The organism is Lactobacillus sp. OTU4228 (assembly GCF_001006945.1).
Classification (GTDB): domain Bacteria; phylum Bacillota; class Bacilli; order Lactobacillales; family Lactobacillaceae; genus Lactobacillus; species Lactobacillus amylovorus.
The window spans coordinates 57,672-115,342 of record NZ_CDLD01000038.1 but is presented as its reverse complement, the minus strand read 5'-3'; the positions used below and the strand labels follow the sequence as shown (position 1 = coordinate 115,342).

General features: G+C 33.0%; 57 protein-coding genes and 3 pseudogenes (2 of these 60 cut by a window edge). 55 read left to right on the top strand and 5 right to left on the bottom strand.

The window, feature by feature from the left end; translation table 11 throughout:
* Both BN1206_RS08175 and BN1206_RS08170 read left to right on the top strand, forming a co-directional pair.
* Nucleotides 1-520: the 3' portion of a C40 family peptidase gene (locus tag BN1206_RS08175; protein WP_013642459.1), read on the top strand. 248 nt of this gene lie to the left of the window's left edge; 520 of the gene's 768 nt are visible here — the last part of the coding sequence; the start codon falls outside the window, past its left edge; it ends in the stop codon at nt 518-520.
* A gap of 171 nt (nt 521-691) precedes the next feature.
* On the top strand, nt 692-1,567 hold the full coding sequence (locus BN1206_RS08170) for a C40 family peptidase (RefSeq protein ID WP_052543233.1): 876 nt from the start codon (nt 692-694) through the stop codon (nt 1,565-1,567).
* A 202-nt stretch (nt 1,568-1,769) separates the two neighbouring features.
* On the opposite strand, the gene BN1206_RS08165 is transcribed toward BN1206_RS08170, so the two are convergent.
* Complete coding sequence (locus BN1206_RS08165; RefSeq protein ID WP_052543232.1) at nt 1,770-2,771, bottom strand: CAP domain-containing protein; 1,002 nt, start codon at nt 2,769-2,771, stop codon at nt 1,770-1,772.
* Nucleotides 2,772-2,777: 6 nt separating this feature from the next.
* Nucleotides 2,778-4,052: a GTPase HflX gene (gene hflX / locus BN1206_RS08160; RefSeq protein WP_052543231.1), complete on the bottom strand. Its 1,275-nt coding sequence runs from the start codon at nt 4,050-4,052 to the stop codon at nt 2,778-2,780.
* A gap of 331 nt (nt 4,053-4,383) precedes the next feature.
* On the opposite strand from hflX, the gene BN1206_RS08155 reads away from it, so the two are divergent.
* The 29 genes from BN1206_RS08155 (at nt 4,384) to galU (BN1206_RS08025) (ending at nt 30,745) form a co-directional block, all read left to right on the top strand.
* On the top strand, nt 4,384-5,436 hold the full coding sequence (locus tag BN1206_RS08155) for an LCP family protein (RefSeq protein ID WP_052543230.1): 1,053 nt from the start codon (nt 4,384-4,386) through the stop codon (nt 5,434-5,436).
* A gap of 15 nt (nt 5,437-5,451) precedes the next feature.
* The gene (locus BN1206_RS08150) at nt 5,452-6,321 is read left to right on the top strand and encodes a YveK family protein (protein WP_052543229.1); all 870 of its coding nucleotides are present in this window, start codon (nt 5,452-5,454) and stop codon (nt 6,319-6,321) included.
* A 15-nt stretch (nt 6,322-6,336) separates the two neighbouring features.
* The gene (locus tag BN1206_RS08145; protein WP_013438614.1) at nt 6,337-7,119 is read left to right on the top strand and encodes a CpsD/CapB family tyrosine-protein kinase; all 783 of its coding nucleotides are present in this window, start codon (nt 6,337-6,339) and stop codon (nt 7,117-7,119) included.
* 2 nt (nt 7,120-7,121) lie between these two features.
* Entirely contained in the window at nt 7,122-7,901 is a 780-nt protein-coding gene (locus tag BN1206_RS08140) for a tyrosine-protein phosphatase (RefSeq protein ID WP_052543228.1), read from the top strand.
* Between the two features lie 116 nt (nt 7,902-8,017).
* On the top strand, nt 8,018-8,668 hold the full coding sequence (locus BN1206_RS08135; protein WP_052543253.1) for a sugar transferase: 651 nt from the start codon (nt 8,018-8,020) through the stop codon (nt 8,666-8,668).
* A gap of 8 nt (nt 8,669-8,676) precedes the next feature.
* Nucleotides 8,677-9,453: a DUF4422 domain-containing protein gene (locus tag BN1206_RS08130; RefSeq protein ID WP_052543227.1), complete on the top strand. Its 777-nt coding sequence runs from the start codon at nt 8,677-8,679 to the stop codon at nt 9,451-9,453.
* A gap of 8 nt (nt 9,454-9,461) precedes the next feature.
* Nucleotides 9,462-10,532 (top strand): glycosyltransferase, encoded by a 1,071-nt coding sequence (locus tag BN1206_RS08125; protein ID WP_052543226.1) that lies wholly within the window; start codon nt 9,462-9,464, stop codon nt 10,530-10,532.
* Between the two features lie 5 nt (nt 10,533-10,537).
* Nucleotides 10,538-11,782 carry a hypothetical protein gene (locus BN1206_RS08120; protein WP_052543225.1) on the top strand — a complete coding sequence of 415 codons (1,245 nt, stop codon included), beginning with the start codon at nt 10,538-10,540 and terminating at the stop codon, nt 11,780-11,782.
* Entirely contained in the window at nt 11,751-12,737 is a 987-nt protein-coding gene (locus tag BN1206_RS08115) for a glycosyltransferase family 2 protein (RefSeq protein WP_052543224.1), read from the top strand. Before BN1206_RS08120 ends, BN1206_RS08115 begins: the two co-directional genes overlap by 32 nt.
* Nucleotides 12,738-12,765: 28 nt before the next feature.
* Nucleotides 12,766-13,848, top strand: coding sequence for a glycosyltransferase family 61 protein (locus BN1206_RS08110; RefSeq protein ID WP_052543223.1), 1,083 nt, complete (start codon nt 12,766-12,768; stop codon nt 13,846-13,848).
* Between the two features lie 6 nt (nt 13,849-13,854).
* The gene (locus BN1206_RS08105; protein ID WP_052543222.1) at nt 13,855-14,727 is read left to right on the top strand and encodes a glycosyltransferase; all 873 of its coding nucleotides are present in this window, start codon (nt 13,855-13,857) and stop codon (nt 14,725-14,727) included.
* Nucleotides 14,728-14,742: 15 nt separating this feature from the next.
* On the top strand, nt 14,743-15,372 hold the full coding sequence (locus BN1206_RS08100; RefSeq protein WP_052543221.1) for a CatB-related O-acetyltransferase: 630 nt from the start codon (nt 14,743-14,745) through the stop codon (nt 15,370-15,372).
* Between the two features lie 21 nt (nt 15,373-15,393).
* Nucleotides 15,394-16,500, top strand: a complete 1,107-nt coding sequence (gene glf, locus BN1206_RS08095) for a UDP-galactopyranose mutase (protein WP_052543220.1) — start codon at nt 15,394-15,396, stop codon at nt 16,498-16,500.
* A gap of 25 nt (nt 16,501-16,525) precedes the next feature.
* Nucleotides 16,526-17,665: a glycosyltransferase family 4 protein gene (locus BN1206_RS08090; RefSeq protein ID WP_052543219.1), complete on the top strand. Its 1,140-nt coding sequence runs from the start codon at nt 16,526-16,528 to the stop codon at nt 17,663-17,665.
* 58 nt (nt 17,666-17,723) lie between these two features.
* On the top strand, nt 17,724-19,172 hold the full coding sequence (locus BN1206_RS08085; RefSeq protein WP_052543218.1) for a flippase: 1,449 nt from the start codon (nt 17,724-17,726) through the stop codon (nt 19,170-19,172).
* 109 nt (nt 19,173-19,281) lie between these two features.
* Nucleotides 19,282-19,431 (top strand): hypothetical protein, encoded by a 150-nt coding sequence (locus tag BN1206_RS09935; protein WP_022087145.1) that lies wholly within the window; start codon nt 19,282-19,284, stop codon nt 19,429-19,431.
* Nucleotides 19,428-19,775 carry an IS66 family insertion sequence element accessory protein TnpB gene (gene tnpB, locus BN1206_RS08080; protein ID WP_022087146.1) on the top strand — a complete coding sequence of 116 codons (348 nt, stop codon included), beginning with the start codon at nt 19,428-19,430 and terminating at the stop codon, nt 19,773-19,775. The genes BN1206_RS09935 and tnpB overlap by 4 nt, the downstream gene beginning before the upstream one ends.
* 59 nt (nt 19,776-19,834) lie before the next feature.
* A complete protein-coding gene (locus tag BN1206_RS09650) occupies nt 19,835-20,071 on the top strand; it encodes an IS66 family transposase (RefSeq protein ID WP_082104773.1) in 237 nt (78 codons plus the stop codon).
* A complete protein-coding gene (locus BN1206_RS08075; protein ID WP_013436866.1) occupies nt 20,016-21,389 on the top strand; it encodes an IS66-like element short variant transposase in 1,374 nt (457 codons plus the stop codon). Before BN1206_RS09650 ends, BN1206_RS08075 begins: the two co-directional genes overlap by 56 nt.
* A gap of 68 nt (nt 21,390-21,457) precedes the next feature.
* A complete protein-coding gene (locus BN1206_RS08070) occupies nt 21,458-21,895 on the top strand; it encodes a hypothetical protein (RefSeq protein ID WP_156172745.1) in 438 nt (145 codons plus the stop codon).
* Nucleotides 21,896-22,341: 446 nt separating this feature from the next.
* Nucleotides 22,342-22,803 (top strand): hypothetical protein, encoded by a 462-nt coding sequence (locus tag BN1206_RS08065; RefSeq protein WP_052543216.1) that lies wholly within the window; start codon nt 22,342-22,344, stop codon nt 22,801-22,803.
* Between the two features lie 16 nt (nt 22,804-22,819).
* Nucleotides 22,820-23,506 carry a hypothetical protein gene (locus BN1206_RS08060; protein ID WP_052543215.1) on the top strand — a complete coding sequence of 229 codons (687 nt, stop codon included), beginning with the start codon at nt 22,820-22,822 and terminating at the stop codon, nt 23,504-23,506.
* A 117-nt stretch (nt 23,507-23,623) separates the two neighbouring features.
* Nucleotides 23,624-24,187, top strand: coding sequence for a hypothetical protein (locus BN1206_RS08055; protein ID WP_052543214.1), 564 nt, complete (start codon nt 23,624-23,626; stop codon nt 24,185-24,187).
* A gap of 37 nt (nt 24,188-24,224) precedes the next feature.
* Complete coding sequence (locus BN1206_RS08050) at nt 24,225-25,397, top strand: MerR family transcriptional regulator (protein WP_052543213.1); 1,173 nt, start codon at nt 24,225-24,227, stop codon at nt 25,395-25,397.
* A gap of 510 nt (nt 25,398-25,907) precedes the next feature.
* A complete protein-coding gene (gene rfbB, locus BN1206_RS08045) occupies nt 25,908-26,945 on the top strand; it encodes a dTDP-glucose 4,6-dehydratase (RefSeq protein WP_052543212.1) in 1,038 nt (345 codons plus the stop codon).
* Nucleotides 26,946-26,949: 4 nt separating this feature from the next.
* Entirely contained in the window at nt 26,950-27,834 is an 885-nt protein-coding gene (rfbA, locus tag BN1206_RS08040; RefSeq protein WP_052543211.1) for a glucose-1-phosphate thymidylyltransferase RfbA, read from the top strand.
* Between the two features lie 23 nt (nt 27,835-27,857).
* Nucleotides 27,858-28,466, top strand: a complete 609-nt coding sequence (gene rfbC, locus BN1206_RS08035; RefSeq protein WP_052543210.1) for a dTDP-4-dehydrorhamnose 3,5-epimerase — start codon at nt 27,858-27,860, stop codon at nt 28,464-28,466.
* Nucleotides 28,467-28,482: 16 nt separating this feature from the next.
* On the top strand, nt 28,483-29,469 hold the full coding sequence (gene rfbD / locus BN1206_RS08030) for a dTDP-4-dehydrorhamnose reductase (RefSeq protein WP_014566142.1): 987 nt from the start codon (nt 28,483-28,485) through the stop codon (nt 29,467-29,469).
* 400 nt (nt 29,470-29,869) lie between these two features.
* Nucleotides 29,870-30,745, top strand: a complete 876-nt coding sequence (galU, locus tag BN1206_RS08025; protein ID WP_052543209.1) for a UTP--glucose-1-phosphate uridylyltransferase GalU — start codon at nt 29,870-29,872, stop codon at nt 30,743-30,745.
* A 215-nt stretch (nt 30,746-30,960) separates the two neighbouring features.
* Here galU (BN1206_RS08025) and BN1206_RS09645 read toward each other — a convergent pair.
* Nucleotides 30,961-31,113: pseudogene (locus BN1206_RS09645) on the bottom strand (transposase); the annotation flags it as partial.
* Nucleotides 31,114-31,476: 363 nt separating this feature from the next.
* On the opposite strand from BN1206_RS09645, the gene BN1206_RS10250 reads away from it, so the two are divergent.
* The 12 genes from BN1206_RS10250 to BN1206_RS07970 all read left to right on the top strand — a co-directional run bounded on the left by BN1206_RS10250 (nt 31,477) and on the right by BN1206_RS07970 (nt 41,606).
* Complete coding sequence (locus tag BN1206_RS10250; protein WP_255349910.1) at nt 31,477-31,599, top strand: hypothetical protein; 123 nt, start codon at nt 31,477-31,479, stop codon at nt 31,597-31,599.
* Nucleotides 31,592-32,305 (top strand): sugar transferase, encoded by a 714-nt coding sequence (locus BN1206_RS08020; RefSeq protein ID WP_231576000.1) that lies wholly within the window; start codon nt 31,592-31,594, stop codon nt 32,303-32,305. Before BN1206_RS10250 ends, BN1206_RS08020 begins: the two co-directional genes overlap by 8 nt.
* Before the next feature lie 14 nt (nt 32,306-32,319).
* Nucleotides 32,320-32,769: a PssD/Cps14F family polysaccharide biosynthesis glycosyltransferase gene (gene pssD / locus BN1206_RS08015; RefSeq protein WP_052543208.1), complete on the top strand. Its 450-nt coding sequence runs from the start codon at nt 32,320-32,322 to the stop codon at nt 32,767-32,769.
* Nucleotides 32,769-33,671, top strand: coding sequence for a beta-1,6-N-acetylglucosaminyltransferase (locus tag BN1206_RS08010; protein ID WP_052543207.1), 903 nt, complete (start codon nt 32,769-32,771; stop codon nt 33,669-33,671). The genes pssD and BN1206_RS08010 overlap by 1 nt, the downstream gene beginning before the upstream one ends.
* A complete protein-coding gene (locus BN1206_RS08005; RefSeq protein ID WP_052543206.1) occupies nt 33,668-34,153 on the top strand; it encodes a glycosyltransferase in 486 nt (161 codons plus the stop codon). Before BN1206_RS08010 ends, BN1206_RS08005 begins: the two co-directional genes overlap by 4 nt.
* A 17-nt stretch (nt 34,154-34,170) precedes the next feature.
* Entirely contained in the window at nt 34,171-35,193 is a 1,023-nt protein-coding gene (locus tag BN1206_RS08000; protein ID WP_052543205.1) for a glycosyltransferase family 2 protein, read from the top strand.
* Nucleotides 35,194-35,275: 82 nt separating this feature from the next.
* Nucleotides 35,276-35,962: an acyltransferase gene (locus BN1206_RS07995; RefSeq protein ID WP_231575999.1), complete on the top strand. Its 687-nt coding sequence runs from the start codon at nt 35,276-35,278 to the stop codon at nt 35,960-35,962.
* Nucleotides 35,959-37,149, top strand: coding sequence for a hypothetical protein (locus BN1206_RS07990; RefSeq protein WP_052543204.1), 1,191 nt, complete (start codon nt 35,959-35,961; stop codon nt 37,147-37,149). Before BN1206_RS07995 ends, BN1206_RS07990 begins: the two co-directional genes overlap by 4 nt.
* A gap of 43 nt (nt 37,150-37,192) precedes the next feature.
* Complete coding sequence (locus BN1206_RS07985) at nt 37,193-38,203, top strand: glycosyltransferase family 2 protein (protein WP_052543203.1); 1,011 nt, start codon at nt 37,193-37,195, stop codon at nt 38,201-38,203.
* Nucleotides 38,184-39,665, top strand: coding sequence for a flippase (locus BN1206_RS07980; protein ID WP_052543202.1), 1,482 nt, complete (start codon nt 38,184-38,186; stop codon nt 39,663-39,665). The genes BN1206_RS07985 and BN1206_RS07980 overlap by 20 nt, the downstream gene beginning before the upstream one ends.
* A gap of 23 nt (nt 39,666-39,688) precedes the next feature.
* A complete protein-coding gene (locus BN1206_RS07975) occupies nt 39,689-40,507 on the top strand; it encodes a LicD family protein (protein WP_052543201.1) in 819 nt (272 codons plus the stop codon).
* Between the two features lie 7 nt (nt 40,508-40,514).
* Complete coding sequence (locus tag BN1206_RS07970) at nt 40,515-41,606, top strand: glycosyltransferase (RefSeq protein ID WP_052543200.1); 1,092 nt, start codon at nt 40,515-40,517, stop codon at nt 41,604-41,606.
* A 47-nt stretch (nt 41,607-41,653) separates the two neighbouring features.
* On the opposite strand, the pseudogene BN1206_RS09635 reads toward BN1206_RS07970, so the two are convergent.
* A pseudogene (locus tag BN1206_RS09635) lies at nt 41,654-41,767 on the bottom strand (IS3 family transposase); the annotation flags it as partial.
* A gap of 633 nt (nt 41,768-42,400) precedes the next feature.
* On the opposite strand from BN1206_RS09635, the gene galU (BN1206_RS07965) reads away from it, so the two are divergent.
* From galU (BN1206_RS07965) to BN1206_RS07915, 10 genes and pseudogenes are all read left to right on the top strand, one after another.
* Complete coding sequence (gene galU / locus BN1206_RS07965; RefSeq protein ID WP_052543199.1) at nt 42,401-43,276, top strand: UTP--glucose-1-phosphate uridylyltransferase GalU; 876 nt, start codon at nt 42,401-42,403, stop codon at nt 43,274-43,276.
* Between the two features lie 162 nt (nt 43,277-43,438).
* A pseudogene (locus tag BN1206_RS07960) lies at nt 43,439-43,702 on the top strand (PTS glucose transporter subunit IIA); the annotation flags it as partial.
* 687 nt (nt 43,703-44,389) lie between these two features.
* Nucleotides 44,390-45,796, top strand: a complete 1,407-nt coding sequence (locus tag BN1206_RS07955) for an SIR2 family protein (RefSeq protein WP_052543197.1) — start codon at nt 44,390-44,392, stop codon at nt 45,794-45,796.
* 2 nt (nt 45,797-45,798) lie between these two features.
* Nucleotides 45,799-47,559, top strand: a complete 1,761-nt coding sequence (locus BN1206_RS07950) for an ATP-binding protein (protein ID WP_052543196.1) — start codon at nt 45,799-45,801, stop codon at nt 47,557-47,559.
* 119 nt (nt 47,560-47,678) lie between these two features.
* Nucleotides 47,679-48,563, top strand: coding sequence for a hypothetical protein (locus BN1206_RS07945; protein WP_052543195.1), 885 nt, complete (start codon nt 47,679-47,681; stop codon nt 48,561-48,563).
* A gap of 255 nt (nt 48,564-48,818) precedes the next feature.
* Nucleotides 48,819-49,844, top strand: coding sequence for an Abi family protein (locus BN1206_RS07940; RefSeq protein WP_052543194.1), 1,026 nt, complete (start codon nt 48,819-48,821; stop codon nt 49,842-49,844).
* 382 nt (nt 49,845-50,226) lie between these two features.
* Nucleotides 50,227-51,534, top strand: coding sequence for an ApeA N-terminal domain 1-containing protein (locus BN1206_RS07935; RefSeq protein WP_052543193.1), 1,308 nt, complete (start codon nt 50,227-50,229; stop codon nt 51,532-51,534).
* 91 nt (nt 51,535-51,625) lie between these two features.
* Nucleotides 51,626-52,117 (top strand): hypothetical protein, encoded by a 492-nt coding sequence (locus tag BN1206_RS07930; protein WP_052543192.1) that lies wholly within the window; start codon nt 51,626-51,628, stop codon nt 52,115-52,117.
* A 223-nt stretch (nt 52,118-52,340) separates the two neighbouring features.
* Nucleotides 52,341-53,333 carry an Abi family protein gene (locus tag BN1206_RS07925; protein WP_022087699.1) on the top strand — a complete coding sequence of 331 codons (993 nt, stop codon included), beginning with the start codon at nt 52,341-52,343 and terminating at the stop codon, nt 53,331-53,333.
* Nucleotides 53,334-53,964: 631 nt separating this feature from the next.
* Nucleotides 53,965-54,528: a GNAT family N-acetyltransferase gene (locus tag BN1206_RS07915; RefSeq protein ID WP_052543190.1), complete on the top strand. Its 564-nt coding sequence runs from the start codon at nt 53,965-53,967 to the stop codon at nt 54,526-54,528.
* Between the two features lie 32 nt (nt 54,529-54,560).
* Here the strand turns inward: BN1206_RS07915 and BN1206_RS07910 are convergent, their stop codons facing one another.
* On the bottom strand, nt 54,561-55,061 hold the full coding sequence (locus tag BN1206_RS07910; protein ID WP_046433849.1) for a hypothetical protein: 501 nt from the start codon (nt 55,059-55,061) through the stop codon (nt 54,561-54,563).
* Between the two features lie 688 nt (nt 55,062-55,749).
* Here BN1206_RS07910 and BN1206_RS07905 point away from each other — a divergent pair.
* Together BN1206_RS07905 and BN1206_RS07900 are read left to right on the top strand one after the other, a co-directional pair.
* On the top strand, nt 55,750-57,087 hold the full coding sequence (locus BN1206_RS07905) for a family 4 glycosyl hydrolase (RefSeq protein WP_013438573.1): 1,338 nt from the start codon (nt 55,750-55,752) through the stop codon (nt 57,085-57,087).
* 128 nt (nt 57,088-57,215) lie between these two features.
* Nucleotides 57,216-57,671, top strand: the 5' portion of a protein-coding gene (locus tag BN1206_RS07900) for a MurR/RpiR family transcriptional regulator (protein WP_052543189.1). Its footprint extends 315 nt past the window's final position; only the first 456 of its 771 coding nucleotides appear in the window; it begins with the start codon at nt 57,216-57,218; its stop codon lies beyond the right edge, outside the window.

The window sequence follows — 57,671 nt, the reverse complement described above, 5'->3', positions numbered from 1 at the left end:
CAAGAAGGGACGCGTTTGGTACCAAGTTGGTCAAAACCAATGGATCATGGCTCAATACACCACTCCAGCTGGTAATACAGTAACTAAGAATACTACAACTCAAGCTACTGCAACAGCTGCTAAGCCAAAGAAGGCTAAGAAGTCAGTTCAAGCAACCGGCGATGTATCAGCTATTGTTACTTTAGCTGAAGCACAACTTGGTAAGAATTACGTATGGGGCGGTACCGGTGCTAACGGTTTTGACTGTTCAGGTCTTACCTCATATGTTTACTCAAAGGCTGCTGGTGTGAACATCGGTAGAACTACTTACGACCAAGTTAAGCAAGGTACCTCAGTTTCAATGAAGAACTTACAACCAGGTGACTTGCTTTTCTGGGGCTCCGCAAGTGCTCCATACCACGTAGGTATTTATGTTGGTAACAATCAATACATCCACGCCGCGACTCCAGGTCAAGGCGTTATCAAGCAAAGTTTGAGTGGTTACTTCTACCCAAGCGCAGCTAAGCGTATTTTGAACTAAACGAAAATTGAATAAAAGAATTAAGCGAATCACACGATTTGTGGTTCGTTTTTTTGCGTCTATAAACTTATTTAAATAGTTACATTTGCGATTTTTGATTACACATGTGATAATGAAGACGTTATCAAGTAGTAAAAGTGGGATATTTTTCGCTACCAAGGGGATTGAATTATGTCGAAACATAAATTGTTTAAGTTGGGAGCGGCTGCAGCACTGTCCGTTACAGGCGTTTCTGCAATAACATCACTTAAAACAGTTAGAGCAGCCAATTTTACTGCTGTTAAACGCGTCAAAATTAGCTACTTGCCAGGTAAGAGTCTGAATATTTGGACTAATTATGAAAATGGTAAGTTCATGGGTTACCGCGCAAAGGACGGCTCCGTTTGGAACGTAGCTGAAACTGCGGTCGATAGTAAAGGCAGCCTATGGTACAAGGTGGGTACGCGTGAATGGATTGAAGCGCGTTACACCGTTGATGTCAGTGAGGAAGAACCGGTTAAAACTGCGACTAAGACTACTAAGAAGAAGTCACCAGTTGCTAATTTGGCCAACAAGGTAAAACAGGTTACGCAAAAGAAGAAAACGACTAAGGAAGATAAAGTTAAAAAAGCTAACCAAATCGTTAACGAAACGGTTAAAAAAACGACGGCTAATAAGAAGACCAATACTTCATCAATCCAAGCCTCAAGCAAGGCCGCTTCTATTGTTGCACTTGCAAAAGAGCAAGTGGGTAAGCCTTACGTTTGGGGTGCAACTGGACCAGATAAGTTCGATTGCTCTGGCTTAGTACAATATGTTTATCAACATGCGGCCGGAATCAACTTGCCACGTACGACTTACGATCAAGTTAAGGTAGGTCAGACTGTTCCATTAGATAAATTGCAAGCAGGCGATTTGGTCTTCTGGGGTTCTGAAACGGCTCCATATCACGTTGCGATTTATATTGGTAATAATCAATATGTTAATTCCGCAACGCCAGATCAAGGTACGATTTTGCAAAATATGTCGAGTTATTACTATCCTACGATTGCTAAGAGAGTGCTATAGATAATGATGCCATCCAAAAATGGATGGCTTTTTCGTATGGTTTCTAAATTCTTGTAGTAATTGCGAAATCTACAAGAAATTTGTATAACTATAAATATCCAATTAATCATGACTCTCACCTCCGTAAACTCAAAATGTTGGGGGTATATGTCATAAAAGCTCAAAAAGGCAACCGAAATCTCGGCTGCCTTTTTGCATACTATTAACCTTTTTGTCTAAAGAATCTAAACGTGTATGTGTAATACTTGCCAATCTGCACCTTATACTTGTGCGTGTTGACCAGCTTGACCTTGCCCGGACGATACGTGATCGTCGTGGTGTAGCCTTCGCCATAGAACAGCGTCTTGAAGTTGCGCACCTGCGTTGCGCGGTAACGCTTCTTCTTGTTCTTGGTCAAATCCGTAATATAAATCTTCGGCTTGCTCGAGATCCGCTTCGTGGTCGAGTATGACCATGGCGTGTCCTTGCCGACTAATTCATATGGGAAGACCTTCGCAGCTGGATAAACGATGCGTGACTTTACTGGCGCACGCAAGATGTCGTCGGCGAACAGGCCATATTCAACTGAATAAAGCATATCGGTGCTCATGCCGTACGCTGCACCGATTCCCATGCGCGTTGCGCGTGTTGATAAAATTATAGCGCGGTGGCCGATATTGCCGGCACCCGCAATGTTGTTATCTTCGCGCATCAAGTCCGTTACGATCTCGCCGGCTGAGGCGCTATGCGCATCGTCCAAGAAGTTGATGTTGCCTAGCGTAGCGTTCTCGGCGATGCCCCAATCGTTTTCGCTGATGTAGTTGGGACGCAGGTAGTTAATTAAACCGTGCGCTTGTAGGCTGGCACTTGCGTTGACTGCGGCGAGGGATGCAGCACCGATCTGGGCGCTACGGTTAGCGTCATCAGGATTAGCTTCGCTAGGCAGTCCCACCAAATCACGGTAGTAATTAACGTAATCCATCGTGGTTGAAATGTATGCCGGATTCAAGACCCCTGGTGAAAAAGGATTGGCAAAATTTGGTGCTTGCTGGTAAATGCTGTTGCGGTTGTATTGCGCTTTATCCAAATCCTTGTATTTACGTTGGAAATACTTAACCTGCTTAGCCTCAGACTTCGAATACTTCGCTGCTTGAACGGGCTGAGCAGTGAACGCAATGCATTCAACCACTGCAACGATGGCCACCAGCAAATTGTGTTTCTTCATTATATATTACCTATTATTAACCAAATATTTTTCAAAGCGGCTCTGATCATCAGGCGCAATGTTGGCTTCAATGTGGACGCCGTCTTCTTCGTAATTTTCACTCAAAACTTGAGCATTCTCATGCAAATAAGCCAGTTCCTTGCCTGCACTTAATGGGAGGTTCAGGTTGAGCTTCTCGTAGTTGGAGAATACGCGCTTTGTAATCAAATCGGCCAGCAATTTGATCGACTTAGGATCGATTGCGGAATAAAGAATGTCGTTACCTTCGATCTGTGGGTAATTGCGGTCAGTCTTGTCAGCCTTGTTGTAGGCGGTGATCATTGGGATGCCCTTTACGCCGATTTCATCCAAAACGTTCTGTGTAGTGCGGATCATCTGCACCATGTTCGGGTCGGATGCATCGACCACGTTGATTAACAGATCGGCATCTTTGGTTTCTTGTAACGTTGCCTTGAATGATTCAACTAGGTTGTGTGGTAACTTGGAGATAAAACCAACTGTGTCAGACAAAATAAAGCTGAAGTTGTCCTTCAAGTCGATGCGACGCACGCTGGTGTCCAAGGTTGCGAAAAGCATATCCTTAACGAAGACTTGCTTGTCGCTGCCTTCCTTAGAAAATTCGCGGAGCAAACCGTTCATCGTGGTGGACTTGCCGGCGTTGGTGTAGCCGACTAGCGCAACTTTAGGGATGCGGCTTTGGTTACGGCGAGCCGACTTGATCTCTTCTTGACTGGCAACGGCCTTAAGTTCCTTCTTAATAGCGGAAATTTGCTTGCCGATTGTCCGGCGGTTCATTTCCAGCTTACTTTCACCGGCACCACGGTTGGCGAAACCACCACCACGCTGCTGGTCCAAGTTGTTCTCGGAAGGGTGAAGACGTGGCAACTCATATTGCAATCTGGCGAGTTGCACCTGCAGTTTGGCCTGCTTAGTGCGAGCACGACTGGCAAAAATTTCCAAAATTAATTCAGTTCTGTCGATGACCCGCATCTTGGTTAACTTCTCAAGGTTACGGATTTGCACTGGGGTTAATTCATCGTTTAAAACTAAAACCTTGGCCTTCAAGCCTTGGGCCATTGTTCTGATTTCGTTAATCTTGCCGACACCGAAGTAAGTCCCGGCAACGATTGATTCTGCGTTTTGGTAACTTTGTCCCACGACCTCCATGTTGTCAGCTTCAGTTAAGTTGGCCAGTTCAGTCATGTAGTAGTCAAAGTTAGGATCGTTTAAGTTCACACCTGCAATGTAGGCTTTAGTTTTTTTAGGTTGATTATCAATCATGTAAACACCTCTTTTTAAATGTGTAGATAAGTTAATTGTATTACAATAGGCAACTAATTGAAAAAATGTGAATTATTAAGTACATATTATTGCTAATATAATTTGATATCTTTTTTGTAGATATTAATCATTTTGCTGAAGCAAAGAATCGTCTATTGCAGGCAATATTATTTACAAATGATATGTTCATTTGCATGTAAGAAGTTAGTATTACATGTTCAACATAGTTGAAAAAACACGATTATTAACGTGGAAAGCCGTTACAAGCCTGTAAAAAAGCTAGTATCAGTTATATAATAAGAAAGTTGTATAAATAAATAAGGGGATCAAAATGGCAGAAAATAATCAACCAAATAATGATGTACGTCATCACCATCATAGACACCACCGTCATCACCATCGTAAGTTTTGGCGTTGGTTCTGGATTGTGATCGGCGTTATTGTAGTCATTGCACTTTTTGTTTGTGGTATGGTTTATAAGAACTTACGCGATACCACGCAAAATATGTATACTCCCGTTGCTAAGACAACTAAGAGCAACAAGGGACGTAATCTTGATAATTTGCTAGCGCAGAAGAAACCAATCAATATTCTTTTGCTCGGTACTGATACTGGAGCAATGGGACGTAGCTGGAAAGGACGTACTGATACCATCATGATGATGGCAATTAATCCTAAGACTAATAGTACGACAATTGTATCTATTCCACGTGATTCAAATGCAATCTTCCCAGATTTCCCGCAATATGGTGTAACTAAGATTAACTCAGCTTACACACTGGGTGGAGTTGGTGAAACGGTTAAGACGCTTGATAAATACTATAGTGTGCCAATTGACGGTTACATTATGATCAACATGGGTGGCCTTGAGAAGGCAATCAATCAAGTTGGCGGAATTGATGTAACTTCACCATTGACTTTCGATAATATGGGATACCACTTCCAAGAAGGTAAGACCTACCATATGGATGGTAAGAAGGCATTAGCTTTTGCTCAACTTAGACATGGGGATCCACGTCAAGATTATGGTCGTCAAGACCGTGATCGCCGTGTTGTCATGGCACTTCTTAAGAAGTCTATCTCACCTACTACACTACTTAATACTAAATTCTTGAATTCAATCTCAAGTGAAATGCAAACTGACTTGACTATGAATCAAATGTACAAGATCGGGATGGATTATAGAAATGCAACAGATAACTTGTCACAAGATCACGCACAAGGTGTAAGTAAACAAACTCAAAATCCTAAGTTTGGTACGATGGAAATTGAAGTGGTAAGTAGACAAGAAAGACAGAGAGTTTCTGATAAGTTGAGAGCAGCATTAGGTCTTCCTAAGGTAAGAGTTGCTGCTAATAGTGCCAGCTATGTCATGAATCACTAGTATAAGGAAAGAGATATGGAACAAAAACAAGAAAATACAATCGATCTTACCCAATTATTACGCATTTGCCGTAAGCATATCTGGGCATTGATTCTTTGGAGTGTAGGTCTTGCCTTAGTCGGCTGGGGAGTTTCAGAATTTGTAATTTCTCCTAAATATACTTCAACTGCTCAATTATTAGTTAACCAAAAGAGTCGTAACAATGATCCAAACGCAGCTTATGCGACTCAACAAGCTAACATGCAGATGGTTACTACTTATAAAGACATCGTAACAAGTAACAAGATTTTGACAGAAGCCTCTAATCGTTTAGCTAATCCAACTGTTGTTGTGAAAAAGGCACAAAAAGCAGTGTACAGAACTGATGAAAACGGCAGAAGAAGATTAGTGAGAAAAGCTCGCCCAGCTGTAATTGAACGAAGCGGCAAGAGTTATTCAGTTTCTGCAAAAGAACTTGCTAAGAGTATTTCAGTAGGTACCCAACAACAATCACAAGTCTTCTCAATTTCAGCTAAGGCTGATACACCAGCTAAGGCAAAGGCAGAAGTAAATGCAGTAGCTGAAACTTTTAGTAAAGAGATTCCTAATATTATGAGTGTCAATAATGTAACAATTGTGGCAAATGGTACTAATGGTGTTCAATCATCACCTAACGTTAAGCTATTTACCCTAGCCGGCTTCGTAGTTGGTTTAGTATTGAGCTTAGCTGTAGTTATTATTCGTGAAATGAGTAATACTACTGTCCGTGACGATGAATTCTTAACTCGTGAATTAGGCTTAACTAACTTAGGTCAAATTGCTCACTTCCACTTGTCATCTTCATTTACTATTAAAAAGAGTGCAAGTATGACTAATCGTGGACAAACTAAGAGACGTAGAGTATAAGAGTAGGAGGACAAAATGCCATTATTTAAGAAAAAGCGCGGTACAGATGATACCATTAAAAATGGTGCTAAGTTAATCACTGTAGCTAAGCCAAAGAGTCCAATAGCTGAACAATTCCGTACTGTTCGTACTAATATTAACTTTATGGCAGTGGATCATGACATTAAGTCTTTAGCATTTACTTCTGCTAATATTAGTGAAGGTAAGTCTACTGTAGCTGCTAACGTTGCTGTTACTTATGCTCAAGCTGGACGTAAAGTTTTGTTAGTCGATGCTGACTTACGTAGACCCACAGTACATTCAACATTTAACTTAAGTAATCATGTTGGTCTTAGTACAGTTATCTCTTCAACTGCTAAGGAAGTTGATCTTGATAGTGTAGTACAAGAGAGTGGCGTAGATAATCTTTACGTGTTAACGGCTGGTCCGATGCCACCTAATCCAGCAGAACTGATTGGTTCTAAGCGTATGCGTGACTTTGTTAAACTTACCGAAGAACGCTACGATTTGGTTATTATCGACTTGGCTCCTGTTCTTGAAGTATCTGATACACAAGAACTTGCTAGTCACTTAGATGGGGTTGTCTTAGTAGTTCGCCAAGGTAAGACGCAAAAGATGGCCATTAAGCGTGCTGTTGAAATGCTTGAATTTGCAAAGGCACGTATCTTGGGTTACATCATGAATGATGTAAGTTCTGATAATGCGGGTTATGGCTATGGTTACGGATACGGCTATGGTTATGGCTACGGAGAAGAAGATACAAAGAAAAAAGGATTATTCTCTAAGTTTAGGAAGTAATTATGACTTTAGTTGATATTCACTGTCACATTTTGCCAGGGATTGATGATGGATCAAAAGATTGGGAAACATCAATTAAGTTGGCAAGGGATGCTGTCAAAGATGGAATTACTCATGCAGTATGTACGCCGCACACGTTAAATGGTAAATACATTAATCATAAAAAAGACGTGATTCGGTTAACTGAAAATTTCCAAGACATGCTTGATGAAGCAAAGATTCCATTAACAGTATTTCCTGGGCAAGAAGTGCGTATTTCAGGCGATTTGCCTGATGCACTAGATAATGATGACATTCTCTTCTTAGATGAAGAGGGACAATACATGTTATTGGAGTTTCCAAGTGATGATGTACCAACTTATGCTAAAGATATGATCTTTAGCATTCAACAACGTGGTATTACACCAATTGTTGTGCATCCGGAACGTAACAGTAGAATTTTGAAGGAGCCGCACATCTTGCAAGAATTGATTGAGCAAGGATGCTTGGTTCAGATAACGGCTAGTTCATATGTTGGTACGTTCGGTAAAGAAATTGAAAAAATGAGCAAACAATTCATCGAAGCAGGTCAATGTGCTTGCTTTGCTTCAGATGCTCATGATCTGCCCAAAAGGCAATATGAATATAGTGCAGCATTAAAAAAGCTAGGTGAAGAATTCGGCGAAGAACGCGTAAATGAGTTTAAAAATAACGCCCGGGCAATTGTCAATGGTGATAATGTTCAATTAAATTGGCGCCCACTTAAGAAAAGAAAAAATATCTTCCGCTTTTTTAAGATGTAAGCTTTTGCAAACGAGACAAGATAAGAATTAGATATTATAATACTTAACTGAGAGTAAACAAAAAATTTAAATTTATGTTAATAAAGTATAGATATAGAAGGTAAGAATAGGCAATGATGGCGATGGAAAGACTAAAAGTTAATCCTGCAAAGGTCAATGATCGACCTTTTTATCATGTAGTGAAGCGATTATTTGACATCGTTGCTAGTGCATGTGGGTTAATTATTCTGTCTCCATTGTTTTTGTTTTTGGTTATCAAGATCAGAAGTGAAGATGGAGGACCAGCTTTTTATTCGCAAGAGCGAATTGGTAAGAACGAAAAGCCATTCAAAATGTGGAAGTTCCGATCGATGATCGTTGATGCGGATAAGATGCTGGATAAGTTAGAAGATCAGAATGAAATTGATGGGGCTATGTTTAAGATCAAGGATGATCCAAGAGTTACCAAGATTGGACATGTGATTCGTAAATATAGCTTAGATGAATTACCACAATTGTGGAATGTGTTGATTGGCGACATGTCACTAGTTGGTCCACGTCCACCTCTACCATCAGAAGTTGAAGAATACACTAACTACGATAAGCAACGCTTAACCGTAATGCCAGGTTGTACTGGCTTATGGCAAGTAACTCGTAGAAGCGAAGCCGATTTCGACGAAATGGTTTGGCTTGATATTGTGTATATTAACCATTCTGGTGTGTGGGAAGATTTGAAGTTGATAATTAAGACTGTATTAGTTATGATTCATCCGAATGGAGCTTATTAAAGAGTTTTATGAAGATTAAGATTTTAGTTGCTGCTCATAAGAAATTTCCTATGCCAAATGCAGAGGGATACATGCCTATTTTAGTAGGTGCAGCTAGAAATTATAAACCAGGAATTGAATATCAAAGAGACGACGAAGGAGAAAATATATCTTCTAAAAATCCCAATTATAATGAGTTAACTGCTGTATATTGGGCTTGGAAGAATTTAAAAGATGTAGATGCAATAGGTCTTGTTCACTATCGTCGTCTCTTTTTTGATGCTAAGCCATATTCATTAAGTAATGTTCTTAGTATCAAAAAAATAGAAGAATTACTAACTCAATATGATGTAATTCTTCCTAAAAAAAGAAATTATTACATTGAAACAAATTATTCTCATTATATCCATGCACATCATAAGGAACCATTAGACAAAACTAGAGATATAATTGCTCAATATTATCCTAATTATTTGTCTAATTATGACAAAGTAATGCGCAGAACAAAAGCACATATGTTCAATATGTTTATTATGAAGAGAAAAGCTTTTGATTCTTACTGTCAATTTATTTTTGATGTTTTAGAGAAATTAGAGAAAGAAATAGATATTTCTGATTATTCGGTTCAAGAAGCTAGGGTTTTTGGCTACATATCTGAGCTTTTGATGGATGTGTGGCTTGAAACAAATACGTTTAAACTCACAGAAGTAAAATGGGAACAGCTGGGTGGAAAGAAAAACTTACAAAAAGCTGTTTCACTTATTAAAAGAAAAATTGGAATCAAAACAAAGACACATTTTAGTTAAGGGCAAAAATGAAAAAAGCTATTGTAGCCGTACCATATCTTAGCGGTAATGGTGGAACTGAAACAGTAATAAAGAATTTTTATGATGCAATAACAGGAGATTCTCAAGAGCAAAATTTAGATTGGAAATTAATTAGTTTTGGTGGGACAAGATATTCAAATTGGATGAAAGAATGGCCTAAAAAAGTTTATAAATTTTCAAATAAAAGAATAATCCAATTAATATGTTATGTCTTAATAATGCCCTTTTTAATACGAAAAATATTAAGAAAGGAACAACCTGCCTTTTTTATTGCAACAAATCCTATAATTTGGACGTTGGCATTTAAGTTTAAAAAGAGAATATCTCCTAATACTCAAATTATCGCATGGTATCATTATTCGTTTAAAATGAAAAAAGTTAAAAGAAAATATTTAAACTGTGCGGACAAATTTTGGGCAATTAGCAATGGAATACGAAAAGAACTAATTTCTATGGGAATAGTAGATTCAAAAATATATGTTGTTTATAATCCTGTTTCCTTTAATAATATTAATTTAATTCCGCGGAGTCATAGTCAAAATCATTTTATTTATATTGGGCGTATTGATTATTCAGGGCAAAAGAATGTGTCTGAATTGATAGAAGCATTGAATGGTTTAAAAGGAAGTTGGACTTGTGATCTGTATGGTAAAGTAGATGAACATACGCAAGAAAAACTGCTAAAACTTGCTAATAATAATACACGTAATAACCTAAGATTTAGGGGTTTTTATAAAGATGTTTGGTCTCATATCGATAGGGCAGATGCATTAGTTTTAACTTCAAAATTTGAAGGCTTGCCTATGGTTTTGATTGAAGCAACAGTCAGGGGTGTTGCTGTTATTTCGTCTGATTGTCCGACAGGAACAAAAGATATAGTGAATAAAAATAATGGCTGGCTTTATAAGATGGGAAATAAAAAACAATTAACACAAATTTTAAGTGATTTACTTTCTCATAAAAGGAATTTACCAAATAGTGAAAGTGTAAGAAGATCAGCACGCATGTTTGATTATAAGAATTATAGAATTAGAATATTAGAAAGTTTGAGAAGTTAAAAGTAATGGCAAAATCTATATATAAGTTTTGTATATATGCAATTATTTTCTTAAATTTGGGGTTTTTGGATGTTTTTGGGACATTAGATAGACAGGCAATGTTATTGTCTTTAGTATTAGGTTTATTTGCTTTTTTAGTTTATGTATTTGATGAGAATAGAGTAAAAATTCTAAAGGGAAAAGATCTTGTCTTATTTATTTTCTTAATCGTGGGAGTATTTTTCTTTCAGGCTACTCGCATACAGTATCCGGGAATGACAGTTAAAGCTGCTTTCACAACATTTGCTGGGTTACTTTTAGTATTAGCTACTTTTCCAATGTATGAATTATTACAATCACAGTTTCATAAAACTATGAAGTATATAGTGGACATAGGATTTGCAGCTATATTGTTACGTATTATCTTATGGTTTAGTTATAATTTTATACATATTAATTTGGGACCTGGCTTTTTTGAAGGGAGAGAGAACTGGACTCGAAATATATTAGGTTTGAATTTAGTAAGAATCAGTGAGCCATATATTAGTGGTTTTTTATTTATTGTTTGTATTTTAGGTATTTATAATAATGGATTCTTTAAAAAGAAAGTTAACAATATTCTAGGGATAATTTTGTTATATTTCTATGCTATTTTTGTAAGTCAAACTAGAATGCAAATTCTTGTTTATACTGTAATTCTATTTTTAATGATAGTATTTCAAGCCTTTAGTTCAAATCATAAGGGGTTAGCTGTTATTAGTTTACTAATAATGATAATTCTATTTTTATTAAATCGTGGATATATTAGTTCTTTTTTTAATTCATTTGATCCTAATTCAGTAAATGGATATTCAACCACATTGCGTATTAATAGTTTTAATTATTTTATAAATGAATGGCAGAATGGTAATGTATGGCTAGGCTTTGGATTCACGCCTGATAATCATGAAATTGGGTTGAATACATATTGGATTAGTGATTTTGGTATATATATTAATTTGTTTGAATTTGGAATTTTAGGTTTTATCATATTAATTCTTCCAATTTTAAAGGGGATAATAGTTTCTGTTAAACATATTAAGGTAAGCACGTTTGCTGATAACTTATTTATTGGTTTAACTTTATTTTTTATAATATCAATGTCAAATATATATATTTTAAATTTAACAACCATTGTTCCAATTTATATGGGATTAATGTTATTAATAGAAAATAAGAATTTTATATCTAGAAAACAAAATGAAAATATCGATAATTATTCCAATTTTTAATTCAGAAAAATATTTAAAAGAATGTATAAATAGTGTTTTACAGCAAGATTATACTGACTTTGAGATAATATTAATTAATGATGGCTCAAGTGATAATAGTGTAGCTATTTGCGAGGAATATGTTAAAAATTATAAGAATATTAAGTTATATTCTCAAAAAAATCAAGGAGTTTCTTCGGCAAGAAATCTTGGGTTAAATAAAGCTAAAGGGAAGTACATATTTTTTTTAGATAGCGACGATGTAATGTGTAGTAATATGCTATCCTCAATAGATACGTATTTGAATAATAATATAGACTTGCTAGTTGGAAATATAATACATTGGAATACTAAGCGACATAGAGAATACATTGAAACAAATACCAAATTTGTAACTGATTTTAATAATATATATGATATATGTGAAGCATATGCGTTAAAAGAATATCAGATTCCATGGAATCCATATCAATCCATCTGGAAAAAAGAGATTATTGTAGCAAATAATGTATATTTTGACACTAAATTAACGGTAGGAGAAGATTGCGACTTCTTTTTTAATTTTATAAAGTATGTTAAGAAGTTGAAAGTTCTGAATATTAATTTTGTTAAACATAGAGTTGATACAACTGGATCGCTGGTAAAAAGAAAAACGTATCAAAATATTTTTAGTCAATTAATTGTATTTAATAAATTAATAACAGTATTTTCTAATAATGATATTCTAAAAAAATATTTTGCCGATAAATATGTTAGCACAATGTTTCAGATTGAATTGTTGTCAGAACGTAAAGATAAAGAGAGATGCTATCGTTATGTTTATCAAAATATAAATAATTTAGATTATATAAATACAAAAATTCCTAAATATCTTATATTTAGTAAATTAAGAAAAATTATAGGGGTAAAGCGATCTGTAAAAGTATTTAATACTTTGAGAACCGTTGATCATCATTTAAAAAGTAGGGCATTGTAAAGTACGAGTTTATTTTTGGGTGAAATTATTGATTAGTACATATAAATATAGGAACTTAGCATATAATAAATCATTAAAAATTGAGGAAGTTGATAACGGTAGTATTTTACCTTTATATGAAAATAAAGGTGGGGTGGTCAATGAAAAGGGAGATTTTGTTTCTTTGTCATATCATGATGGAGAATGGTTTAAACTAGGAGGAAAATACGATTGTGATAGCTCTTTAGTCAAAGAAAGTAATTTGGAAGTAGTGTATCTAGGTGTGTTTATTCATCAATGGGGACATTTTATTCTAGATTCTTTAAGTAGGGCGTGGATTGTATCACATTTGAAAGATACAAAAAAATACAAGTATGTTTTTTTAAGTGAAAATGATAGTGAAATAAAAGGAAATTACTTAGAGGCTTTAACTCTCTTAGGATTACAAGCATCTCAAATTATAGTTTTAAGTAAACCAACAAAATTTAGAAAAATTATTATTCCACAAATGGCAACAGATAAAAATCATGGATTTAATAAAGAATATCCTATGATTTTTAAAACTATGATAAGAAATGCCGATGTAAAAAGTATATCTGTTCCAGCTAAAGTTTATTTAACACGAACAAATTTAAAAGCAGCACAAAATAAAGAATACGGAGAGAAAATAATCGAAAATAATTTCAAAAAAAATGATTATACTGTAATTTCTCCAGAAAAGTTAAACGTTAAAGAACAAATTGCTATTTTCCAGAATGCTAAAGAAGTAGTATGTTTAAATGGTTCAATACCATTTGATATAGTATTTGCATCTAAAAAATTAAAATTAATTGTAATTAATAAAACAAGTCTGTTACATATAAACTTATATGAATTAAGCGCAGTTAGTGGTATTAAACCTATATATATTAATGGATATTATGAACCATTTAAAAATTTTCCAAAAACATTGGGAGAAGGGCCTTTTTTATTAATGTTTGGTTCAGAGTTAGAAGATTTCTTTAAAAATAGGAATATGAAATATACAATTCCTTCAAATTATCCGTCTAAACTTGTTTTAGGAAAATATACTTTAAATTGCTTAAAAATCACAACTAAAGATATCATCAAGAAAATGTTGAGAAGGGCATAAACTATAGTGAAAAATCAAAACGTAATATGTCAAATCCTTAATTATAATGATACTTTTCATGTTAAAAAACTGGTAAGTAAAATTAAGGACTTTAGTGTATTTAATTATATACTAATTGTTGATAATGCTTCTACAGATGGTTCATTTGAAAAATTGTCAGATTTATATAAGGATGATGATCATATTAAAGTTATAGTGTCGAATAAGAATGGAGGGTATGGTTACGGAAACAATTTTGGGATAAAATATGCCTCTGCAAAATTAAACGCTTCCATGGCAATAGTTTGTAATCCTGATGTTGAATTTACTGAATCCACTGTCATAAATTTAGTAAAATTGATGAAAAAAACAGATGCTGCTATTACTTCTGGAGTAGAAATAAATAAGGTTCCAAGTATTAATAAAGCGTGGAAAATACCAACGCCATTACAATGGATTTTAGACGAAACAAAACTTAGAAAATTATCTTTTAAAAAGTTTCATTATCCAGATGAATATTTTCAAAAAAAATATAGTCAAGTGGATTGTGTTTCAGGAGCCATGTTTTTAGTAAATCTTTCAAAGTTTTTGGATGTTGGAGGATATGATGAAAACATGTTTCTGTATGGAGAAGAAACTGTTTTAGGATATAAGTTTCGCCAAAAAAAATATAAAACATATTTATTAAATACGGATAGCTATAATCATTTGCATTCTGCTTCAATAGATAAGAGTATTCCTGATAAGGTAAAAAAGCTAAAGATATTAAATCACAGTAAATTGTATTTTTATAAAGCATACTTAAAAGAGCCTAAAGTTAGATATGAATTAGAAAAAGCATGTTTTAAATATATTGAATATAGTAGAAAAATAGTTGGATATATAAAAAATAAAGGCTAGGATTAAGAATAATATATGGTTTTTACACGTATTAAAAATGAAATAAATTTATATCTGTGTAACAAAAAATGGAAAAAGATGCATCCAGAAAGTAAAATTAATTTTGCAACGCCTATTGACTTAAAAAAAGTAGATGTGGGTATTGGAAGTTATGGATCACTTAATATTATCGATTATTCACCTGTTACGGGAAAGTCTAGAATAAAAATAGGTGCATATTGTTCTATAGCGTTAGGAAATTTATTTATGCTTGGTGGAGGACACCCATTACACTTTGCTACAACGTATCCATTTTTAAACATGTTGTATGGCAAAGAAGAAAGTATAGATGAAGGTAATATTATTATTGGTGACGATGTTTGGATAGGTGCACAAGTCACAATTATGTCTGGAGTGACCATAGGTCAAGGGGCAGTTATAGGTGCAAAAGCTCTGGTAACTAAAGATATACCACCTTATTCAATAGCTGTTGGAATACCTGCAAGAGTGATTAAATATAGATTTAATGAAGAGATAATTTCGGAATTATTAAAAATTGATTTTTCGAGTATTACAAAAGAAACAGTACAAAAAAATATTAATTTGTTTGAGCGACCAGTTAATATGGACACAGTTAAAAAAATACAACGCCTTCAAAATAAATAGTATTGAGGATAAATATAAATTATGAATTATTTGATTGTAGGAGCAGGTTTGTTTGGTTCTGTTTTTGCTAATGAAGCAGCAAAGCGGGGAAATAAAGTTACAGTAATTGAAAAAAGAGATCATATTGCAGGCAACATCTATACTAAAGAGATAGATGGTATTCAAGTTCATATGTATGGTGCTCATATTTTCCATACTTCTAATAAAAAGGTCTGGGATTATGTTCATCAATTTGCGGATTTCAACCGTTATACTAATAGTCCGGTTGCTAATTACAAAGGCCATATGTATAACTTACCGTTTAATATGAATACATTTAGTGAAATGTGGGGTGTTAGGACTCCACAAGAAGCTATGGCTAAAATCAATGAGCAACGTCAAGAAATGGCAGGTAAAAAACCTAATAATTTGGAAGAACAAGCTATTTCTTTGATTGGTAGAGATATCTATGAGAAGTTGATCAAGGGCTACACCGAAAAGCAATGGGGTAGAAAATGTACTGAACTTCCTGCTTTTATTATTAAACGTCTTCCAGTTCGATTAATTTATGATAACAATTACTTCAACGATGATTATCAGGGGATTCCAATTGGTGGTTATACCAAGATGGTTGAAAAGATGTTAGATGATCCTAATATCACAGTTAAATTAAATACTGACTTCTTTGACAAAAAGGATGAGTATTTGAAGAATTATGACAAAATTGTCTACACTGGCATGATTGATAAATTCTTCGATTATAAATTAGGCGAACTAGAATATCGTTCACTTTATTTTGAAACTGAAGAAAAGAATGTAGATAATTACCAAGGAAATGCTGTGATTAATTACACTGAAGCTGAAATTCCTTATACTCGTGTGATTGAGCATAAACATTTTGAATTTGGCAAAGGTGATAAGGATAAAACAATAATTACTCGCGAATATCCAGCTGATTGGCACCGTGGTGATGAACCTTATTACCCAGTAAATAATAAGCGTAATAATGATTTGTATGCTAAATATGCTGAATTAGCTAAGAAACAAGATAAGGTCATCTTTGGTGGGCGTCTTGGTCAATATAAGTATTACAATATGGATCAGGTTATTGCAACAGCACTTGAAATAGTTAATAGTCAGTTTAAATGATAAAAAGGGGTATAAAAACGAATATATGATAAAAGTAGGTTATGTTTCCCCAGTAGATCCTAATACGGATAGAATGACATGGTCAGGGACTTTTTATAATACATTTCACGCAATAAAAAATGCAGGAGTAGAAGTTAAATGGATTCCATGTGCTAGTCCTCGATTACTATATAATGGAATGACTAAAGGGGCTTCATTAATATATAAGATGAAGTATGGGAAAGGTTCTCCATCTCATAGTAAATTAATGAGTTCAACTCATAATCTTTTTGTGAATAAAAAATTAATGAAAAAATGTGATTTGTTATTTATACCCGGTCAGGCAGAGGTTGTGGCTGGTCTGCATTGTGATATACCAATAATATATTATTCGGATGCAACATTTAAGAAAATGATAAATTATTATTGGTTTAATTTCTCTTCTAAGGCTATACGAGAAGGAAATAGAATCGAAAAATTGGCAATTAAAAATGCAACTTATAATTTTAGATCATCTCATTGGGCAGCTCAGTCAACTATATGTGATTATGGTGCAGATAAAAAAAATACCTATGTATTTCCTTTTGGAGCAGATGTACCTAAGAAAATAAAAAGAGCAGCTATTCCAAATTATAAACATAATGAATTAAAACTATTATTTTCTGGTAAAGACTGGGATAGAAAGGGTGGCGACATAGCTGTTAATGCGGCTGAATATTTAAATAAGATAGGCATAAAAACTAAGTTATATATAGTTGGTATTAAACAGTTACCCCAAAAAGTGAAAGATAAGAATTTTATCAGATTAGTTGGGTATATAGATAAGAATAGTTTAGAGGACTATAAAAGATATTTGAACTTATATTATAAATGTAATGCTTTAATTCTTCCAACACGTGCAGAATGTTCAGCATTAGTGTTTAGTGAAGCAAATGCTTTTGGTATGCCTATTTTTTCTACAGAAACAGGTGGGGTAAGTGATTATGTAATTAATAGACAGAATGGATATAGGCTTCCATTAAATGCAACAGGAATTGATTTCGGAAAATGTATTGAAAAAGTTTATAATCAGAGACAATTTGAGAAATTATCAGATGCAAGTAGAAAAATATATGAGGATTCTACAAGTTGGGAAGCATGGACAATTCATTTTAGAAAATTTATTGATGTAAATTATGCAAAATAAATGAATTAATGGCTTTTTTAATACAATCTTTTACATTTGGTAGGAGAAGTTTATTAATATGAGAAAAAAATCTTTAGCCATAAATGCTTTTCTTAATAGTCTTAGAAGTGTTCTTAATATTCTATTTCCATTAATTACCTTTCCGTATGTGTCTAGGAAATTAACAGTTGAGGGAATAGGAATTTATAATTTTTCAAGTTCTGTTATTAGTTATTTCCTTTTAATTGCTGCTTTAGGAATAGGAACTTATGCTATTAGAGAAGGAGCAAAATACAGAGATAATAAGAAAAAGATTACACAGTTTTCTAGTGAAGTATTTACTATAAATATTTTTTCAACACTAATTTCTTATTTATTATTGTTTTTGTGTTTAATATTAATTCCAAAGTTACATAATTATTTATGGTGTATATTAATTTGGAGCTTACAAATATTTTTCACTACAATAGGGACGGAATGGATTTATCAAATTTACGAAGATTATACGTACATAACTATTCGTAGTATAGTTTTTCAAGTCCTTTCAATAATATTATTATTTATTTTCGTGAGAGGACCGCAGGATTATTTGAATTATGCAGCAATTACTGTTTTTTCTTCTGTGGGTTCAAATGTATTGAATTTTATTCATGCTCGGAAATATTGCCATATTCATATTGTATTTGGCTTCGATTGGAAGAAGCATATAGTTCCCATATTGGTTCTGTTTGCTGCTGGAATTGCCAATATGATTTATGTTAATTCTGATATTACATTATTAGGATTGATGAAAAATAATTATATAGTAGGGATATATTCAGTTTCTTCTAAAATTTATAGTTTAGTAAAAACGTTAATTTCGGCTTTACTTATTGTTACAATTCCACGTCTAGCCCTACTGTTAGGAAAAAAAAGTATAAAAGAATATAAAAATATTCTTGCTAAATTAACTAATACACTGGTTGTCTTAGCTTTACCCGCTTCTGTAGGTTTATTTATGTTAGCTAAAGAAGTTATTTTAATTATTTCAGGTTCTAACTATTTAAGAGCAATCAGTTCTTTACAAATATTATGTTTTGCGTATATTTTTTCAATTTTAGCTTGGATTTTAAGTGATTGTGTTTTAATCCCAGCAAAAAGGGAAAAAAAAGTTTTAGTTAGTATGACTGCTAGTGCAGTATTAAATATTGTTTTTAATATAGTATTAATACCATTTTGGGATGAAAATGCGACAGCTATTTCTACCGTATTGGCAGAAATGTGTATGTTTATTATGAATTATCATTATTCAAAAGATATAGTTAATGATGTATTTAGATCTAAAGAGTTGTTGAACAACTTTGTTACATCAATAGTTGGTTGTGTAGGAATAGTTATCGTTTGCTTGTTATGTAACATTGGATGGCAATCTATGTTATTAAAGACAGTTTTCTCTGTAGTATTATCGGTAATTATCTATGGGGCTATTTTAGTATTGTTGAACAATAAAGTAGCACTTAGCATCTTAAAGAAAGCAAAGATGATTTAAAAATCTAGAATCTGGTATAGATTCGTAAGCGTCTAAAAACCAAGTACCTATCTTAACTACAATTTCTGTCATATACTGACTTCATCACTTATTTTGGAGGTTGTTAGTTATGACTGAAAAACATGAAATTGTTCCTATTGAACCAGTTCAAGATAGCCAGCTTCTCTTATCTTTGAAAAGAAACGATCTTGAATTCAAGGCTTATACTTCACTGGATCCAATGGTCTTACAAGATATCGTGGATCGGATACTATCATGATCAAATTATCAGATTTAGGTCAGGTTTACATTGTTTGCGGTAAGACTGACATGAGACGCGGGATCGATACTTTAGCTAGTATGGTAAAAGACAAGTTCAATCTTGATCCTTTTTCTGGTCAGGTATTCTTATTTTGTGGCGGTAGCCAAGATAGATTCAAAGCTTTGTATTGGGACGGTCAAGGATACTGGTTACTCTATAAAAGATTCGAGAACGGTAAGATGAATTGGCCCAAAAACCAGGATGAAGTTAGAGAACTTAGCCCCGAGCAAGTTGACTGGTTAATGAAGGGCTTCTCAATTGAACCAAAAATTAGTGAAGCAACTGCACGTAATTTCTATTGATTTTACGTGCAGTTTTTCGTATTCTTATAACTATCGAAAAACGAGGAGGCTATTTCATCATGTCAGAAACAACATTAGAAAAGATCATCCAAGAACAAGCTACAACTATTCGTAACTTAACCGAAGAAAGCTCCCTCCTCAGAGAACAAGTAGCGTACTTAACGCAAAAGAGATACGGCAAGTCATCTGAACAAACGGCTATGTCCGGTCAGACAAGTCTGTTTGAAGAAGAAAATACTGATGAAGACGGAGATCTTCCCAGGAGAAGAATCCCCAGAAGACATTATTACCTATAAGCGCCGCAAGCATAAGGCCAAAAGACAAGATGTTCTGGCAGTTTTCCCGTCTGAAGAAGTTCATCATGAGTTATCAGAGAAAGAGCAATATTGTTCAGATTGTCATGAAAAGCTCAAAGAGATCGGTTCATGGCCTGCGCGTAAGGAACTAGTCTTTATTCCAGCTCAACTTAAGAGATTAGATCACATCCAGCATGCTTATAAGTGTGAACATTGCAGTTTAAATAGTGAAACAGATAAGATCATTAAAGCTCCTGTTCCTAAGGCAGCGCTAGCACATAGTTACGGCTCTTCGTCAATTATTGCTCATACAATTTATCAAAAATATGAGTTGAAGGTGCCGGCTTACAGACAAGAAAACGATTGGCAAAAGCTAGGACTTCCTATCCATCGCCAAGACTTGATTAACTGGCATATGAAGGTCACAGACTATTACTTCAAGCCTGTTTACAGTCTACTTAAAGAAATATTGTTAACTCAAGCGGTCCTTCACGCCGATGAAACGAGTTACCGCGTCCTTGAGAGCGATACTCAGAAGACTTACTACTGGACTTTTTTATCAGGTAAACAAGAGAAGAAACCAATAACTTTTTATCATCATGATCCTCATCGTAGCAGCCAAGTTGCGACTGACTTCCTAGGCAATTATTCAGGATATTTGCACTGCGATATGTGGCAAGCCTACAAACAATTACCTGAAGCAACACTAGTGGGTTGTTGGGCTCATGTTAGAAGAAAGTTCAAAGAAGCAGTGCCACCCACTACTAAAGGAAAATCCTTATCAAAGCAAGGCGTTCACTACTGCAATCAGATGTTTACTCTAGAGAAATCTTGGGAAAACCTTTCTAATGAAGAACGCCATCAAAAACGCCAAGAGAAACTAAAGCCACTATTTGATGAATTCTTTAAATGGTGTAGAACAAATCAGCCTTTGGTTTTACCAGGATCCAAACTTGGAAGAGCCATTGCTTACGCACTTAATCATGAAGATACTTTCAAGAATGTTTTACTTGATGGTAAATTAGTTTTATCCAACAATCTCGCAGAACAAGCAATCAAGACTTTGGTAATTGGCCGAAAGAATTGGTTATTTTCGCAAAGTTTCGAAGGTGCACAATCTTCTGCGATTATTTTGAGTTTGATTGAAACAGCCAAGAGAAACAATCTAGATCCAGAGAAATACATTGAGTATCTGCTGGATAAATTACCAAATGAAGAGAATCTGACAGACCAAGAGCATCTGTCGGCTTATTTGCCATGGACAAAAGAAGTTCAGGAAAAATGTAAAACACGAATAGAACAAAGAAAGGCAGCTTAGCTGATCAATCGATGATCAGAACAAGGCTGCCTTTTCAATATACTTTGTTTTTAGACGCTTACAGTATAATGAAAAAGACAAAGAAATTAATTTTGGTACTAAGCTTAATTGCTGCTATGTTTTTGGCATTTGTTGCAATTGATTCAACAACTAATTTGACTAATACCGTTCAAGCAAATAGCATAAGTTTTCCTAAGAATATGCGTGGTCATTGGAAGTCCAAGCCAACATATACTGATGGAAAGAAGCATATTAACAAGTGGATAGCAATTCCAGCAATGGATATGAGAGTAACTGCTAAAAGAGCTACTTGGCAGTTTGTTGGGTATCTTCCTAAGGGAATGGGATATAACCATAAGAAATATGTATTAAGAATGTCAAATTCTAATGGTATATTGAAAGGCCATGGTCCATTTGGTCAAGATAATTCCTTCGTAAAAAGAGGCAAGAAATTGATTCTCTTCTATCAACATGGTGGAATGATTATGTTTAATAGGGCTAAGTAAGAAGAGTAATGAGACGAGACTCAAGAGTTGTCTAACTTTTGAGTCTTTTTGATTTTGCTTATCTTTATGTTGATGTGAAACTGATATAATTTAGATGTTGTTAAGTTTTAGCTCCAGTAATCTCGATGTTAGAGGTTACTGGAGTTTTTTGTGTGGTAAAGATAATGAGAGACTGGATTAAAAGAAATAAGTTGAAAAGTATAATTATTGCGTTAGTAATAATTACAGTGTGGTTAATTTTTTTATCAGTAATAGCACTTATGAGAAGTAACTCGGGGTTTAATTATTGATTATGGAACGATCATGGGAGCGTTGCTGATTGGGTAAGTGGGCTAGGAACCCTTGGAGCTTTAATATTCGCATATAAGAAAATAATTGATTCAAAAAGACAGTTTAATGAAGAACATAGATCCGAATTAAAAGTTTATGCTAATTGGAAAGAAGACTTGGTTCTTGAGCAAGACAAGAATGTGAAAGCTGGGAATGCCAAGACAGACGATGATATTTACTTGCATATTGTTCCGGTTAATATAGGACTGGCCAGTGGCATATACCGTTATTTGGGAATATGCAAAGTAGAAGATATTAATAATATAGTTTCCTTAGTGGAAAAAGGTAATTTGAATTCTATGGAAGATTTTAATTTACTGAATCTTATTTGCTATGATTCGACTGATGCAGGCCAAACGGATAATCATCATAGTCTGAATTTTGCGGGAATGTTATATCCTAATGATCCTAAAGTATTCAGTACAATAGAATCTAATAGTGTAGGAGAGATTTTGGATAAAGCCAAGGAAAAAATAGAGGATAAGCTTAAAGTCGATATCTCTAAAGATAAATTAGCTGTACTGTATATTGATCCACAAATGAAAATTTATAGTTTTGAAGTAGGATTATATAAATAAGGAGATAAATCTGTACATGTTTGCTTGGGTGGTTATAGGTGTTAATTTAATCTCGTTAATATGCATTCTTTTGTTTAAGATGAAAATTGATTTTTCATTGATAAAAAATTGGATACTCAAGAGAAAAATAATAGATATATTAATTAAATTTATAAATTGCTTTTTTAAAAAAAGAAAAATAAAAAAATTGATTAATAAAATTACATGGGATAATTGGATTAAATTGCTTTTTTGGGTAATTGTAATTTTTGATCTATCAACTGTAGCTTCTTTTGCAGACGATCACAATGGTTTAGTAGCCTATTTGTTAATTAATTTATTATTTGTGATTGATCTATTTTATATTGAAAACAATTATTCAAAGACAAACATCAAATTTAAACATCCTAACAAAAGAAAGGCTAGGACTATAAGAAGACAAAAAAAGATAAATCGCTTTTTTATAATTTTAATAATTAGTTTGATACTTTCCATTATCTTAGTATTTATAATTACGCCAAATTTTTTATTAAATATGAAGTTTACAGCAGCCATAGAGTTGTTTAAGTTGGTAATAGATTCAACATTATTAGGTATAGTGATTAATGTTATACAAAATAGCGATGAGTTGACGATTAAATCATCAATACTTTATGTTGCTGCCCTGATTGTCATATTTGTATCATATGGGATTTTTTCTACTATAGAACAATTTATGTCATGAATAGTGTTATACTGTAAAAATATAGTAAAGGTGGATAGAAACATAATTATGTTTTTATCCACCTTTTTTAATAGTTAGAATAAATAATTTATATTTAATATTATATGGAGGATAAAAATGCTGGAAAACATAATAAACTGGCTAACAGGTGGAAAAGTTACTCCAGGTGCCATCTTGTTAATTTTACTAGCCTATGTTACTTTCTTATGGATAAAGAACAAATTAAGCATTAATAGAGATAAGATTAATAATTCAAGTACAAGAAGAATGCAAATAGAGTCTTATTTTAAACAACAAGGTGGTGAAGATCAAAGAAAAATTTATATATCTTGGGTAGATTTATTAATTAATTTGGAGGAAGCAAGCAAAAAATATGACGATAAAGCTTTTAAAGAATTGAAAGAAAAAACGACGTTGTATGGCTCAGATGAAACAGTGAAAATATTGTCAAGCTATTCTCATTATGTATATACTCACGAAGGTGATAATGATGAGTATACTTATATGGGAATTGTTTATTTTGCTTGTATAGCAGCTAGTTTAAAGCGTGATTTTACCGGTTATGATGTGGATCCACTTGTCTTAATTCGATTGCAGTTTACGGATTATGATGATTTAAAAGATAAATTTTTAGAATGTAAACAAAATATCGATTGGGATATAAAGTGGAATTGGAAATAAGTTAAGAAAAGTCTTTTGAGATGAGGTGATTTTTACCATGTCCCAATACTACACAAGTGGCGAATTTGCGAAGAAAGCGCATGTTTCGATTCGCACAATTCGCTATTATGATCAGAAGAATTTATTAAAGCCAGCAACGCATACTAAAGGTGGTGCACGGCTGTATACAGACCAAGATTTTGCCAAGTTACAACAGATTCTACTATTAAAATATCTTGGTTTTTCCCTCAGCGATATTCGTGAAATGACGATTGGATCAGGGGATAAGCAATTACTCCGCAATTCACTCCAGATTCAAAAGCGTCTTGCCGAAGAACGGCTGGAAGAGATGAAGAATGTGGTGAATGCCATTGACTCAACTAGCCAGGCACTAGATCGCGATAATCAAGTTGATTGGTCGAAGATGCTTAACTTAATTCATTTAACTTCAATGAATCAATCGCTCAGTATGCAGTATAAGAACGCTACGAATATTTCTGCCCGCATTCGTCTGCACCGTGATTATTCTGTTAATAAGGAAGGCTGGTTCCCATGGCTATTTAGTAACTTACATCTTAAGTCAGGAATGAAGGTCCTTGAACTTGGTGCAGGTAATGGTGCGTTATGGTCACAGAATATCGATAAGGTGCCAGCTGGTGTGAATATTATTTTGTCAGATATCTCTGAAGGAATGTTAGCTGATGCCAAGAATGAGATCGGTGATAAGCCTGAATTTCAATATGCCGTGATTGATGCGCAGAAGATTCCTTTTGCTGATGATACTTTTGACTTGGTGATTGCCAATCATATGCTGTTTTACTGTGATGACATTTCTAAGGCATTGTCCGAGATCCGTCGCGTGCTCAAGCCTGGTGCCTCCCTCGTATGCAGCACATACTCCAAGCGCCACATGCGCGAGATCACGGATCTAGTCCAGAGCTTCAATTCCAACATCGTTTTATCATCCACCAATTTGTACGAACGCTTCGGCTTAGACAACGGCAAGCAGATCTTGAGCAAGTTTTTCAGTGACGTCACCTGCAAGAAGTACCACGATGCCATCGAAATCTCCGAAGCAACGCCGATTATTTCATACATCTTGTCCTGTCACGGCAACCAGAACGAGATCCTGCTCAACCACTACCAAGAATTCAAACAATATGTTGAGCAGAAGGTTAGTGGTGGCTTTAGCATCACTAAAGATGCCGGCTTTTTCACTGCTAGAAAATAATCAGATCACTAATATATATTATGAAAGCTAACTATTAAGCTGCACAAATCATATAAAATGTCAATTCTTTTCTCTTTCTTTTTATTCGAGAAAATGAACTGCGTGAATCGTTGATATAATAGTATTTCTTTCTTTTCTCTTTCTTTTACTTATGTTGGATTTGTATTCTAATGATACTAAAAAAGTCTCAACACTACTAAAGAGTAATGAGAGACTTTTTGCACATGATAAAGCAGTCATTGCTAAAGAGCAATTGTTTTTATCTTATCGTTTATTCTAGTTGGTTGAGTATAAATGTCAAATTTTGAGGGATGCAGATATTTTCCTGATTTAATTAAATCTGTAACATAATAATAGTTACTGGGAGAAAAGCTTCTTTAGAAAATTTACGCGGGACAATGGTCCCTAAACACTCATTTTTTATGAGTGTTTTTTCTTTTTGCCCTTGAAAGTTACGTAACGTAAGGTTGTACAATCGATATGAATTAAGTATTAAGTCGGAGGAATTCTATGAAGGTTATTGTTACTGGGGGAGCCGGTTTTATCGGTTCTAACTTCATCTTCTATATGATGAAGAAGCATCCTGATTATGACATTATTTGTTTGGATAGTTTAACTTACGCAGGTAACTTGTCTACTTTGAAGAGCGTGATGGACAATCCTCACTTCAAGTTCGTTAAGTTAGACATCCGCGACCGTGACGGTGTTTACAAGTTATTCGAAGAAGAAAAGCCAGATGTAGTCGTTAACTTCGCTGCAGAAAGCCACGTTGACCGTTCAATCGAAAATCCAGAAATTTTCCTTGAGACCAACATTATTGGTACTTCAGTCTTGATGGATGCATGTCGTAAGTACGGCATCAAACGTTTCCACCAAGTATCAACTGACGAAGTTTACGGTGATTTGCCACTTGATCGTCCAGATCTTTTCTTCCACGAAGACACACCACTTCACACTTCAAGTCCATACTCATCAAGTAAGGCTAGTGCCGATTTGCTTGTCGGTGCGTACGGCAGAACCTATGGCTTGCCAGTAACTATTTCACGTTGTTCTAACAACTATGGACCATATCAATTCCCAGAAAAATTGATTCCATTGATGATTCAAAGAGCTTTGAACAACGAAAAACTTCCAGTTTACGGTGACGGTGAAAACGTCCGTGACTGGCTCTACGTTGAAGATCACTGCAAGGCAATCGACCTGATTTTGGAAAAGGGTAAGCCAGGCGAAATCTACAACATCGGTGGCCACAACGAAATGCATAACATCGACATCGTTAAGCTCATCTGTGATTACTTGGATAAGCCATACTCATTAATTGAACACGTTACCGACCGTAAGGGTCACGATCGTCGTTACGCCATCGATCCAGATAAGATCCACAAGGAACTCGGCTGGCTTCCAGAAACCATGTTCAAAGATGGTATCAAGAAGACCATTCAATGGTATCTCGACAACAAAGAATGGTGGGAAAACATCATCTCTGGCGACTACCAAAACTACTACGAAGAAATGTATGGTAACAGAAAGGTTTTAGACAAGGACTAAATTTATGAAGGGCATTATTTTAGCGGGTGGTTCAGGCACTCGTCTTTATCCATTAACTTTAGTAACCAGTAAGCAATTATTGCCTGTCTATGATAAGCCGATGATCTATTACCCTCTATCAACCTTGATGCTTGCAGGGATTAAGGATATTTTGATCATTTCTACGCCAGCAGACACGCCACGTTTTGAAAAGTTGCTCGGCGATGGCTCACAATTTGGCATTAAGCTGTCATACAAGGTGCAACCTAGTCCAGATGGTTTGGCTCAAGCCTTTACTTTGGGCAAGGACTTCATCAACGGCGAACCTTGTGCCATGATTTTGGGCGACAACATTTTCTACGGTAATGGTTTTACACAGTTGCTTAAGCAAGCTGCTGATGATGCACGTAATGGCAGAGCAACGGTCTTTGGTTATTATGTCAACGATCCAGAACGTTTTGGCGTGGTTGATTTTGACAAAAACGGCAAGGCAATTTCAATCGAAGAAAAGCCAGAACATCCTAAGAGCAATTACGCTGTTACTGGCTTGTACTTCTACCCAGCTGGTGTTAGTGAAAAGGCCGCTCAGGTTAAGCCAAGTGCACGTGGCGAAGTTGAAATTACCAGTTTGAACGATATGTACCTTCAAGAAGGCAACTTGGATGTTCAACTTCTTGGCCGTGGCTATGCCTGGCTTGATACTGGTACGATGCAAAGTTTAGTTGATGCATCCAACTACGTTAAGATGGTTGAGGAACGTCAAGGCGTTTCAATCTCAGCTCCTGAAGAAATTGCCTATATTCACGGCTGGATTGACAAGGACAAGTTGCTTGAAGCTGCAAAGCATTACGGCAAGAGTCCATATGGAAAACACTTGAAGTCTGTTGCCGAAGGCAAATTACGTTATTAGTTTTTTAATAGGGAGAAATTATAATGGGACAAATTAAAGTTGAAAAGAATGTCGGCGGTATTGAAGGTTTAGCAGTTATCACCCCAACTGTTCACGGTGATGATCGTGGTTACTTCATGGAAACTTTTAACCAAAGAGACATGATGGAAGCCGGCTTTAGCATTAACTTCGTTCAAGACAACCAATCAAGTTCAACTAAGGGTGTTCTTCGTGGTTTACACTTCCAAAAGCATTACCCACAAATTAAGTTGGTTCGTGCCGTTCGTGGTAGCGTATTTGATGTTGCCGTTGACCTTAGAAGTAACTCAAAGACCTACGGCAAGTGGTACGGTGTTGAATTAACTGCAGAAAACAAGAAGCAATTCTTGATCCCACAAGGTTTTGCACATGGCTTTCTTGTATTGAGTGATGTTGCTGAATTCTGCTACAAGGTTAACGACTTCTGGCACCCAAACGATGAAGGTGGTATGGCTTGGAACGATCCTGAAATTGGTATTGAATGGCCACATCTTAAGGGTGACTATCCAGGTAGCGCAGATGCTAGTGGTTACACTTTAGACGATGGTACTAAGTTGAACATGGCAGAACGTGACCAAGAATGGAAAGGTTTGAAAGATACCTTCAAGTTTTAATTAGTGAGGTAGTTTAATGAAAGTTTTTGTAACTGGAGTTAATGGTCAACTTGGCCATGACGTAATGAATGAACTGGCGAAGCGTGGCTATGAAGGTGTAGGCTCAGACCTTGCTCCTGAATACAGTGGCGTTGAAGACGGAAGTGCTGTTACCAAGATGCCATACGTTTCTTTAGACATCACCGATGCAGATGCAGTTGACAAGGTAATCACTGAAGTAAATCCAGATGTGATTGTTCACTGTGCTGCTTGGACTGCTGTTGATATGGCTGAAGATGATGACAAGGTTGAAGCTGTCCGGATGGTTAACGTTGGCGGTACGCAAAACATTGCTAATGTTGCCAAGAAGTTAGACGTACCAATGGTTTACCTTTCAACCGATTATGTATTTGACGGTCAAGGCACTAAGCCATGGGAACCTGACTTCAAGGGTTACAAGCCATTGAACGTTTATGGTGAAACTAAGTTAGGCGGCGAAAAGGCTGTTGCCGATACTTTAGACAAATACTTTATCGTGCGTATCGCTTGGGTATTCGGTGTTAACGGTCATAACTTTATCAAGACTATGCTCAAGGTTGGTTCTAACCATGATGAAGTTAAGGTTGTTGATGATCAAATCGGTACGCCAACTTACACCTTTGACTTAGCTCGCTTGCTCGTCGACATGATCGAAACTGACAAGTACGGTTATTACCACGCAACCAATTCTGAATTACCAGCAACCGAAAGCGGTTATGATGAAAATGGCACTAAGACCGGCTACATTTCTTGGTACGACTTTACCAAGGAAATCTACCGTCAAGCTGGTTACGACACCAAGGTAACGCCAGTTACCACTGCCGAATATGGTTTGTCCAAAGCAGTTCGTCCATTCAACTCACGTTTAGATAAGAGCAAGCTGGTGAAGAATGGTTTTAAGCCATTGCCGGTGTGGACAGATGCGGTTCACCGCTATTTAGAGATCTTGAAGAAGCAAGGTTTCTTTGATGAATTGAATAAGTAAGATTTTAAGGAAGCATCCCTTTGGGGTGCTTTTTTGATTCTTTGGTAAAAATGACATTAAAACGATTTATTACAACATAGGAGGAGTACATGACAAAGCTATATGCACATGATGGTGGCGGAGATTCTTTTTATGTGAATAAGAAAGAAGTTACCACGCACTTGGATTTGATACATTACCTGTTAAGTAGACAGTAAAATCGCATAAAGCTTTTATTCCTTAGTTGGTTGATAATCAGCTGAGGATTTTTATTATACCTTTGAGTGTAGGAATGCAAACTAATAAAAAATAAAATTCAGTGGTATTCTAATTTGCAAATCTGCAGAAAACGAGCAAAATTTTAAAGAATATTTTAAAATATAGATGTTTAATTATAATCTTTGGAGAAGGTATAGAAACTATGAAAGTAAGAAAAGCAGTCATTCCAGCAGCTGGTTTAGGCACTAGATTTTTGCCAGCAACTAAGGCATTGCCTAAGGAAATGTTGCCAATTGTTGACAAGCCAACGATTCAATTTATCGTGGAAGAAGCTAAGGCTTCAGGAATCGAAGATATCTTAATTGTTACTGGTAAGAATAAACAAGCAATTGAAAATCATTTTGATTCAAATCCTGAACTTGAACAAGATTTGGAAAAGACTGGCAAGTCAGAACTGTTAAAGTTAACACAAGGAATTACGAATTTAGGCGTGAACTTATACTACACACGTCAACCGCATCCAGCAGGTTTAGGGGATGCAGTTTATCGTGCCCGTAGTTTCGTTGCTGGTGAACCATTTGTAATTATGCTTAGCGATGATTTAATGAAGGATAAAGTTCCTTTGACTAAGCAGTTAATTAACGATTACGACAAGACTCATGCTTCAACTATTGCCGTTATGAAAGTACCACACAAGGAAGTTTCTAAGTATGGTGTAATTGCACCGGATGGTAAGATTGCCGATGACTTGTACAATGTAAAGAGCTTTGTAGAAAAGCCAGATGTTGATAAGGCTCCGAGTGATCTTGCAATTATTGGCCGTTACTTGTTAACACCTGAGATATTTGACATTTTGGAACACCAAAAGCCAGGTCGTGGTGGTGAAGTTCAATTAACTGACGCCATTGATACAATGAATAAGACACAACGTGTATTTGCTCAAGTCTTTAAAGGTCAACGTTTTGATGTTGGTAATAAGGAAGGCTATCTTGAAACTTCCATTCAATATGGTTTGAAGCATCCAGAAACACGCGACGCTTTACGCAAGTACATTAAGGAATTAAGCAAGACATTATAATATGATATTAATCCATAACAATCTTTTATATTAAAACTTAATCTATCACCTGAAGTGGGTGATGGATTTTTTGGGCTCTTTGTCAATCCTGTTGATGAAGAGTAAATGAAAAGTGTCTGGGAAAAAACTCAGAAATTAAGAAATCCTACTAAATCTTGGTATTAATAAACCTTGATTTAATAGGATTTTTCTTTTGAGTAAAAGTCTAAAATTAGCTAAAAATGGACTTTTTTCCCAGACACTTTTTGCTTTATCTTGTTTTCTTCCAATCTGATTCGAGTTAGAAGATTGGTGAAGTTGGAGTAGCCGAAAGCAGTTCGTTCAATTTGCTTGATCTTGCGATTGAAGCCTTCTAAGCAGCCGTTATTTAAAAAGCATCGTTATCTAGTATAGTGGACTCAAAATTAAATACAAGGATTGACATTTTTTTGATTTGCGTTAGTACCATAATTTTTTATTTGTTAAGTTTTTTTAAAGTGCTTTTATTTTTATTTTCATAAGTGACACTATGTCATATAATAAGTGACACTATGTCATATAATGCATACAAAAAGAAAAAGAATATATTAATTATGTGCTACGGAGGTACTAAAAATGTTCAAGACAAAGAAAACGCAATTTGCTATTCGCAAATTGGCTAAGGGTGCTTTGCAGTGTTATTAAGTTTCGGCATACTAGCTGGTCCTAGTGCGCCAATTGTCTCAGCAGCCTCTGAAGCAATTCAAAATTAAATGACTGATGATACAACTTCAGTAGTAGAAGAAAGTGTTCCTGTAGAAAATAATACAGCAGGCACTTTAACTACTGATAATACTGAAGTTTCAGCTAATTACTCTGAAAATACTGATGGATAGTACTACAACTACTGTGCAAACTGATACAGATGTATCTACTCAAGAAAAAACAGATCCAGAAACATCTGTTAATACTGAGCAACCAATTCAAACAGAAGAAGCTGAAAGTACTACTCCAGTTGAAGATGTAAATTCAAAATCTGAAGAAAATGTATCTCAAAATAATAATATTAATACTTCTAAAGAAGGTACAAATAAAATAAGACATGAAGATGGTGGACCAGCCTTTTATTCGCAAGAACGAATTGGAAAGAATGAAAAGTCATTCAAAATGTGGAAATTTCGTTCCATGGTGGTTAATGCCGATCAGATGATTGATCAACTGGAAGATCAGAACGAAATTAATGGTGCAATGTTCAAGATTAAGGATGATCCAAGAATTACAAAGATTGGGCATACTATTAGAAAATATAGTCTTGATGAGTTGCCACAGCTCTGGAATGTGTTAATCGGTGATATGTCTCTTGTTGGACCACGTCCACCTCTACCATCAGAAGTAGAAGAGTATACCGATTATGATAAGCAGAGATTGCTTGTGATGCCGGGATGTACAGGGCTATGGCAAGTTACCAAGCGTAATGAAGCTGACTTTGATGAAATGGTTTGGCTTGATATCGTGTATATCAACCATTCTGGAATATTGGAAGATTTGAAGTTGATTATTAAGACTATTGGGGTGGTTATTCATCCTAATGGAGCATATTAAGGAGTACATCTTTTATGAAAGTTTGTTTAGTTGGGTCTAGTGGTGGACACTTAACGCATTTATACATGTTAAAACCTTTTTGGCAAAATAAAGATCGGTTTTGGGTAACTTTTGACAAGGAAGATGCTCGAAGCAAACTTAAAGGTGAAAAGATGTATGGATGTCATTATCCTACTAATCGTAATCTGAAGAATCTAATTAAAAATACTTTCTTAGCTATTAAAGTACTCCGTAAAGAAAAACCTGATTTAATTATTTCAAGTGGAGCTGCAGTAGCAGTTCCATTTTTTTATATCGGCAAACTAATGGGAGCAAAAACAATTTATATTGAAGTATTTGATCGTTATGATAAGCCTACTCTTACTGGAAAATTGGTTTACCCAATAACCGATAAATTTATTGTTGAATGGGAAGAAATGAAGAAAGTTTATCCTAAGGCTATTAATTTGGGAAGTATTTTTTAATGTTAAAACAAGCTGTCTTAATAATTGTACATAAGAATACCTATGTATTAGAGAAGAACCTACAATTATTAGATTCTCCGTATATTGATATTTTTATACATGTAGATAAAAAATGCTCCGATTTTAAATACAACTTCTATAAATCGCTTGTCAAATATTCCACGATAATTTATGTTAAACCGCGACTTAGTGTATATTGGGCAAGCTTTTCACAAGTTAAAGTTGAATTATTATTGTTAGAAGCAGCATCAAAATATTCGCAATACTCATATTTTCATTTAATAAGTGGACAAGATCTATTAATGAAACCTGTATCTGATTTGATTTCTTATTTTGATAAATCGGATAAGTTGTTTATAGAATTTAGAAAATTATCAAATTCTAATAAGTGGGATAAAAAAGTATACCAAAGAGTTTCTGTTAAACACATTTTGATAGATTATGTGCGTGATAAACACGTTGTTGTGCAATATTTAGCAAGGTTTCTAAATAAAGTGTATGCTCAATTACAAGAAACAATAGGAATCGACTTAGTTAGAAAAAATCATATTATCTTAAGGTATGGATCACAATGGTTTAGTTTGCCATATGATAGTGTTAAATATATTTTAGATAAAAAAGATGAAATTTATCATAATTACTGTAGAAGTTGGCTAGTTGATGAGATTTTTATTCAAAGTACCATTGCAACTTCTTCTTTATTTGTCAAAAGATTAGCTGATACAAACAAACGTAAAATAAGATGGAATAAAAATTCAGCTCATCCGTATGTTTGGCGAATAAGTGATTTTGATAAATTAGTTACTACTAGTGCATTCTTTGCAAGAAAATTTGATGAACGAATAGATAAAAATATCATTAATAAAATCTACAATTATATTAGCTTGGAGATGAAAAAATGATTTTTGTTACAGTGGGGACACATGAGCAACCATTAAATCGTCTTATTAAAAAAGTAGACGATTTAATTATTAAAGAAAAGGTCATCGTACAAACAGGTTTCAGTACTTATATTCCTGAATACTGTGAAGCCCATAAGATGATGTCATTTGAGGAAATGCAACAGACATTAAGGGATGCCCGAATTGTAATTACTCATGGTGGACCTTCCAGCTTTGTTGAAGCTTTGCAATTTGGAAAGGTTCCAATTGTAGTACCTAGACAAGAAAAGTTTCATGAACATGTAAATAATCATCAAGTTGACTTTACCAAGTTAATTGCAGAGAGAATGAATAATATCATTCCTGTATACGATATTGATGATTTAAAAATGACAATTGATAATTATGATCAAATTGCTAAAACTAAAAATGCTGGTGAAAGCAGTAATAATAAGCAATTTAATGAGAAGTTAGAGAAAATTGTGGATGGATTGGTGAAATAATCTGAAAGGAAAATTAAATGAATCCATTAGTTTCAATTGTGGTTCCGGTTTATAATGTCGAAAAATATTTAAAGAAATGTATAGACTCATTAATCGATCAAACATATCAAAATATTGAGATTTTATTGGTAGATGATGGTTCTACCGATAATAGCGGGAAAATATGTGATGATTATGCTAAAAGATATTCATTCGTTTATTCTTTCCATAAAGCGAATTCGGGATTGGGATTCACTAGAAACTATGGATTAGAAAGAATAAATGGAGAGTATGTAACTTTTGTAGATAGTGATGATTATTTAGGAAAGGATGCAATAAAAAGACTAGTTGCCGGTTTAGATGGTAAAAGTATAGATACAGTAATCGGAGGATATTCTAAAGTAAAGGATAACGGCGATGTTCTTTATACTCGTGAATATACTGAATCAATCTTTAGAAATGAAAATGTTTATAAAAAACTTTTTATTAGTATGTTAGGAAGTAGTCCTAATAAACATGATTCTATTCGTCCTTCTGTATGGAATGTAATATACTCAAAAAAGATTATTGAAGAAAATAAACTACATTTTGTTTCTGAACGAGAATTAATTTCAGAAGACATTGTATGGGATTCTGATTACTATAAATATGCTAAAAGTGCAAAGATAATTAATTCGACAGAGTATTATTATAGATCTAACCCTACTTCATTGACTAAAAAGTATCAGCCGGATAGATTTCAAAAAAATATATATTTTTTTGAATATATGGTAGATAAATTAAATCTGGCAAGGTTAGGAAGATTATATACTGATGCTAAGTTTCGATTAGCTAAAAATCTATTTATTAATGTGCGAGTTTCATTAATTCAGTTAAAACATCTGGATTTTAAAGAAAAATTAAAACAAATTGATCAAATTTGTAATGATGAAACTTTAATTAGTGTAATCGATAATTATCCAGTCAATAAGTTACATATTAAGCAACGCATATTTATATATCTAATTAAGTACAAATTAAGTCTCATTTTGGCTATTTTAATAAAAATTTACTTGATTTAGAATATTTGTGAAGAGATTTTCAAAAAAACAATTAATTAAAGTGAGGTAAAAATGAGCCTAAAAAAAAATAAAATATTTAATATTGGGATATCGAGCAACGGCGGAGACTTACATAAAATATTCACGGAGTAAAGGTGTTAAGGTAGGTGAAAATGTTAAAATTTTTCGCCCATTCAATACAACAATTGATGTACAAAATCCGCATCTTTTGACAATTGGAAATGATGTTCAAATAACGGGTCCGGTAACTATATTAACGCATGATTACAGTTGGTCTGTGTTGAAGAAAAAATATGGAATTATTTATGGAAATCAACGTAAAACTGTAATAGGCAATAACGTATTTATAGGAGGGGGCGCTACAATTCTAGGTGGATCACATATTGGTGATAATGTAATAATTGGTGCCAATAGTGTTGTAAGTGGAAATGTTGATTCTAATTCTGTATATGCAGGAAATCCCGCTCGAAAACTAATGACTATTGAAGAATATAGAGATAAAAGAGAGAAACGCCAATTAAAAGAGGCAGTAGAATACGTTTTAGAGTACAAGAAAAGATTTAAGACATATCCGCCAGAAGAAAAGATGGATGAGTATTTCTTTCTGTTTAAGCCTTCGCGCATATATACAAAATATCGAAGCCAACTTGAATTAATGGAAAATTATCATGAGACTCTTAAAAAACTTAGTACTTATCATACAAAATTTTCATCCTATAAGGATTTCTTAAATTATTGTAATAAGCAAGAAATGGTGTTTTCTAAATGAAAATAAAACTTGGCAGAGAAAGTGTATATTGTTTAGGATTAGCCTTATTTTTGGTTGGGCAATTACTGGGTCATACATTGTTACCTGTTCCCCCATATATAAGATATTCATTTATATTTTTGGGGCTTCTTATTTCTATATTTAGCTTTGTTATTTTGGACTTTAATGAATTATATTATGCAGTGAATAGGCTGACGCTAATAAAAATAATAATTCTTATTTTTATTATTCTTTTAACAGTTATTTCTATAGTTTCTTTTAAGCGCAATCATAACTATGTTTTACTTGTTAATATCATATTTATTTTAAGTGCATATCATATACACTTTGAGAAAATATTGAAGACTTTTTTTGTGGTTGCCTGTAGTGTGTTGCTAATAATGTTATTAGCTTATATTCTAGGTTTGATTGGAGATGGACAGGTACTTCAAGGAAGAAAGACGTTTGGATATAGAATGCCAACGGATTTAGTTCAGCTGATAGTATATATTACTTTATCCAAGATCTATTTAAATTTGATGAAAGGACGTAATAATACTTCCTTATACTTATTAATATTTGTTATAGCAATAATAACTTTAGTGGAAAGTAATTCTAGACTAGGAAGTCTCACATTACTTTTACTTATACCGTATACTATCTTCCTAAAAAGAAAAATTTTTAAATCTGATTTTCAAATTTCTAAATTTACACAATCAATTCTTAAAAATCTCTTTTTTATAGGTGCATTATTATCGTATTTAGTAACGGAACTTTTTATCAGATATCCAAATAATTCGGTGCTTGAATTTATTAATCAAATTACTTCGGCTAGATTAACAAATAATAGAATGGGGATTGAATTTTTTGGATATTCTATCTGGGGGCAAGATATTTATACTAATATTTCTTCTTTTTTCAAAGGCTGGTTCTATATTGATAATAGTTTCTATGTGTTTTTATTATCGTATGGATTGGCATTATTAGTCCTTGTGGGAATAGGTTATAGATATGTAGTTAATAAATGTTTAAAAATACATGAATACATAATTCCGTTTATTTTACTTGTTATAGTTTTAGATAGTTTAATAGATCAACACCTTTATTCCTTAGAATATAACATATTTTTATTGTTGCCATTTTCGTTAGTATCTATTAACGAAAAAAATGAGGATAATAAAACCTGCTTAAATGATAAGCACACTTAATTTATATATTAAATATAGGAGAAAATATAAATAAAAATAAAAAATGAAACCAGACGAACCATATAAGCCATTATTAAGCATTATAATTCCAATGTATAATGTAGAAAAGTATATTAAATTTTGTATTAATAGTGTAATTAAAAATGATATATCAGATGTTGAAATACTTATAGTAAATGATGGCTCTACTGATAGTAGTAGAGCTATTATGGAAAAGTATCAGTCTGAATATTCTCAAATTCGAGTTTATGATAAGAAAAATGAAGGAGTTTCTAGTGCTCGAAATTATGGGCTAATGAAAAGTAAGGGAGACTGGGTATGGTTTATCGATAGTGATGATGCAATTAATCAAGGGAGTTTAAAATACATTAAAAAAGAGATATCAGATAGAAATAATAAATTTGATATTCTGGTTTTTAAATATTTAAAATTTAAAAGAAATAGTGATGTATCAAAGATAAATGATATAAAAATTCCTAATGAAGCTAAAGCGATTTCTAAATTTCAAGCAATGAAAAGTCTTTTAGATAACAATATAGCTGCTTTTCCTTGGAATAAAATCTTTAAAAAAAGTCTTTTTGATAAAATTAAATTTCCAGAAGATCGTATTTATACAGAAGATTTATCAATTATGTATAAATTGTATGATAAAGCTAGCAGCATATATTTTCAAAGCGCTCCATTTTATTTTTATAGAATAAGAAATGATAGTTTGACACATAATCTGTCTACTAAAAAAATAAAAGATGCAGCTTTATCACATTATGAAATGTATAGTTTCTTTAAAGAAAATTATCCTACGTTAGCTATTAAATTAGAAAGAAATACAATGATTAATGTAATTTCTTTATTTCATAGATTAAATAAAGAACAAATTCTTTTGTATCCCGATTTAATTGAATTTTTAACTCAGAATATTAAGATAACTAACTATGATATCAGATATAAAATTGAATGTTTATCTTTTAAAAAGTGTTATCCAATATTTGTAATTATTGGAAGAATCGGTAAAATTTCGAGAAAAATTAGAAATTATGTTAAGGAAGAAAAGTAATGAAAAAAAAACATTGGGTTTAAATGCTTTTTTAAATGGATTAAGAAGTGTATTAAATTTAATCTTTCCATTAATTACTTTTCCGTATATATCTCGTGTTTTATCTGTTAATGGTATTGGGATATATAATTTTTCTAATACGTATATTGGCTATTTTATATTGATTGCCGGATTAGGAATTGCTACGTATGCAGTTCGTGAGGGTGCAAAGTATAGAGATAATAAGGAACAAATTGAAGAGTTTTCGAGCGAAGTTTTTAGTATCAATATATTAGCTACCGTAATTGCATACATATTATTATTATTGAGCTTAGTAATATTTAAAAATCTAAATAATTATGTAGCTTGTATATTGATTTTTAGTATCCAAATTTTATTTACTACTTTAGGGACTGAATGGATTTATACGATTTATGAAGATTATACCTACATTACTATCAGAAGTATAATTTTTAAAATCCTATCGATAATTTTATTATTTATTTTTGTAAAAAGACCGTCAGATTATCTTATATATGCTGCTATAACCGTGTTGGCTAGTGTTGGTTCAAATTTTCTTAATTTTGTACATGCTCGAAGTTTTATTCATATTCGTTTAACTTTGAATACTAGATGGAAATATCATTTAAAACCAATATTGACTATTTTTGCCTCTTCGGTTGCCGTAACTATATATGTTTATTCAGATAATACTATTCTTGGATTGATGAAGAATGATTATGCAGTTGGGATTTATAGTACGTCTGTAAAAATATATCAGATAGCACAAAGTCTACTTTCTGCTGTTTTAACAGTAACAATACCTCGGTTAGCTATGCTATGGGGGCAAAGAAGGAGAAGAGAGTATAATGACGTATTGACTAGAGTAATTAACACTTTAGGTGTATTAGTATTGCCTGCATCGGTTGGCCTATTAATGCTAAGTCGAGAAGTTGTTTTAATAATTGCTGGTCCCAAATTTTTACCATCTGTAAATTCACTTCGAATTATTACGTGGGCTATTATTTTCTCAATTTTTAGTTGGATATTTTCAGATTGTGTGTTGATTCCTGCTAAAAGAGAAAAGAGAGTTTTACAAAACACATTGATTACAGCAGTAATTAATATAGTTTTGAATTTCATTTTAATACCTACAATGTCATATGATGGTACTTCATTAAGCACAGTATTGGCAGAACTGAGTGTAATGATAATGAATGGATATTCATGCAAAGATATTATTAAACCGATTATATTTAAGAAGGAAACCTTAAAAAATCTTTTAGAATCGATTATCGGTTGTATTGGAATAGTAATTGTTTGTCTACTATGTCAATGGGGATGGGATTCTATGATTTGGAAAACTGTTTTTTCAGTAATATTATCTGTCCCTATGTACGGAGCAATTTTGGTTTTGTTGAAGAATAAAATTGCCATTTCAATGTTGAAAAATGCAATAAATATCATAAAAAATAAAATTTAGTTTTAAAAGGATTCAGGATTTTTATGTCAAAAAAATCGTTATCAAGTAATGAATTAAAAGCTATACACTCTTTAGAATTAGAAGCACTGACAGTAATTGATCAGATTTGCAGAAGACACTCTATTAAATATACTTTAATTGATGGATCATTATTGGGAGCGATTCGCCATAATGGATTTATTCCTTGGGATGATGATGTGGATATAGCAATGCTAAGGGATGACTTGGAGAAGTTTAAATTAATTTGTAAAACAGAATTACCTTCCAAGTATTTTTATCAAGATATGAGTACTGATCCAGAGTATTTATATTTGTTTGATAAGATTCGAATTAACAATACCTTATTTAAGGAGTCATATTTGGCTGAGTACAATATTAATCATGGAGTTTTTATAGATATATTTCCTGTTGATAATGTAAGTGATAATAAAAAAGAGGCTAAAAAACAATTTAATAGTTTTATTTTCTTAAGACATATGTTTATGGCTAAGTATTTATCTGTTAAAGCACGAAAAGGAAAAAAGAAAATAATTGCTGGTCTGATTAAATATCTTATTCCAAATAATACTAAAAAGATTAGGAATAAGGCCTTTGACATAATGTGTAAGTATGATAAAGAAAAAACTAAAAATGTTAGAATTTTTCCAGGTCCATACGTTAAAAAAAATGTGTATTGCAGAAAGTTTTTTGATGAAGTTGAGGATCATAAATTTGAAAATCACAATTTCTTGATTTCTAAATATTATGAACAAATGCTAGTAAATGATTATGGTAATTGGAGAGAGTTGCCTCCTAAGGATCAACGGGTAACTCGACATGATCTCGTAGATTTTAAACTTTAGGTGAAAAATGAAGATTGCACTAATTAATACTGTTAATCTAGAAGAAAATGGTATATCTACATTCATCTTAAATAATAGTTATCTTTTTTCTAAGTGGGGAGAAGACGTAGCTATTATTGCTCCTAATAAAGTGAAAAAAGCCCTTAAAAAGAGAATAATTTCAAAAGGAATAAGACTAATCGAACTTCCCATGCGAGATAATTCGCCACAAATATACTTCTGGAAATTAATAAAAGTTTTAAAAAAAGAAAAATATGATATTGTTCATGTAAATGGTAACAGTACTACAATGTCAATTGAACTTTTAGCTGCATGGTTTGCAGGTATAAAAGTTCGTATAGCTCATAGCCATAATACAATTGCCGATCATACGAAGATAAATAAATTATTACGTCCTATCTTTAATTTGACAGTCAATGGACGTGTAGCATGTAACATTGCTGCGGGCAAGTGGCTATTTCATCAGAAAAAATTTTTAGTTATAAGAAATGGAATAAATTTGTCACATTTTCATTTTGATGAAAGTCTGCGAGAAAACTATCGAAAAACACTTAAACTTAATAAAGACGATATTTTGCTGGGAAATGTGGGAAGATTTAATAGACAAAAAAATCAGGTTGTTTTGCTAGATCTGATTAAACAGCTAGGCGATAATTATTATTTAGTCTTAGTTGGAAGTGGCGTGAATTTTGAAAAAATAAAGAAACGTGTCGATAGTGATGTGTTTTTGCGTAAACATATATTCTTCACTGGTGCAGTAAGTGATACTTCGGGATGGCTGAATGCAATGGATTTATTTCTTCTTCCATCTTTATATGAAGGGCAGCCTTATACTTTAATAGAGGCGACAGCGTCCGGATTAGATGCTGTAGTATCTAATACAATTTCTTCAGAAAATGATCTTGTAAGTAACATTTCTTTTGAAAGACTAGATTCTCCTAAAGATTGGGTCCAAAAGATAAAAATACCTATAGCTAACAACCGTGAACTAAGATCAAATTCATACTGTCAAAAGCTAAAGGAAAAGGGCTATGATACTACTGAAAATGCAAAGATGCTTTTAAAGTATTATAAAAAGAAAATATCACTTTATAAGTAATAAAGTGTATCTTATTAAAGTGAAGTGAGACCTAAAAATTAGACAGTTTAAAATACAGGATTAATAGAGGCTTGATTCCGATATTCTTTCGGAGTTAAGCCTTTTAATCTGCTCTTTATCCTTTCTTTGTTATAGTATTCGATATATTCTTCGATTGCTTGAGCGTAAGCGTAAAAAACTGAAGTATCTTAAAACCCCACCTTGGCTTGTGCTAAGATGAGGTTAATTATATTCAAAATGTATCTGCAGCTTGCCTGCACTTGCTTTGTCTGTCAGAGTTGATTCATTGGGTAATTTATAGAGCAAATATTTTAGATATTTTTCTGGATCTAAATCAAATTTATCTTTAACTATGGCAGCCAGGCCATCGATTCCGCGCCTCATGTCAGTTCGACCACATATCAGGATCAAGGGAACTATATAGATTGAGTTCAAGATAAGCTGAGCATCAAGTTATTGCGTGGTGGACGTGTCTTTTTAGGCTTTTGTGGATGATCTAGAGCCACAATAGGCTGTTGTTTTTCAAGCATGTTCTTTGCCTCCTTAAGTTTATGAGCTAAGAATAGCCGAAAAATGGAAGCTAAGAAAGATACTTCAGTTTTTTACGCTTACGTTGGTTGATAATCAACTGAGGCTTTTTAATATACCTTTGAGTGTAGGAATGCAAACTAATAAAAAATAAAATTCAGTGGTATTCTAATTTGCAAATCTGCAAATCTGCAGAAAACGAACAAAATTTTAAAGAATATTTTAAAATATATTTAATTATAATCTTTGGAGAAGGTATAGAAAGTATGAAAGTAAGAAAAGCAGTCATTCCAGCAGCTGGTTTAGGTACTAGATTTTTACCAGCAACTAAGGCTTTACCTAAGGAAATGTTACCTATTGTTGACAAGCCAACGATTCAATTTATCGTGGAAGAAGCTAAGGCTTCAGGAATCGAAGATATCTTGATCGTTACCGGTAAAAACAAGCGTGCGATTGAAAACCACTTCGACTCTAATCCTGAATTGGAGCAAGACTTGGAAAAGACCGGTAAGTCTGGTTTGCTCAAGTTAACACAAGAAATTACTGATTTGGGCGTAAACTTGTACTACACTCGTCAACCACACCCAGCTGGCTTGGGGGATGCTGTTTATCGTGCCCGTAGTTTCGTTGCTGGTGAACCATTTGTAATTATGCTTGGCGATGATTTAATGAAGGATAAAGTTCCTTTGACTAAGCAGTTAATTAACGATTACGACAAGACTCATGCATCAACCATTGCCGTTATGAAGGTGCCACACAAGGAAGTTTCTAAGTATGGTGTGATTGCACCAGATGGTAAGATCGCTGATGATTTGTACAATGTAAAGAGCTTTGTAGAAAAGCCAGATGTTGATAAAGCTCCAAGTGATCTTGCAATAATCGGTCGTTACTTATTAACGCCTGAAATTTTTGATGTTTTGGAATATCAAAAGCCAGGTCGTGGTGGTGAAGTTCAATTAACTGACGCCATTGATACAATGAATAAGACACAACGTGTATTTGCTCAAGTCTTTAAAGGTCAACGTTTCGATGTTGGTAATAAGGAAGGCTATCTTGAAACTTCCATTCAATATGGTTTGAAGCATCCAGAAACACGCGATGCTTTACGCAAGTATATTAAGGAATTAGGCAAGACATTATAATATGATATTAATCCATAACAATCTTTTATATTAAAACTTAAGCTGTCACCTGAAGTAGGTGATGGCTTTGTAGTAGAACCAATTAATAGAGCAGTTTATACCAGTTGATGGTAAAATCACAATGATTGCAAAAACTAAACATGCAATCGACTAACAACCAAGAATGGTACAGAAATCTTGATTCATGTGGGATTAGATGCTGTTGATTTGAACGGATTACCGTTTGATGTGAAAGTTAAGGAAGGCCAAGAAGTTAAGAAGGGTCAACTTTTAGTAGACATGAATATTGAAATGATCAAGAAGAATGGTAAAGACCCAACTGTAATAGTAGTGCTGACTCAACCTGATAAGATTTTGAATAATAAGACTTATAATGTAGCAAACAGAAACACACCAATTGGTAAGATTAGCGATGCAACTAATTAAAAATATTTCTCCCTCTAGATAAGCGCTTATTGGTTTTAATATGAAGAGAGCCGGATTTGTCCGGCTCTTTTTTTGGTGGTATGGTGCGAAGGTAGGGCTGATGAATGTATAGCAAGAAGCAGGTTATGCATAGACCTGCTTTTTTGCTGTGGGAATATTAGATGAGTGTAAATAAAAACCTAGAGCTTAAGCACTAGGTTTGAGATTTAATTTGTGTTTATCTTGTTGTTTGTTATATGAGATTGATGGATAATGCAGATTGAATGGAGCTGAAATCATTGTAGGAAGAAGGATAAAAAAGTTATGTAGTTTGATAATGTTAATTTAGATAATAATGATTTAACAGAAAGATCAAATTCGTATCAGTATAGGCTATCTCAAGATATTTTTTGAAAAAGAATTAATTTAAACTTAGATAGGGAAGGAGCTTCCAAATTAATAGGCTTAAGTATGGATTAATATTGAATAAATAGGTAAGTAATAAGTTTAGCAGAACATGATAACTTTTATTAATTTAAAATAACCAAAAAATTCTATAGTTGTCTTAAGCTAAGGAATTTTGTTATATATTTAATTTCTAACTGTTATTATAGATTATGTTAAAAGTCTATTAGGTTCTAGAGTAAAATCTAATTTTAGATGATATAGAAATAGATACGTAATATTTTAATAAAGTAGGGAATTTATATGAAGAATAATGAAGAAAAAATTTTTACCAATGAATTTTTATTTAAAGGTACGACTGAGTTAAAACTTCCTGAAGAAGAAAAATATAGAGAAGCATATAAATCTATATTTCCTTTAGATCAAAATATTGATGAAATATCTGATAAGCAATGGAAAGAATGCTTTTATAGTAAATTAAAAGATCAACTTAATGGTTATTTACCTAAAAATTTTGAGAATGTGATTTTATTTTTAGGAGCTGGAGCTTCTGTTAAAGGTGAAAATTGGAAGTACGGTAAAACAATGGGACAAATTGCGTGTTTAATTCTAGGCATGTTATATATACGCGATTTTGATGACAAAAATCCAAAAAAATTCTTGTTAACGAAAACTAATAAAACAGATTCGAAAGATACAGATAAAGAAAATAAAAATTGGAATTTAAGTCCACAAAAAGAGGATATTTTAACACCGAATGAATTTGAAAATATTGCTGGTCTTAAAAGAGGAGATCTATGTAAATTTTTAAAGAAAGGACTTTTAGGTAAAGGACCTAACATTAATTTTAGTTTAGAAGATTTTATATCAGTTTTGGATGAAATGGTGGATTTAATAGGGAACCAGTCTGCTTTCCTAACAGATGCTGATAAATCCTTATTAGAACGAGCTAAAGCTACGGATATTTTTATAAAAGAGAAAATTATTAAATATGTTCAATATAAAAATATAAAATTCAATAATGAAGATGGCTTTTCTCATTTAGCAACTATAAAAGATATTATCGCTAAAAAACAGGGGCATTCTAAGCTGAATGTTATTACTACTAATTATGATATGTTAGTAGAAAAAGCAGCAGAAACTGGCAATATAGTGGTGTTTGATGGCTTTTCATTTTCTCCAGAAGCAGCATTTGATGATAGTTTATTTGACTGGAACCTGACTAAGCAAATAGAGGGAATGAATACTAAGGAAATATCATATAATTCTAACGTTATAAATCTATTGAAAATACATGGGTCAATAAATTGGATTAATAAAAATAATAAAGTCCGTAGAATATCTAAATATGCCAATGTAAGAAAAAGTAATGAAAGGGTAATGATTTTTCCAAGTTCTAATAAGTATAAACAAAGTTATGATAAACCTTATTTTGAATTACTAAGTAGATTTCAAAACTTATTACATAAAGAAAATACATTATTAATTACTGCTGGATTTAGTTTTGCAGATGATCATATATCAAGGATGATATTAGATTCTTTGAAGAATAAACAAGGGTTAAAGATTTTAGTAACAGATTATAGTATTGCGCCAAAAAATAAAAACTGGAAAGAATTAGATGAAATGCGAAAAAATAGCTTTCCAGTTGTTTTTCTCAAAGCAACTATGAATGGTAAAGAGCATAATTTGGATTACTATCTGAGGTAAGTATGGTTAATGTAAGTGAACTTTATTCTTGGAATAGATTTGATGGTAAAAGATATATTTGTGATAAGAATTCATTCCAAAGAAGTGAGAATGAATATTATTTAGGAAAAATTACGCAGGTATCAGTAGATCGAAGCATACTTCAGACTGAGAATATGTCTTTACTGAAAGATAGGATTAATAGAAATGATATTTTAGTTCCTAATACTATAAATTTTTTAGTTGTAATAAACAGCTATAGTGGAATTTATTTAGGTGAAGTTAAGCATAATGAATTAAATGGTGGAGAGTCAATACATGATAGTCTTGTTAATAATAATGAGAATAAGTTATATCCATCAATAAGTATTAAGGTTTTAGGATATCTTGATGAAGAAAATCAACTGTTTAAGTTGTCAGGTATAAAGAATATAGGGTTAGGAGATAAAGTTTATATAGCAAATAAAGTTATACAAAATATTTATATTAAATCTCTTGAGATAAATTCGAATACAGCTACAAGTTTAAAAAAATTACAATTTGCCAATGTAGTATCTTCCAGTAATAAAATAATTCCGTTTAGAATTACTGCTAACAATTTATTAAAAAATCATTTTCTAGTAATAGGTGCAACTAATTCCGGAAAATCAACTAGTGCATTATCAATATTAGAGCAATTGCACAAATCTAAAGTTAAATTTGTTTTGATTGATCCTACTGGAGAATATAGAAATTCATTTAAGGAATATGAAATCCAAGATAAAAAAGATGAAACTAAGGACGTTAAAAAATTAGTATTAGGTGTTAATACGCATATTGAAACCGGTGAATTATCGAACGAAGAGTGGAGAATGATATTTAATCTAAATACTGAGACTCAGATTTCGGAATTGTTATCGGCAATCCATGATCTAAAATATCAAGCTAGCCTAGGACACCAAGATGATATAGTGAGAAAGAACGGTGAAAGAATAGATGATGTGGATAGAATAGAGATGGCTTCAGTACCTGAAAAACAAGATTTTAATATAAATAATATTAAAAAACAAATTTTGGCTGATGAAGTTGAAGCTAGTAGCAAAAGCTATGAGAATCTATATAAATTTAGTAAATTTAAAAAGAATAATTATGAATGGCTAATAAAGCAGGTTGATTTCGTCTTAAGTAAAACAAAGTTAGCACAGTTTTTTTCACCTGATTCTTCATCTTGTAGCTTAATAAAAGAATTAGAAAAAACAGCTTTAGATGAAAGTCAAGATAATTTGTATATAAATGCTTCAAAGATAGGAATTTCTGATGATTCTGGAAAGATGATTTTAGATTTAATAAGTAGAAAATTACTTCAAATTAGAATAGAAGAAGCAGAAAAGAATGGAAATATGTCTTTTCAGCCTATTATCTTATTTATTGATGAAGTACATAGATATGCTATGGAGAAAGATGAAGATGGAAATTATCTTTCTCAATTAATTAACCTAGCAAGAGAAGGACGAAAATATGGAATATTTTTATTTTTGACAACACAAAGTCCTAAAGATGTACCTAAAATAATATTAAATCAAGTAGGAACACTATTAATTCATAGACTTGTAGGTCAAGAAGAGATTGCTGCAATAAGTAATTTCCTTGAAAAAGATAGTTTTAATTTGATTTCCAAATTAGGTACAGGAGAGGCACTTTTATCAAGTGTAAACTTAATGAGAGATGTCCCGTTAAAAATAAATCAGTCTAAACTAACACAATTAAATGATACTCCTATTATTGGAGAAAATATGAAATATTAATTTATATATGAATTGTGTTTTTAACTATTGCTGAAAAATATACTGAATGATATGAAATTTGTAGCTCCCATATTTTTAATTTTAATTAAAATATGGTTTTGATAGGAAAAATGTATGAAATGAAAAAAGTTATTAATATAGTATTATTAGTTTTATTAATAATTTTGGTGACTTTTTCATTAGCTGGATTAATTTATTCGATTTTTTACGAATGCAAAGGATATATGATAAATTGTTTGCCAGATGTAGGAACACCAGCTGATTTTTGTGGTGCAGCAGGAACTACTTTAGCGGTAGTGTTTACATGGCAACAAATAAAAGATTCGGATGAAGAAGCACAAAATAGAAGACGTGAAACAGAATTACAATTTGATACGACTATAGAAGAGATGCAAAAGAAGCGAGAAGAGGCGTATAAACCAGATGTATGTTTTAATACTAATATTATAAGCATACAGTATGATAATTCTCAAAATGATTTTTGCGATGACAAAGTGACTTTTACCATTATTAATTTAGGTGTTGGTACAGCCAAAGACATTAGAGTAAAAGCATATTCTGATAGTAATTATAATAAATTATGTCAAGATATTTCTTGGTTCAAAGACCAGACTCAGAAAATAGGAGATGTAAAGGATAGTTTATATTATACAGACTGTTGTGGAAAAACAGTTAGTGATTATTTTGAACCAATAAGTGGAGGATATTTATTCTCGAAGGATTCTGATAAAAATATTGAACTACCTAAAGTTTATTTGTATGCTTTGAAAGACTATTGTTGTAAATTATTTGATGAGGACAAAATAGATGGTGATCCTTATTATTGTCTTCCAAAGTTTATGTATGATATTCAATATCAAGATCAAGAAGGTATTTATTATTCGAGAAAGGTATGTATTAAACCTAATATTAGTGGGTATCAAACAGGTGGTAATGGGGAGTGCCTTTCTTTTGACATGAACTTAAAGATTGAAAACTTAGCAATTAAGAAAGAAGACTGCTGATATGTATAGTGCGATTGTGGCCGCATTTACTTAATAAAAATTTCAGTTGAATTAGCCTACATTATAGTATCTAAAAGAGGATGCATATTTTGTAAACCACTTTAGGGTATAAAGATAAATATAAATTTTAATATATTTTATTTGCGTTTGTTCAACATAGTCTATCGGCAGTGATGGTGCTGGGATAAAATCCATTTTTATGAAAGGATATTATTGATATAATAAATTGAAAATATTATTTAAAGGGAATTTGTGATGACACGGAATAGACCTAAGACAACTAATGGATTGATGAAATATCTACGCGAAAGAAAGCATATTTTAATTAAAGGCTCTAATCAAAAAAAGCAATTGTTAAATATGGGATATTATCATGCATATAAAGGTTATCGTTACATTAATTCACCCCAAAACCAAGTAACATATCATGATTTTAAAGAACTGTATGCCGTATATCAATTTGATATAGAATTAAAAACCATATTTTATCCTAAAGTTATGTTTATCGAAACTGCATTGAAAAATCATGTATTGGACATAGTTTTGAAATTAGCTGGAACGGGAGATTTTTCAATAATTTATACTAAAATTTTGGATAATTATAGAGATTTTAGTACATCCGGTAGAAGATACAGAACAGGTAGAGAAAGAACAAGAGCAGAACGAGAATTTAAAAATCAAATAAAACGGCGTTTGAACTTAAGAAATACAATATATAAAACTCAAACAAGAGAATATATACAAAATAATAGAATAGCTTGCCATTTTTTAGAAAATGGACAAAACATTCCAATTTGGGGCATTTTTGAGTTACTTACTTTGGGGGATTTTGGATATTTTGTTTCATGTATGAATCAAAATAGTAGGACTAAAATATCTGAAGCATTAAAAATTAGACAGAACGACGATACATCAGCATCACTACCACAGCAGTTGATTTTTGCAATTAAAGACTTAAGAAATGCAATTGCACATAATGATGTTGTATTTGATAATCGATTTCAGAGTAATAGAATAAATAATCATTTGAAACATGCCTTAGAAAATGATACTAATATTGTAGATATACAGTTTGATACAGTTATTGATTATGTAATATTAATTGTATATGTAGCTAAACATTTATCGATTTCTAAAATAGAACTGAAAAATTTTGTTTCAGACTTTGAAAATTCGGTTAATAAATTGAAATCTTCAATTTCTAATGAGATTTTTTCTAAGATTTTTCATAATGATTATAATCGTAAAATTAATGGAATAAAAAATTATATTGAGAACTAATACTTGAAAGCTAATAATAGATAATGTACACTAATAGTGAATAGCGGTATGTGTCTACGGAGCATACTTAAGGGAGCTGGATTCGTCTAGCTCTCTTTTTTTGTTATATGTGGTGAATATGCTAAATCCAGAAAAATATAGATAAATTATTTGTATTTGATGATATATTCATTTATTCTGAACATAGAGAGATCAATCCCTTCGCTTAATGGATACGTCCTATCGCGAAGGTTTTTTTGTGTCAAAAATTGATTAGTGTGTAAAGTGTTGAGCTTAAAAGCAAGATTAATAAGGCAAGAAAGCAACCGAGAAGTATGTGAACAAATATATAAAGGTAAGCTGAAGTATTGTAGAAGATAGGTTGTGAAGAGAGATGCATTATATGAATAAAAAATATCCATATTCTTTATTAAAGAAAAGTATTTTAAATAAGTTTGAAATTAAAGGCGGTTGGGTAACAGATTCTAAGGATATAAATGTGGTAGATAAATATAAATACGGAACTTTAAAATATACTTCGAATGACATTAATCTAACACTGTTTCAAGGCTTTCCTTCAAAAGATGAAAAAAAGATGTGTTTTAATGAGGAACCACAAAGATATCCAGATATTTATGGAAGAATAGCTGATATGACTAGTTATTATATACATGCAGTAAATAATAGTGAATTATCTATTCCTGTTTTTGCTGATCTTTTGCCTGTGCATACTCAAAAGATAAATGTTTCTTATTTCACAGTTTCTAATTATTTTCCAGTAAAGTCTGTGAGGATGAAAACATTAATAATTGGATCTACATTTTTAAACGAATGGTTAAAGCCACTGCAAAAAATGAGACCATTTGATGAGGATGATAGTTTTGGAATAAGAATTTATAAAAGTGAAAGTCAATTATTAGGGAATTTTAATTATAATAATCAAAAATTCGAAATGTTTTTTACAGGAAATGTAAATCAAGATGCTATTGCTAGGGGCAGACAAATTAATATAATAAACGATTCATTTTTACGAATAGCTTCTAAAGAAGAGATTACAGCTGAGAAAGCTTTGGAAATTGATAGCAAACTAAATAGATTATTCACGATAATATGTTCATCTCCAGTGAGTTCATCTTTAATTAGTTTAAGAGGTGAAAAATCATATATTTCTGATGTGTATTGTCCATCTAATTACCCAATAAACGAAAATAATACTAATATTATTTTTGAAGGTAAAGATTTTGAGCTTGAACGACTATTTTCTAATTGGTTTAGCATGTCCGATGAATTGAAACTGTTGACTGATAATTATGCAATAACTGTAAGTTATAGCGAAACTATTGAAAATAAGTTAATTAATTTAATTGAGGGTATAGAATCTTTTTATAGAAAAAATAATATTACTTTGTTCCAAGCAATGAAAAGGTTAATTCACAGTTTGCCTTCAGAGATTTTATATAAAATAACCGAATATGTTGGCAGTATTGATGAATGGTTGAAGAAATTAAGAAATACGCGAGTCTTTTTAACACATGGAACAGAAAGAAAAGCGAGATTTACTGATATTAATGAATTGATTGTTCAAGTAAATATTTTTCAAATTTTAATTCAATGTTTCATCATGAAAGAATTAGGATATGATTTTAAGAAAAATCATTGTAGAAAAATAGTACATAAAATCGATATGATTTTTAATACTTCATTTTTGTGAGAGTAATTAAAATGAAAAAAATATTTATTAAGTGTAAAGATATAATAGTAATTTTAAGCAGAATAACAAAAAATCGAAACTGTCAAATTTTTTGTGTAATGAAGATGCTCAACAAGAAATATTTAATCAATTAGCGAAGTTTTCTTCTGATGCGATAAAAGCACAACAGGAGTTCTCAGCTAGATTGGGTGCTGCACATTCTAAAGCTTTAGAAGAGTGGAATAAAAGTATAGATTTATTTAGATCACGTTATTACTCGGAAGCTGGAAATGATATAAGAAAATCGTTAGAGTTTTTATTAAGAGATATACTTAAAAATGGGACTTCTATAAAACAGCAGGTAAAGGGATCGGGTAAAGAGTTATTAAAGTCAAATTTAGGAAAATATCTTTCAAGTAAAGAAATAAATAAAATAAACATAACTTTTTTGATTAATATAATTACCCCCATAACACATATTTCTAATGAAAAATTCAAACATGGAGAGCCAACTGGATTAAGTGAAAAAGATTTGCGTTTTTATATGAATGAAACTTTTTTGGTTATGCAGAGATTGCTTGATATTGAAGAGAGTAAAAAATGATAAAGGCTGGCTGAAACAGATCTGGCAAATGCAATGATGAAGGCGTAGATTCAGATCTTGTTTGCCTGCTGAAGGTTAAATAGTAAGCGAAAACGGATCAATCTAGATTGACATTTACTAATAAAAACAGTAAAATATCATTAATCTAGTTTATTGATTGCTATGCGATCGCAAAGTGGGGTATGCCTTCGGGTATATCCTATTTTTGTTTACAGGAGTTTTTATGAATAATAGAATTGATAAACCTTTTAAAACAATAGATCAACAAATTTCTATATTACAAAGTAGAAATTTGTTATTTCATAATAAAGAAACGGCTACTAAAAATTTAGAAAGATATGGATACTATGAAATAATAAATGGTTATAAAGATAATTTTATGATTGATCCTTCTGATGATAAAAAAGGGTTTAAAGATAATGTGAGTTTCGATCATATATATCAGTTGTTTAATGTTGATCAGCAATTGAGAGCAGGAACAATAGAAGCACTCGAATATTTTGAGGCTAATTTAAGACAAGTAGTTGCATACACAGTATCAAAAAATATATCTTGTGATCAAAATATTTATATAAATAGAAGAAATTATAGTCATGGACGACGCTTTAGACATCCTAATGAATATCAATATCCTGTAGATAAATTGATGCATACTTTACGAAAAATTACCGAACGTAATGATCAACCATTTAAACACTATCGCAATGATCATGGAAATGTTCCTCCTTGGATCGTAGTTAAACGTCTTTCCTTAGGTAATTTAATTTGGTGGACAAAACTTTTAAAAAACACAGAAAAAGCTGAAGTAATTTCAAAAATGTGTGGTCTTCCAATAGAAATAGTTCAAAATAATGAAGAATTAAGAGAAATTTTTGGAGATTTTTTATCTTTATTGCTTGATTATAGAAATACTGCAGCACATGGTGGAAGAATATATAATCATTATTCTGAAAAACATAAACTTCCATATAGAGGATCGCTATATTCTAGATATTTTAAAGTAACGCAAGAAGAGTATAGCTTGGGTAAAGGTCAAAGTAGGCTGGGAGTTCTATTAAAAGGATTGAATCTCTTTGAAAATAAAGAAGCATATATAACCTTATTGGTTAATATAGAACTTGCACTAAAAGATTATTTGAAGTTATATCCTCAAGATAAGCAATATTTGCTGCAAACTATGGAGATTGATGAAAGTATTTTAAGTGATAACAATTAATAAAAAACGCAAGATTTATAATAGAAAGCATCTTTAAATTTAGGGATGCTTTTTTGCATAGAAATGAAAATTACTGAAATGCAACTTATTTTTGATATAAGAATCGGTGAAGCTTTACCAAATACGAATTATTGCCTAAACTAATTTCTATTTTTATCTAGCTAAAAATAAATAGTTTTATTATTATTTCAGTGAGGGAAATTTTTATTTTTGGAGGTTAAAAAATGAAATTCAAAAAGGGAGAGTCGGATCAATTCCGGCTCTTTTTATGCAATAAAAAAGCGAGGACTGCAAACATTGCAATCCTCGCCTTTAATATCCAGAACACAGATCAAGCGCCTGTCTATGCTAGAGGCTCCAGGCCTGATGGGTGTCTCGATATGTGGTATTTTTTATATTTCGATTGAAAGAATAATAGTCTTCTTCAAAATTCAATATCACAACAGCACCTCATTTCTATAAATCTGGGTTATGAATTTTTATCATAAAGTAAGCGCTTACCTTATTTATCCTTAATATATCATAAAATCGCCGAATTTTGTAGCATTTTAATTCTAGAAAGGGCAAAAAGAGTTAAAACATGTTACATTAGATATAGACAATATAGTAATTATTATTTTTAGAGGTAGAAATGATTAGACAAGCAAGAAAAACAGATTTTCCATTTGTATATCCTATTCTTAAGCAGATTTTTGACGAAATGCAGATGAAGTCGATCGAATCATTGCCAGAAGACCAATTCTATAGTTTGATGAAGCTCGGCTTTATTTCTGAAGACTATCGTTATTCTTACCGCCGTGTTTGGGTAGACGAAAGAGAGGGCAGAGTCGTTGGTATTCTCGACATGTATCCATACAAGGACCAAAAGATCATCGATGTTGTTTTGCGTCACAATTATGCTAAAACTGGCTTGCCGATTTCAACTGTGATTTTTGATGATCAAGAAGCTTGGCCACATGAGTGGTATATCGATTCCTTAGCTGTTCATCCCGACCACTGGGGTGAAGGAATCGCCAGCAGCTTGATGGATGAAGCTGAAAAGATTGCCAAGGATCATGGCTATAACATCATCAGTTTAAATGTGGATAAAGAAAATCCACGTGCACAAAAGCTCTATGTTCATAAAGGTTACGAAGTAGAGAAGTCAATGACCATTGGCGATCGTATTTACGACCACATGATCAAACATATTTAACGGCAAAAGGGATGCGAGAGGCATCCCTTTTTTTACGCATTTGATGGCAACATAAATCTTACTTCATTGTAGATATCCAATGCATTCTTCTTATGTCCATGAGCCAGCCAATCAGTAACGTGCGAGAACAGCACAGAAGTGAAGCCTTTGATGTGGTTATTTGAATAATCGCTGTTAAACAAGTGTGTTTGCATTTCTTTGAAAAAGGCGTTGCTGATGTCTTGGCAGATGTGACGGGATGCATTTTTTGATGCCAAATGATAAACATTAATGTAGAACAGGCGAGTGCGATCGATTTGCTTGAGATAAGCATAAATAATCTGTTCGGTGTCGTAGTCGCGGTAATCTAAAAAGTGCTGATGAATCTCATGTTGAATCGCATCAGAAAACAAGTCCGGCATGCTTGAGTATCTACTGTAGAAAACGCTACGCGTGATACCGAGTGCATCACAAAATTGCGTTACAGAATATGTCTTTAATAATGTAGTAGCTAATTCCTCTTTTAAAATTCTAATTGCTATATTTCTATTCATACATAATTCCCCTTTATATAGTACTTAATTAAATTACACCTATCTCTAACTTTCTCACTCACTTCATGGTTATAAAATATATCAGGAGTGGAATAATATAGCAATAGTCTTTTTTTATAATAATTTGTTTATAGCTTGATGTAAGCATGATCCACGCGCTTAATGTGCTTACAGGTAATGCAAAAAAATTTTTGTAAAATAAAAAAACATGACTACTGTAAATGAACAATAATCATGCGTAATCGCTGAAAACGTTGATTTAACAACATTCTTACTCAAGAATGCTTTAATACCGGGATTTGTAGCTATATAGTTAATCATTAATCTTATCTAATGGAAGATACAAAAAGGAGCAGGCTGTATGAAAATCGTGGGGCAAATTAAAAGAGTTCAAACAGATGACCAAACCATTTGAACCCTTGGATTAGGAACTTTATTAAGGTCAACTACCCTAGACTTCAGTCTAGGGTAGTTGACTAATTTCTCTCGGTTAAAGTAACAGGATAGCTATTCCGTATATGGTATAAAAAATATTTCATGGGTCGAAACGAGTTCCAAGCCGCGAAACAAAGTCTGAAGGCAATGAAAACGAATACATTTTCAAAAAATGATGATATAAATATAACCGTAAGGTAAATGAAACGGAACAAAAGAAGAGATAAAAACTTATTCAAAGGAGAGAAATAAGATGAACGGTAAGAAATATTCAGTAGTTATTGCCGGTGGTGGTAGTACTTTTACACCAGGATTTGTCCTCGACTTAATCAAGAGTCAAGACAAGTTCCCAATGAGACAATTGAAGTTCTACGATAACGATGCAGAACGTCAAAAGAAGATTGGTGAAGCTGTTAAGATCATCATGAAGGAAAGAGCTCCACAAATTAAGTTCTCATACACCACTGATCCAAAGGAAGCTTTCACCGACGTTGACTTCGTAATGGGTTCAATTCGTGTTGGTAAATACCACATGAGAAGCTTGGATGAAAAGATCCCATTGAAATACGGCGTAAATGGTCAAGAAACTACCGGACCCGGAGGAATGGCTTACGGTCTTCGTTCAATTCCTGCCATCATTCAAATCATTGACTGGATGCAAGAATACTCACCAAATGCTTGGATGATCAACTACTCCAACACCATTGCGATCGTTGCTGAAGCTTGCCGTCGTCTTCGTCCAAACGCAAAAGTTATCAACATCTGTGACATGCCTATTGATGACATGGACAGAATGGCAGCTATCTGCGGTCTTAACAGCTGGCATGACATTGACTTCAACTACTACGGCTTGAACCACTTCGGCTGGTGGAAAGAAGTTAGAAACAAGAAGACCGGCGAAGACTTGATGCCTAAACTTAAGGAATACGTTAAGGACCATGGCTATTGGGTAGGCGGTGAATACGACAAGAATACTGAAGCTTCATGGGAAGCAACATTCAAGAAGGTCGCCGACGACTACAAGATGGATCCAGAAACCTTGCCAAACAATTATATGCAATACTACTACTTCCCACAATATGAAGTAGCAAACGCTGATCCAAAGCACACTCGTACCGATGAAATTCGTGAACACCGTCAAAAGATTGTCTTCGGTGAATGTGAACGTATCGTTAAGGCTGGTACCGCTAAGGACAACATTTGGGACATCTCAGGTTTGCACTCAGAATATATCGTTGATATTATTCACGCTATTGCTTTTAACACTCACGAAAAGTTCTTGGCTAACTGCCCTAATAATGGTGCCATTTCTAACATGGATCCAGATTCAATCGTTGAAGTTCCTGCATTATTCGGTGCTGATGGTATTCAACCTATGGCAACTGGTAAGGCCGGCCGCTTCCAAAGAGGTTTGATGATGGAACAACAAACTTGTGAAAAGTTGGTTGTTGATGCCTACGTTGAACATTCTTACCAAAAGATGCTTCAAGCCTTCGCTTTGAACAAAACTGTACCAGACGCTTCAGTTGCTAAGAAGATTTTGGATGACATGATTCCAGTTAACGCTCCATACTGGCCAGAATTGAAATAATCCAGTTAAACTGCACACCTTTAAAACAAAAAATGAAAGGATAACCGTCTATGTGGCGGCTATCCTTTTTGCGTCTAACATGATATTCTTTTGGTAAAGACAAAATATAGGAAAGAAAGGAAAAAAAGATGGATTTAGAAGCAGCAGTCATGAAGAACAAAGAAGGTTTTAACGAGACTGATAAGGCGATTGTGAGCTACTTGTTGCAATATCCTGAAGCTGCCAGCAAGTTGAGTCTGATGGAACTTGCACAGAAGCTGTATGTTTCTAAGTCCGCTATTTTTCGTTTAAGTAAAAAGCTGGGGTTGAGTGGTTTTAGCGAGTTGAAGTTTGAATTGTCTGAATTAACGGCTAAAAAGGCGCAGCGCGAAAAGTATGCGCAAGGTTTGAATTTTGACGCTAATTTGCAAAAGATTCTGGAAGAGACCGTTAAGTATATTAAGGGTTTGAATCTGACTGATTTGTTCAATGATTTGGATCGCGCTGAAACAATTTATATTTATTCAACCGGTTGGCAGCAGCAAATCATTGCGGAATATTTGGCCCATTCCTTTTTCTTGATTGGTAAAAAAGCGATTATTCTG

Excerpts from the sequence above, each read along its gene's own strand:
- BN1206_RS07975 (WP_052543201.1), top strand. The coding sequence starts at position 39,689 with ATGTCAAAAAAATCGTTATCAAGTAATGAATTAAAAGCTATACACTCT.
- BN1206_RS07945 (WP_052543195.1), top strand. The coding sequence starts at position 47,679 with ATGAAAAAAGTTATTAATATAGTATTATTAGTTTTATTAATAATTTTG.
- rfbB (WP_052543212.1), top strand. The coding sequence starts at position 25,908 with ATGAAGGTTATTGTTACTGGGGGAGCCGGTTTTATCGGTTCTAACTTC.
- BN1206_RS09935 (WP_022087145.1), top strand. The coding sequence starts at position 19,282 with ATGACTGAAAAACATGAAATTGTTCCTATTGAACCAGTTCAAGATAGC.
- BN1206_RS08010 (WP_052543207.1), top strand. The coding sequence starts at position 32,769 with ATGTTAAAACAAGCTGTCTTAATAATTGTACATAAGAATACCTATGTA.
- BN1206_RS08075 (WP_013436866.1), top strand. The coding sequence starts at position 20,016 with ATGAAGACGGAGATCTTCCCAGGAGAAGAATCCCCAGAAGACATTATT.
- BN1206_RS08135 (WP_052543253.1), top strand. The coding sequence starts at position 8,018 with ATGGCGATGGAAAGACTAAAAGTTAATCCTGCAAAGGTCAATGATCGA.
- hflX (WP_052543231.1), bottom strand. The coding sequence starts at position 4,052 with ATGATTGATAATCAACCTAAAAAAACTAAAGCCTACATTGCAGGTGTG.
- BN1206_RS08005 (WP_052543206.1), top strand. The coding sequence starts at position 33,668 with ATGATTTTTGTTACAGTGGGGACACATGAGCAACCATTAAATCGTCTT.
- BN1206_RS08145 (WP_013438614.1), top strand. The coding sequence starts at position 6,337 with ATGCCATTATTTAAGAAAAAGCGCGGTACAGATGATACCATTAAAAAT.
- BN1206_RS08000 (WP_052543205.1), top strand. The coding sequence starts at position 34,171 with ATGAATCCATTAGTTTCAATTGTGGTTCCGGTTTATAATGTCGAAAAA.
- tnpB (WP_022087146.1), top strand. The coding sequence starts at position 19,428 with ATGATCAAATTATCAGATTTAGGTCAGGTTTACATTGTTTGCGGTAAG.
- BN1206_RS10250 (WP_255349910.1), top strand. The coding sequence starts at position 31,477 with ATGACTGATGATACAACTTCAGTAGTAGAAGAAAGTGTTCCTGTAGAA.
- BN1206_RS08050 (WP_052543213.1), top strand. The coding sequence starts at position 24,225 with ATGTCCCAATACTACACAAGTGGCGAATTTGCGAAGAAAGCGCATGTT.
- BN1206_RS08130 (WP_052543227.1), top strand. The coding sequence starts at position 8,677 with ATGAAGATTAAGATTTTAGTTGCTGCTCATAAGAAATTTCCTATGCCA.
- BN1206_RS07980 (WP_052543202.1), top strand. The coding sequence starts at position 38,184 with ATGTTAAGGAAGAAAAGTAATGAAAAAAAAACATTGGGTTTAAATGCT.
- BN1206_RS07915 (WP_052543190.1), top strand. The coding sequence starts at position 53,965 with ATGATTAGACAAGCAAGAAAAACAGATTTTCCATTTGTATATCCTATT.
- BN1206_RS08020 (WP_231576000.1), top strand. The coding sequence starts at position 31,592 with ATGGATAGTACTACAACTACTGTGCAAACTGATACAGATGTATCTACT.
- BN1206_RS07925 (WP_022087699.1), top strand. The coding sequence starts at position 52,341 with ATGAATAATAGAATTGATAAACCTTTTAAAACAATAGATCAACAAATT.
- BN1206_RS07910 (WP_046433849.1), bottom strand. The coding sequence starts at position 55,061 with ATGAATAGAAATATAGCAATTAGAATTTTAAAAGAGGAATTAGCTACT.
- BN1206_RS07905 (WP_013438573.1), top strand. The coding sequence starts at position 55,750 with ATGAACGGTAAGAAATATTCAGTAGTTATTGCCGGTGGTGGTAGTACT.
- galU (WP_052543209.1), top strand. The coding sequence starts at position 29,870 with ATGAAAGTAAGAAAAGCAGTCATTCCAGCAGCTGGTTTAGGCACTAGA.
- rfbA (WP_052543211.1), top strand. The coding sequence starts at position 26,950 with ATGAAGGGCATTATTTTAGCGGGTGGTTCAGGCACTCGTCTTTATCCA.
- BN1206_RS07970 (WP_052543200.1), top strand. The coding sequence starts at position 40,515 with ATGAAGATTGCACTAATTAATACTGTTAATCTAGAAGAAAATGGTATA.
- BN1206_RS09650 (WP_082104773.1), top strand. The coding sequence starts at position 19,835 with ATGTCAGAAACAACATTAGAAAAGATCATCCAAGAACAAGCTACAACT.
- BN1206_RS08085 (WP_052543218.1), top strand. The coding sequence starts at position 17,724 with ATGAGAAAAAAATCTTTAGCCATAAATGCTTTTCTTAATAGTCTTAGA.
- BN1206_RS07935 (WP_052543193.1), top strand. The coding sequence starts at position 50,227 with ATGAATAAAAAATATCCATATTCTTTATTAAAGAAAAGTATTTTAAAT.
- BN1206_RS07990 (WP_052543204.1), top strand. The coding sequence starts at position 35,959 with ATGAAAATAAAACTTGGCAGAGAAAGTGTATATTGTTTAGGATTAGCC.
- BN1206_RS07955 (WP_052543197.1), top strand. The coding sequence starts at position 44,390 with ATGAAGAATAATGAAGAAAAAATTTTTACCAATGAATTTTTATTTAAA.
- BN1206_RS08125 (WP_052543226.1), top strand. The coding sequence starts at position 9,462 with ATGAAAAAAGCTATTGTAGCCGTACCATATCTTAGCGGTAATGGTGGA.
- BN1206_RS07940 (WP_052543194.1), top strand. The coding sequence starts at position 48,819 with ATGACACGGAATAGACCTAAGACAACTAATGGATTGATGAAATATCTA.
- glf (WP_052543220.1), top strand. The coding sequence starts at position 15,394 with ATGAATTATTTGATTGTAGGAGCAGGTTTGTTTGGTTCTGTTTTTGCT.
- BN1206_RS08155 (WP_052543230.1), top strand. The coding sequence starts at position 4,384 with ATGGCAGAAAATAATCAACCAAATAATGATGTACGTCATCACCATCAT.
- BN1206_RS08150 (WP_052543229.1), top strand. The coding sequence starts at position 5,452 with ATGGAACAAAAACAAGAAAATACAATCGATCTTACCCAATTATTACGC.
- BN1206_RS07985 (WP_052543203.1), top strand. The coding sequence starts at position 37,193 with ATGAAACCAGACGAACCATATAAGCCATTATTAAGCATTATAATTCCA.
- rfbC (WP_052543210.1), top strand. The coding sequence starts at position 27,858 with ATGGGACAAATTAAAGTTGAAAAGAATGTCGGCGGTATTGAAGGTTTA.
- BN1206_RS08070 (WP_156172745.1), top strand. The coding sequence starts at position 21,458 with ATGAAAAAGACAAAGAAATTAATTTTGGTACTAAGCTTAATTGCTGCT.
- BN1206_RS08170 (WP_052543233.1), top strand. The coding sequence starts at position 692 with ATGTCGAAACATAAATTGTTTAAGTTGGGAGCGGCTGCAGCACTGTCC.
- BN1206_RS08140 (WP_052543228.1), top strand. The coding sequence starts at position 7,122 with ATGACTTTAGTTGATATTCACTGTCACATTTTGCCAGGGATTGATGAT.
- BN1206_RS08165 (WP_052543232.1), bottom strand. The coding sequence starts at position 2,771 with ATGAAGAAACACAATTTGCTGGTGGCCATCGTTGCAGTGGTTGAATGC.
- BN1206_RS07950 (WP_052543196.1), top strand. The coding sequence starts at position 45,799 with ATGGTTAATGTAAGTGAACTTTATTCTTGGAATAGATTTGATGGTAAA.
- BN1206_RS08120 (WP_052543225.1), top strand. The coding sequence starts at position 10,538 with ATGGCAAAATCTATATATAAGTTTTGTATATATGCAATTATTTTCTTA.
- galU (WP_052543199.1), top strand. The coding sequence starts at position 42,401 with ATGAAAGTAAGAAAAGCAGTCATTCCAGCAGCTGGTTTAGGTACTAGA.
- rfbD (WP_014566142.1), top strand. The coding sequence starts at position 28,483 with ATGAAAGTTTTTGTAACTGGAGTTAATGGTCAACTTGGCCATGACGTA.
- BN1206_RS08060 (WP_052543215.1), top strand. The coding sequence starts at position 22,820 with ATGTTTGCTTGGGTGGTTATAGGTGTTAATTTAATCTCGTTAATATGC.
- BN1206_RS08055 (WP_052543214.1), top strand. The coding sequence starts at position 23,624 with ATGCTGGAAAACATAATAAACTGGCTAACAGGTGGAAAAGTTACTCCA.
- BN1206_RS08090 (WP_052543219.1), top strand. The coding sequence starts at position 16,526 with ATGATAAAAGTAGGTTATGTTTCCCCAGTAGATCCTAATACGGATAGA.
- pssD (WP_052543208.1), top strand. The coding sequence starts at position 32,320 with ATGAAAGTTTGTTTAGTTGGGTCTAGTGGTGGACACTTAACGCATTTA.
- BN1206_RS08100 (WP_052543221.1), top strand. The coding sequence starts at position 14,743 with ATGGTTTTTACACGTATTAAAAATGAAATAAATTTATATCTGTGTAAC.
- BN1206_RS08115 (WP_052543224.1), top strand. The coding sequence starts at position 11,751 with ATGAAAATATCGATAATTATTCCAATTTTTAATTCAGAAAAATATTTA.